Source organism: Fortiea sp. LEGE XX443 (genome assembly GCF_015206815.1).
GTDB lineage: Bacteria > Cyanobacteriota > Cyanobacteriia > Cyanobacteriales > Nostocaceae > Nostoc_B.
On sequence record NZ_JADEXZ010000041.1, the window covers coordinates 1 to 53,087 of the forward strand.

At 39.9% G+C, this 53,087-nt stretch carries 48 protein-coding genes, 1 pseudogene and 2 riboswitches; of the genes and pseudogenes, 18 read left to right on the forward strand and 31 right to left on the reverse strand.

The features are described from left to right. From IQ259_RS15875 to IQ259_RS15885, 3 genes and pseudogenes are all read left to right on the forward strand, one after another. Window positions 1-93: pseudogene (locus IQ259_RS15875) on the forward strand (IS5/IS1182 family transposase); the annotation flags it as partial. Window positions 94-380: 287 nt separating this feature from the next. Further along, window positions 381-1,505 carry a 30S ribosomal protein S1 gene (locus tag IQ259_RS15880; RefSeq protein ID WP_193886440.1) on the forward strand — a complete coding sequence of 375 codons (1,125 nt, stop codon included), beginning with the start codon at window positions 381-383 and terminating at the stop codon, window positions 1,503-1,505. A gap of 113 nt (window positions 1,506-1,618) precedes the next feature. Continuing rightward, window positions 1,619-2,353: an HAD family hydrolase gene (locus tag IQ259_RS15885; RefSeq protein WP_193886441.1), complete on the forward strand. Its 735-nt coding sequence runs from the start codon at window positions 1,619-1,621 to the stop codon at window positions 2,351-2,353. Here IQ259_RS15885 and IQ259_RS15890 read toward each other — a convergent pair. After that, window positions 2,342-2,734, reverse strand: a complete 393-nt coding sequence (locus IQ259_RS15890; RefSeq protein ID WP_193886443.1) for a pentapeptide repeat-containing protein — start codon at window positions 2,732-2,734, stop codon at window positions 2,342-2,344. The two genes, IQ259_RS15885 and IQ259_RS15890, sit on opposite strands and share 12 nt — an antisense overlap. Before the next feature lie 350 nt (window positions 2,735-3,084). On the opposite strand from IQ259_RS15890, the gene IQ259_RS15895 reads away from it, so the two are divergent. From IQ259_RS15895 to IQ259_RS15905, 3 genes are all read left to right on the forward strand, one after another. Continuing rightward, a complete protein-coding gene (locus tag IQ259_RS15895) occupies window positions 3,085-4,323 on the forward strand; it encodes a hypothetical protein (protein ID WP_193886445.1) in 1,239 nt (412 codons plus the stop codon). A 243-nt stretch (window positions 4,324-4,566) separates the two neighbouring features. Beyond that, complete coding sequence (locus IQ259_RS15900; RefSeq protein WP_193886447.1) at window positions 4,567-5,028, forward strand: hydrogenase maturation protease; 462 nt, start codon at window positions 4,567-4,569, stop codon at window positions 5,026-5,028. Window positions 5,029-5,095: 67 nt separating this feature from the next. Next, window positions 5,096-7,867 (forward strand): bifunctional acetate--CoA ligase family protein/GNAT family N-acetyltransferase, encoded by a 2,772-nt coding sequence (locus tag IQ259_RS15905; RefSeq protein WP_193886449.1) that lies wholly within the window; start codon window positions 5,096-5,098, stop codon window positions 7,865-7,867. An 82-nt stretch (window positions 7,868-7,949) separates the two neighbouring features. Here the strand turns inward: IQ259_RS15905 and IQ259_RS15910 are convergent, their stop codons facing one another. The 5 genes from IQ259_RS15910 to IQ259_RS15930 form a co-directional block, all read right to left on the reverse strand. Then, complete coding sequence (locus IQ259_RS15910; RefSeq protein WP_193886451.1) at window positions 7,950-8,138, reverse strand: hypothetical protein; 189 nt, start codon at window positions 8,136-8,138, stop codon at window positions 7,950-7,952. An 848-nt stretch (window positions 8,139-8,986) separates the two neighbouring features. Further along, window positions 8,987-9,958: a DUF362 domain-containing protein gene (locus IQ259_RS15915; RefSeq protein WP_193886452.1), complete on the reverse strand. Its 972-nt coding sequence runs from the start codon at window positions 9,956-9,958 to the stop codon at window positions 8,987-8,989. A gap of 437 nt (window positions 9,959-10,395) precedes the next feature. Next, window positions 10,396-10,614: a toxin-antitoxin system HicB family antitoxin gene (locus IQ259_RS15920; protein WP_100897403.1), complete on the reverse strand. Its 219-nt coding sequence runs from the start codon at window positions 10,612-10,614 to the stop codon at window positions 10,396-10,398. 4 nt (window positions 10,615-10,618) lie between these two features. Then, window positions 10,619-11,041 carry a putative toxin-antitoxin system toxin component, PIN family gene (locus tag IQ259_RS15925; RefSeq protein WP_193886453.1) on the reverse strand — a complete coding sequence of 141 codons (423 nt, stop codon included), beginning with the start codon at window positions 11,039-11,041 and terminating at the stop codon, window positions 10,619-10,621. 291 nt (window positions 11,042-11,332) lie between these two features. Further along, entirely contained in the window at window positions 11,333-11,893 is a 561-nt protein-coding gene (locus tag IQ259_RS15930) for a leucine zipper domain-containing protein (protein ID WP_193886454.1), read from the reverse strand. 734 nt (window positions 11,894-12,627) lie between these two features. On the opposite strand from IQ259_RS15930, the gene IQ259_RS15935 reads away from it, so the two are divergent. Further along, window positions 12,628-13,128 (forward strand): fatty acid hydroxylase, encoded by a 501-nt coding sequence (locus tag IQ259_RS15935; RefSeq protein ID WP_193886455.1) that lies wholly within the window; start codon window positions 12,628-12,630, stop codon window positions 13,126-13,128. 154 nt (window positions 13,129-13,282) lie between these two features. On the opposite strand, the gene IQ259_RS15940 is transcribed toward IQ259_RS15935, so the two are convergent. Continuing rightward, window positions 13,283-16,402, reverse strand: coding sequence for an MFS transporter (locus IQ259_RS15940; protein ID WP_193886456.1), 3,120 nt, complete (start codon window positions 16,400-16,402; stop codon window positions 13,283-13,285). Window positions 16,403-16,923: 521 nt separating this feature from the next. Here IQ259_RS15940 and IQ259_RS15945 point away from each other — a divergent pair. Both IQ259_RS15945 and IQ259_RS15950 read left to right on the forward strand, forming a co-directional pair. Beyond that, window positions 16,924-17,136: a high light inducible protein gene (locus IQ259_RS15945; RefSeq protein ID WP_193886510.1), complete on the forward strand. Its 213-nt coding sequence runs from the start codon at window positions 16,924-16,926 to the stop codon at window positions 17,134-17,136. 44 nt (window positions 17,137-17,180) lie between these two features. Beyond that, entirely contained in the window at window positions 17,181-17,384 is a 204-nt protein-coding gene (locus tag IQ259_RS15950) for a chlorophyll a/b-binding protein (RefSeq protein WP_193886457.1), read from the forward strand. Between the two features lie 14 nt (window positions 17,385-17,398). Here IQ259_RS15950 and IQ259_RS15955 read toward each other — a convergent pair whose 3' ends face one another. The 11 genes from IQ259_RS15955 to IQ259_RS27590 form a co-directional block, all read right to left on the reverse strand. Continuing rightward, on the reverse strand, window positions 17,399-18,523 hold the full coding sequence (locus tag IQ259_RS15955) for a sensor histidine kinase KdpD (protein ID WP_193886458.1): 1,125 nt from the start codon (window positions 18,521-18,523) through the stop codon (window positions 17,399-17,401). Between the two features lie 22 nt (window positions 18,524-18,545). Then, window positions 18,546-18,959: a hypothetical protein gene (locus IQ259_RS15960; protein WP_193886460.1), complete on the reverse strand. Its 414-nt coding sequence runs from the start codon at window positions 18,957-18,959 to the stop codon at window positions 18,546-18,548. Continuing rightward, on the reverse strand, window positions 18,960-19,457 hold the full coding sequence (locus tag IQ259_RS15965) for a Rab family GTPase (RefSeq protein WP_193886462.1): 498 nt from the start codon (window positions 19,455-19,457) through the stop codon (window positions 18,960-18,962). 3 nt (window positions 19,458-19,460) lie between these two features. Beyond that, window positions 19,461-21,272 (reverse strand): OmpA family protein, encoded by a 1,812-nt coding sequence (locus IQ259_RS15970; protein WP_193886464.1) that lies wholly within the window; start codon window positions 21,270-21,272, stop codon window positions 19,461-19,463. Window positions 21,273-21,350: 78 nt separating this feature from the next. Next, the gene (locus tag IQ259_RS15975) at window positions 21,351-21,959 is read right to left on the reverse strand and encodes a hypothetical protein (RefSeq protein WP_193886467.1); all 609 of its coding nucleotides are present in this window, start codon (window positions 21,957-21,959) and stop codon (window positions 21,351-21,353) included. Window positions 21,960-22,111: 152 nt separating this feature from the next. Next, window positions 22,112-23,449, reverse strand: coding sequence for an SLC13 family permease (locus IQ259_RS15980; protein WP_193886469.1), 1,338 nt, complete (start codon window positions 23,447-23,449; stop codon window positions 22,112-22,114). Window positions 23,450-23,564: 115 nt separating this feature from the next. Next, window positions 23,565-24,209, reverse strand: coding sequence for a universal stress protein (locus tag IQ259_RS15985; RefSeq protein ID WP_193886512.1), 645 nt, complete (start codon window positions 24,207-24,209; stop codon window positions 23,565-23,567). Between the two features lie 169 nt (window positions 24,210-24,378). Continuing rightward, window positions 24,379-24,515, reverse strand: a riboswitch (cyclic di-AMP (ydaO/yuaA leader). Between the two features lie 17 nt (window positions 24,516-24,532). Continuing rightward, the gene (locus IQ259_RS15990) at window positions 24,533-25,372 is read right to left on the reverse strand and encodes an ABC transporter ATP-binding protein (RefSeq protein ID WP_193886471.1); all 840 of its coding nucleotides are present in this window, start codon (window positions 25,370-25,372) and stop codon (window positions 24,533-24,535) included. A 105-nt stretch (window positions 25,373-25,477) separates the two neighbouring features. Beyond that, window positions 25,478-26,920 carry an ABC transporter substrate-binding protein gene (locus IQ259_RS15995; protein WP_193886473.1) on the reverse strand — a complete coding sequence of 481 codons (1,443 nt, stop codon included), beginning with the start codon at window positions 26,918-26,920 and terminating at the stop codon, window positions 25,478-25,480. A gap of 217 nt (window positions 26,921-27,137) precedes the next feature. Continuing rightward, window positions 27,138-27,989 carry a nitrate ABC transporter permease gene (gene ntrB / locus IQ259_RS16000; RefSeq protein WP_193886475.1) on the reverse strand — a complete coding sequence of 284 codons (852 nt, stop codon included), beginning with the start codon at window positions 27,987-27,989 and terminating at the stop codon, window positions 27,138-27,140. Next, on the reverse strand, window positions 27,943-28,065 hold the full coding sequence (locus tag IQ259_RS27590; protein ID WP_255525399.1) for a hypothetical protein: 123 nt from the start codon (window positions 28,063-28,065) through the stop codon (window positions 27,943-27,945). The genes ntrB and IQ259_RS27590 overlap by 47 nt, the downstream gene beginning before the upstream one ends. An 18-nt stretch (window positions 28,066-28,083) precedes the next feature. Beyond that, window positions 28,084-28,297: riboswitch (cyclic di-AMP (ydaO/yuaA leader) on the reverse strand. Window positions 28,298-28,581: 284 nt separating this feature from the next. On the opposite strand from IQ259_RS27590, the gene IQ259_RS16005 reads away from it, so the two are divergent. Beyond that, window positions 28,582-29,772, forward strand: a complete 1,191-nt coding sequence (locus IQ259_RS16005; RefSeq protein WP_193886476.1) for a HAMP domain-containing sensor histidine kinase — start codon at window positions 28,582-28,584, stop codon at window positions 29,770-29,772. 82 nt (window positions 29,773-29,854) lie between these two features. Continuing rightward, on the forward strand, window positions 29,855-30,307 hold the full coding sequence (locus IQ259_RS16010) for a hypothetical protein (protein ID WP_193886514.1): 453 nt from the start codon (window positions 29,855-29,857) through the stop codon (window positions 30,305-30,307). Between the two features lie 18 nt (window positions 30,308-30,325). Here IQ259_RS16010 and rnc read toward each other — a convergent pair whose 3' ends face one another. Further along, entirely contained in the window at window positions 30,326-31,009 is a 684-nt protein-coding gene (gene rnc / locus IQ259_RS16015; RefSeq protein WP_193886478.1) for a ribonuclease III, read from the reverse strand. A gap of 127 nt (window positions 31,010-31,136) precedes the next feature. Further along, a complete protein-coding gene (locus IQ259_RS16020) occupies window positions 31,137-31,667 on the reverse strand; it encodes an NYN domain-containing protein (RefSeq protein ID WP_193886480.1) in 531 nt (176 codons plus the stop codon). 1,327 nt (window positions 31,668-32,994) lie between these two features. On the opposite strand from IQ259_RS16020, the gene IQ259_RS16025 reads away from it, so the two are divergent. After that, window positions 32,995-35,520, forward strand: a complete 2,526-nt coding sequence (locus IQ259_RS16025; RefSeq protein WP_193886482.1) for a sigma 54-interacting transcriptional regulator — start codon at window positions 32,995-32,997, stop codon at window positions 35,518-35,520. A gap of 167 nt (window positions 35,521-35,687) precedes the next feature. Further along, the gene (locus IQ259_RS16030; protein ID WP_370568039.1) at window positions 35,688-36,398 is read left to right on the forward strand and encodes a sugar transferase; all 711 of its coding nucleotides are present in this window, start codon (window positions 35,688-35,690) and stop codon (window positions 36,396-36,398) included. 6 nt (window positions 36,399-36,404) lie between these two features. Here the strand turns inward: IQ259_RS16030 and IQ259_RS16035 are convergent, their stop codons facing one another. The 6 genes from IQ259_RS16035 to IQ259_RS16060 form a co-directional block, all read right to left on the reverse strand. After that, window positions 36,405-37,244, reverse strand: a complete 840-nt coding sequence (locus IQ259_RS16035; protein ID WP_193886484.1) for a carbohydrate ABC transporter permease — start codon at window positions 37,242-37,244, stop codon at window positions 36,405-36,407. A 57-nt stretch (window positions 37,245-37,301) separates the two neighbouring features. Next, window positions 37,302-37,862, reverse strand: a complete 561-nt coding sequence (locus IQ259_RS16040; protein WP_228014570.1) for a 5-formyltetrahydrofolate cyclo-ligase — start codon at window positions 37,860-37,862, stop codon at window positions 37,302-37,304. 95 nt (window positions 37,863-37,957) lie between these two features. Then, entirely contained in the window at window positions 37,958-38,902 is a 945-nt protein-coding gene (locus IQ259_RS16045) for a GDP-L-fucose synthase (RefSeq protein ID WP_193886488.1), read from the reverse strand. 23 nt (window positions 38,903-38,925) lie between these two features. Then, window positions 38,926-40,005 (reverse strand): GDP-mannose 4,6-dehydratase, encoded by a 1,080-nt coding sequence (gmd, locus tag IQ259_RS16050; RefSeq protein WP_193886490.1) that lies wholly within the window; start codon window positions 40,003-40,005, stop codon window positions 38,926-38,928. Between the two features lie 605 nt (window positions 40,006-40,610). Next, window positions 40,611-41,369, reverse strand: a complete 759-nt coding sequence (locus IQ259_RS16055) for a sugar transferase (RefSeq protein ID WP_193886518.1) — start codon at window positions 41,367-41,369, stop codon at window positions 40,611-40,613. 113 nt (window positions 41,370-41,482) lie between these two features. Continuing rightward, on the reverse strand, window positions 41,483-42,625 hold the full coding sequence (locus IQ259_RS16060) for a glycosyltransferase (protein ID WP_193886492.1): 1,143 nt from the start codon (window positions 42,623-42,625) through the stop codon (window positions 41,483-41,485). A gap of 270 nt (window positions 42,626-42,895) precedes the next feature. Between IQ259_RS16060 and IQ259_RS16065 the strand changes: the two genes are divergently transcribed. Next, a complete protein-coding gene (locus IQ259_RS16065; protein WP_193886494.1) occupies window positions 42,896-43,828 on the forward strand; it encodes an NAD-dependent epimerase/dehydratase family protein in 933 nt (310 codons plus the stop codon). Between the two features lie 4 nt (window positions 43,829-43,832). Here the strand turns inward: IQ259_RS16065 and IQ259_RS16070 are convergent, their stop codons facing one another. Beyond that, the gene (locus IQ259_RS16070; protein ID WP_228014572.1) at window positions 43,833-44,039 is read right to left on the reverse strand and encodes a hypothetical protein; all 207 of its coding nucleotides are present in this window, start codon (window positions 44,037-44,039) and stop codon (window positions 43,833-43,835) included. 232 nt (window positions 44,040-44,271) lie between these two features. Between IQ259_RS16070 and rfbB the strand changes: the two genes are divergently transcribed. Together rfbB and rfbA are read left to right on the forward strand one after the other, a co-directional pair. Then, window positions 44,272-45,345, forward strand: coding sequence for a dTDP-glucose 4,6-dehydratase (gene rfbB / locus IQ259_RS16075; protein ID WP_193886496.1), 1,074 nt, complete (start codon window positions 44,272-44,274; stop codon window positions 45,343-45,345). Continuing rightward, the gene (gene rfbA, locus IQ259_RS16080; protein ID WP_193886498.1) at window positions 45,342-46,253 is read left to right on the forward strand and encodes a glucose-1-phosphate thymidylyltransferase RfbA; all 912 of its coding nucleotides are present in this window, start codon (window positions 45,342-45,344) and stop codon (window positions 46,251-46,253) included. The genes rfbB and rfbA overlap by 4 nt, the downstream gene beginning before the upstream one ends. Window positions 46,254-46,302: 49 nt before the next feature. Here rfbA and pgsA read toward each other — a convergent pair whose 3' ends face one another. Together pgsA and IQ259_RS16090 are read right to left on the reverse strand one after the other, a co-directional pair. After that, window positions 46,303-46,821: a CDP-diacylglycerol--glycerol-3-phosphate 3-phosphatidyltransferase gene (gene pgsA, locus IQ259_RS16085; RefSeq protein ID WP_193886500.1), complete on the reverse strand. Its 519-nt coding sequence runs from the start codon at window positions 46,819-46,821 to the stop codon at window positions 46,303-46,305. Window positions 46,822-46,841: 20 nt separating this feature from the next. Then, the gene (locus IQ259_RS16090; RefSeq protein ID WP_193886502.1) at window positions 46,842-47,405 is read right to left on the reverse strand and encodes a Uma2 family endonuclease; all 564 of its coding nucleotides are present in this window, start codon (window positions 47,403-47,405) and stop codon (window positions 46,842-46,844) included. A 168-nt stretch (window positions 47,406-47,573) separates the two neighbouring features. On the opposite strand from IQ259_RS16090, the gene IQ259_RS16095 reads away from it, so the two are divergent. Both IQ259_RS16095 and IQ259_RS16100 read left to right on the forward strand, forming a co-directional pair. Continuing rightward, a complete protein-coding gene (locus tag IQ259_RS16095) occupies window positions 47,574-48,992 on the forward strand; it encodes an aspartate ammonia-lyase (protein ID WP_193886504.1) in 1,419 nt (472 codons plus the stop codon). A gap of 129 nt (window positions 48,993-49,121) precedes the next feature. After that, entirely contained in the window at window positions 49,122-49,505 is a 384-nt protein-coding gene (locus tag IQ259_RS16100; protein WP_193886506.1) for a DUF2358 domain-containing protein, read from the forward strand. 102 nt (window positions 49,506-49,607) lie between these two features. Here the strand turns inward: IQ259_RS16100 and IQ259_RS16105 are convergent, their stop codons facing one another. Then, complete coding sequence (locus tag IQ259_RS16105; RefSeq protein ID WP_339383918.1) at window positions 49,608-52,172, reverse strand: BsuBI/PstI family type II restriction endonuclease; 2,565 nt, start codon at window positions 52,170-52,172, stop codon at window positions 49,608-49,610. A gap of 124 nt (window positions 52,173-52,296) precedes the next feature. Further along, window positions 52,297-52,890, reverse strand: coding sequence for a MarC family protein (locus IQ259_RS16110; RefSeq protein WP_193886508.1), 594 nt, complete (start codon window positions 52,888-52,890; stop codon window positions 52,297-52,299). Window positions 52,891-53,087: the final 197 nt, after the last annotated feature.

Here is a 53,087-nt window from a genome sequence, read left to right on the forward strand (position 1 = left end):
CGATTAGTTCGAGATTATGAGTTATTGCCCGAAACATCGGAGACGTTTATTTACCTTGCCATGATCCGGATCATGGTGAGGCGATTGGCATAAAATTTCACCACTCAAAACTTTTCAAACACCCTCTTAACCTGTCACCTATCTCCACCCATAAATTTTATTGTGTCCGACTACTTAACTGCCTTCTATCCTGGAGAAGATTGCAATATCCTATATGTTTTGTGATATAATTTCCTATCTGGAAGATAATATGTGTTAACACTAGCTTTCTGAGCTAGGATGAATAAGGGATGTAAGTGTACACTGCTCTTCAGTGGCCTGCATATACATCACGATTATGTCACAAACTTTACGGAGACTAGAACCAGGAACAAATCAGCATGGTCAATCAGAACATAACCGCTACAGAAATTGGATTTACTCACGAAGATTTCGCTGCTCTACTTGACAAATACGACTATCACTTTAGCCCTGGAGATGTTGTACCAGGAACGGTTTTCAGTATAGAGCCGCGCGGCGCTCTGATTGACATCGGTGCTAAAACCGCAGCATATATACCCATACAAGAAATGTCTATCAACCGGGTAGATAGCCCGGAAGAAGTATTACAGTCAAACGAAACACGAGAATTTTTTATCCTCACCGATGAGAACGAAGATGGTCAGTTGACCCTTTCGATTCGGCGTATCGAATATATGCGTGCTTGGGAGCGTGTGCGACAGTTGCAAGCAGAAGATGCAACTGTTCGTTCTGGTGTATTTGCGACAAACCGTGGTGGTGCGTTGGTACGCATTGAAGGATTGCGCGGTTTTATCCCTGGTTCCCACATTAGTACCCGCAAACCAAAGGAAGAATTGGTAGGCGAAGAACTACCCTTGAAGTTTTTGGAAGTAGACGAAGAACGTAACCGCCTAGTACTATCTCATCGTCGAGCGCTAGTTGAGCGGAAGATGAACCGCCTCGAAGTTGGCGAAGTAGTAATTGGTACAGTCCGTGGGATCAAACCTTACGGTGCATTCATCGATATTGGTGGTGTCAGTGGACTGCTGCACATCTCGGAAATTTCTCACGAACACATCGATACACCTCATAGCGTGTTCAATGTCAATGATGAAGTCAAAGTTATGATCATTGATTTGGATGCAGAAAGAGGTCGGATTTCCTTGTCTACCAAGCAGTTGGAACCCGAACCTGGCGATATGATTAAAAACCGTGATTTGGTCTATGATAAGGCCGAAGAAATGGCTGCTAAGTATCGGGAGCAGATGTTAGCTAAACAACAAGGCATCACCGTAGCACCAACATCTGAAGAAGTTGTCGCAGAGGAAGACATCCCAAGTGCGACTGAAACTGAAGAAGAGATTCCAGCAGCGATGGAAGAAGAGACTCCAGTTGCTGTGGAAGAAGAAACTCCAGTTGCTGTGGAAGAAGAAACTCCAGTTGCTGTGGAAGAAGAGACTCCAGTTGCGATGGAAGAAGAGACTCCAGTTGCTTTGCAAGAGTAAGACAAATTGAGTTATCAGTAAGTAAGTGTATTAAAGCCTAAAAAAAGAGGGTAAATCCCTCTTTTTTTATTGGTCATTACCAATTTTGAATTTTTTTAGCGGGGTGAAAAATTTTGGTAACTATTAAATGTAAAAACATCACTTTTTCTAATATTCAGGCCATTTTCTTTGACAAAAATGGTACTTTAGAAAACTCAGAAGTGTATTTGCGATCGCTTGGACAAAAAGCAGCACGGATTATCGATGCCCAAATTCCCGGAATTGGTGAACCATTATTAATGGCCTTCGGTATCAACAGTGATACCATCGATCCGGCTGGTTTAATCGCGGTAGCTAGTCGCCGAGAAACAGAAATTGCAGCGGCGGCGTATATTGCTGAAACTGGTAGAGGATGGTTTGAATCTTTAAAAATAGCTCGTCAAGGTTTAGACGAAGCAGAAAAATATCTAGAAAAATCTCCAGCACCAATTTTTACAGGTAGCTTGGAGTTGTTGCAGTCCTTGTCAGCAGGCGGATTGAAACTTGGTATTATATCGGCAGCGACAACAGCAGATGTCAAAGCTTTTGTAGTACGACACAAACTGAGTGATTACATCCAAGCGCAAATTGGCGTGGATGATAGTCCTAGCAAACCAGATCCGGCACTATTTTTGCAAGCCTGTCAAGTTGTGGGAGTAGAACCAGACACTGCACTCATGGTAGGAGATGCCGTTGGCGATATGCAAATGGCGCGGAATGCCAAAGCCGCAGGTTGTATTGGGATAACTTGGATTGGAAAATCAGATCACGTTCAAGGTGCGGATGTGGTGATTCATCAACTTGATGAAATCCAAGTTTTAGGTTTCTGATTTTATTTGTATCCCAGCCTGAACTGGATCAAAATTTGGGGGAAAATGAGTATTGCGATCGCAGTCAGCTTTTTCTAGTTTTGCGCCTTGGAGATTAGCTTGGCGAAAATTAGCTGACATCAATAATGCTCCCCGCAAATCAGCATCTGTGAGATTAGCTTGAGAAAGATCGCAATAGCTGAGGTCTGTGCCTCTGAGATTAGCACCTCGAAGATTAGCCCCACTCAAGTCAGCATAACTGAGGTCTGCACCTTTGAGGTTAACCTCTGGCAAGTCAGCATCACCAAGTTCGGCTCTGATAAAATTCCGTTGTCCCTGAGCGTAATTTTCTAAAAGAGTAGCCGCTGTATTAATGGGCTGTTGATAATTTATTTCAGACATAAAACAGCCTCACATATTTTTCTTCAAATTTATCATAGAACTCCTAATAGACAAAAACAGGACTTACGCAAAATTATGGAAAAACGAACCGCAAAGGACACAAAGGACACGAAGTTAAGAGGGTTTCAGAGAGTTATTGCGTAAGTCATAAAAAATACAGGATAAATTGCATCAATTTATCAAAATATCGAAATAGTAATTTATAGAAAGTTTCTCATTCCTCACAAGTTCCTCAAATTTTTTGTATAGGTTCAAAAGTTGAGCTATCAATAGCGATCGCCTACGGCGGCGGGTACGCCATCGCATTTTAAATTTGCAAATTAACAACTAATTTTTAGGAGGGCAAACTTATGCCATCCCTGAATTTAATAGCAGTTTTCAATCCATCGAATTATTGGCGAAGTGGCTACGTAACTATGCCTTGGCAAGGAATTGCCCAAGAATTTCAAATTTCTCCAAATAAACTGGTATTAAGCGACCTGCGTGACTTTTCGCACACACCAATACCATCTCAAATTGACCGAGTTGATCCAGAGGACTCATCCCGCGATACTTTGGTTTTTTCCCTACCTAATCCAATTCCTCCTGGTTCGGAAGATGGTGTATTAGCCTCAACTTTTCTACGAGCAGATCAAGGTACACCCATACCATCCAAATTGGGCGAACCTTATCTGGAAGTGGTTTATGGTTCAGATCGGCGGGAACGGGGAGTCAGACTTGTTAATAACCGCTTGATTGTTTGGTTCAATTTAATACCTGCACCGGAAGATGATGAACACAATTGGTTTTCTGGTTCAGCTACCAGCGTACAGCTAGATCATCAAGAAGTTCTCGATCCGTTCCCAGCAGCTAAAGGTGAATGGCTTGGTCAAGACCCAGAAAAGCGTTGTCTGCAAGTGAGTGAAATCCAACTACCAGGATCGCTTTATCCTAAGTCTCCGCAGTATCAAGTTTCTTTGTTCAATCATGCTTATCGATTAGTTGCCCAATCTAGCGGCCCGGTACGAGCCAGTATTACTATTGCCTCAGAACCCTTTGACTATATGGGCGTTGACCCAGTTACAGGTAGCAACCGCCATTTAATATGCGAATTGTACCGAGTAATTAGCTTGTATACTGGTGCAGACTACTTAATTGAAGAACTATTTATTAAAGGTAAGCCCAAAGCAGAAGAAGATAGAATTCCTAATACTCCCGAAGTCGTCAATCTTCCCTTTGGACTGCACTACTTTGCCCACATGAATATGGGACAAACACAAGACATTGAGCAAGTTTTCCCTGTACCTGATTGGTTTGCTGTGGGTTCAACTGCACCACCTTATGCAGCTTATGGTTTAGCGACAAATTTACATATAGATGCGATCGCTCATCCCCACGGTGGTCATCCTAGTCACTTTTCCTGGCATTTATTACCAGGTAAGTCTGCTAAGTGTCTACATCTGTTCATGCGTGGTCAGCCACACGGTTTTGATGCACGGGTTGGTCATTTTTGGTATGAGTTGATTCATCAACCTCTGAAGGCAGAAATTTATCAGGATGCTGAGGTCGAAGGTCTAATAAGCAAAAGCAAATTAGTACCTGTTTTTTGAACTCACCCTAACTGCTTTCTTTAGGCTGTACATACAAGTCTCTTAATTGGCATTGTTAATGTATCACTCTGCATTGTTAATGTATTGCTCTGTATGATTAATGTATCGCTCTGCATTGTTAATGTATTGTTCTGCATGATTAATGTATCGCTCTGCATTGTTAATGTATTGCTCTGCATGATTAATGTGTTGCCTTGCGATAAAAAATACACCTGATGTGTTTTATTTTCTAATCCAACAAACATGAATGCAACTGTCATGGTAATTGGTTACGGTAATGACTTGCGTAGTGATGATGGCATTGGTCAAAGAATAGCTAATGAGATTGCTGCTTGGCATTTATCTGCGGTAAAAACTCTAGCAGTTCATCAACTGACCCCCGAACTAGCTGATGTTTTGGCAAATGCAGAATTGGCAATCTTTGTTGATGCTTGTGTACCTTCAGAATCTTTTGATGTACAGGTGCAATCACTCTCACCTTCTGATGAAAATACGATCGCTGGTCATACATCTGATCCACAATCACTCTTAGCTTTGACTCAAACTCTCTACGGTCATTGTCCACCTGCTGTGTCGGTGACAGTACCGGGAGTTAACTTTGAATTCGGCGATTGCATCTCGCAAATTACCGAAACTGGTAAAGCGATCGCACTGGGAAAAATTATCCAAATTCTAGACAAGTTTAAAAGTTTCTGGATGAAATGAAAGGTTTGCTGCACTCAATCATAGACTGATGACAAAAGCTTTGACTCAGCACTATTCAGGAGAATTGATGCAGAAATCTCTTAAGTCAACAAGCGATCGCGCCTTTGATATCTTGCAAACAGAGAAGCTCAATCCCCTTGATGCTATCTTTGCACCGCAGACCGTAGCTGTGATTGGTGCTAGTGAAACTGCGGGTAGTGTGGGACGCACTCTGTTATGGAACTTAATTAGCAATCCGTTTGGGGGAACTGTTTTCCCTGTCAATCCTAAGCGACACAGTGTTTTGGGAATTAAAGCCTATCCGAAGATTTCAGATATACCCGAAGTCGTGGATTTGGCGGTGATTGCTACACCAGCATCAACAGTTCCGGGGATTATTGCTGAGTGTGTAGATGCAGGTGTTAAAGGTGCGATCGTTATTTCTGCTGGTTTCAAAGAAGCTGGTGCAGATGGGATTGCTTTAGAACAGCAAATTCTTGCCGAAGCTCGTCGCGGTAAAATCCGCATTATTGGCCCCAACTGCTTGGGAGTGATGAATCCACTCACTGGCTTAAATGCTACCTTCGCCAATGCAATGGCGCGTCCTGGTAATGTGGGTTTTATTAGTCAAAGTGGCGCATTATGTACGGCGATTCTGGATTGGAGTTTTCAAGAAAACGTCGGTTTCAGTGCGTTTGTTTCCATTGGTTCCATGTTGGATATCAATTGGGGTGACTTGATTTACTATCTTGGTGATGATCCGCAGACAAAAAGTATTGTGATTTATATGGAATCGATTGGTGATGCGCGGTCTTTTATTTCCGCAGCACGAGAAGTCGCACTCACCAAACCAATTATTGTAATTAAAGCCGGTCGCACAGAAGCAGCAGCCAAAGCCGCAGCTTCCCATACAGGAACGTTGGCTGGTAGTGATGCGGTGTTAGATGCAGCTTTCCGGCGCTGTGGGGTGCTACGTGTTAATAGTATTTCTGACTTGTTTGATATGGCGGAGGTGTTGGCAAAACAACCCCGTCCCAAAGGTTCGCGCTTGACAATTTTGACCAACGCCGGAGGGCCGGGAGTACTAGCTACTGACGCATTGATTGAAGCTGGCGGCGAACTGACATCAATTTCACCAGAGGCGATCGCATCATTCAACCAAATATTACCAATGCACTGGAGCCACAGCAACCCCATTGATATTTTGGGGGACGCTGACCCCCAACGTTATACCAAAGCTTTGGAAATTGCGGCGAATGATCCTAATAGTGATGGCTTGTTGGTCATTCTCACACCCCAAGCCATGACCGATCCCACTCAAACAGCTGAACAATTGAAACCCTATGCTCAAATCTCCAGTAAACCCATTCTTGCTAGTTGGATGGGGGGAGCAGAGGTTACGGCTGGTGAAACTATTCTGAATCGCTATCGTATTCCCACTTATCGTTATCCCGATACGGCGGCGAGGGTGTTTAGTTATATGTGGCAGTCTAGCTATAACCTAAGCGGTATCTACGAAACCCCCGTTTTACCAACCGTTGATGCTAACTCAGATATACCAGACTGGAAATTAGTCAAAAATATTATTTCTCATGCTCGTGATCACGGACGAACGATTCTTACAGAGTTTGAATCTAAACAAATATTAGCAGCCTATGGCATCCCAGTTGTAGAAACTTGTGTCGCTAAAAGTGAGGATGAGGCTGTTGAATGTGCTGATAGTATTGGCTATCCAGTCGTACTCAAACTTTATTCCCACACGATTACTCATAAAACCGATGTCGGTGGTGTGCAGTTAAATATCCGCGATGCTGAAGCAGTTAGACAAGCTTATCGCTCTATCGCTGAGTCAGTTAGAGAGAAAGCTGGTGCAGAGAATTTCTTGGGTGTAACAGTACAGCCGATGGTAAAAATAGACGGCTACGAACTGATTATTGGTAGTAGTCTTGATCCACAGTTTGGATCAGTGCTGTTATTTGGTGCAGGAGGACAACTAGTAGAAATATTTCAGGATAGTGCGATCGCTCTTCCACCCCTAAATACTACCTTGGCGCGGCGAATGATGGAACACACCAAAATTTACAAAGCGCTCAAAGGTGTCCGGGGACGGCAAAGTGTGGATATGGCAGCCTTGGAACAATTGATGGTAGCATTTAGCCAGCTGGTAGTAGAACAGCGGTGGATTAAAGAAATTGATATCAATCCCTTGCTGGCTATTCCCCCAACTTCCTTAAATCCTGGAGGTTTGATTGGTTTAGATGCGCGGATTGTCCTCCATCCACCAGATATTCAAGAAGAACAACTACCCAAGTTAGCAATTCGACCTTATCCCAGCCAATATGTTGCACAGTGGACAATGAAAGACGGTACACAAGTCACAATCCGTCCCATTCGTCCAGAAGATGAGCCGTTGATGGTGCAGTTTCACCAGACACTCTCAGAAGAAAGTGTTTATTTTCGCTACTTCCACCTAATTAAGCTGAGTCAGCGCATCACCCACGAACGACTTACCCGGATTTGCTTTATTGATTATGATCGCGAAATGGCACTAGTAGCAGAATACCAAGACCCACAAACAGCAGCGCAGAAGATTTTGGCAGTGGGTCGATTAAGCAAACTCCACGGCACTGATGCCGCAGAATTCGCTATGCTGGTGAGCGATCGCCATCAGTGTCAAGGTTTAGGTACAGAATTGGTAAGGCGCTTGCTGCAAGTCGGTCGTCAGGAAAAAATAGCCCGGATCACAGCTAACATTCTGGCTGATAATTACGGTATGCAAAGAGTTTGTGAAAAACTAGGCTTTCAGCTTGAACCTACGAGCGACTCAACTGTAATGCAAGCTGAAATTGCTTTGCAATAAACACAGCCAATTCAATAAAAAGCGCCGCTAAAAACACTAGCGGCGCTTTTTATTAATGCTTATGAACTAAAGTGAGCGTAGGTTACTCTGAGCTTTTTTGCAGTTTATATGTCAGGGGTTGCTGATAATTTGGTACATTATCGGAAGAATAATGAGCGATGACAAATAGAGGTAGGGTTAAGGTTAACAGAGCGATCGCGGTTCCCACAAGGTCTGCCAAACGATGGGAATATGTATCGGTAGGGTTGACAGACTGGCTATTTGAATCCATACAAATTTGAAATTTTTCAACTCACTTGATAAGTTTTATCTCTCGGAGAGAGTCTTGATGCTATTGTAGCGATTTTTTACTGTCTACTGTGTAGCAGTCAAAAACGCGAACCAGTTTGACAGGTGTCATAACAATAATTTTATCTCCGACCATATTGATACAAAGTTCCAGAAACACATTTCGGAATTATTTAAGTAACTAATATGTTACAGTTCCTTGCTATGATTTGCCATCTTTTGGTTAAGTGCAGGTTAATGAATTGCATCAAAAACTACATTTCCTCTTTTGTACATAGATTAATTAGTAACTTATATTTAGAGTAATCAAACTTATTATAACATCTATAAATACTTGATAAAGGCTGGTTTTACAGATTTAGATGATTTTACTCAAAAGCAATGTCTACCGCAATATTACTGATTAGCTTGAGTTTTTTCACCACTTAACTAAGTCGAACAAACATCAGATTAGAATTCACTTACCATTAGGTAATGAAAAAATTGAGCATCAAAAATTTATTCAAAATTAGCATACAAACATTTACTAATTTAGACATTAGCAATTCCGCGATCGCACGAAGAACAGATTTTTTAATTCACCATAATAGTGTTATGTAATATTACTTCGGGTTTGTCAATCTATATATAGATAGAGTCAAAATACCTTGATAATGATAGAGAGCGATCGTTAAATATTCCTGATTTCCGACTAATAACTAAATCAACATTTGATGACAAATGAATTAAATAAAAAACCGCCACTAGGTTATGGCGGTTGTCTGGTTAAGCAATCGGAGGGTAATTAAAGCTTACTCTGTGAGTTTTGCAATTGTTGTAGCAGATTCTGCACTAACTTCTACCATAGGCATTCATCGGTTCCTTGATAAACCGAATATAAAGGTGTTTAAAGGTAGACTTAATGACGCGGGGCATAGCAAAATCAATTGGCATTAACTTATCTGGTAAGCGCCAATCTTGGATTTGCAATAAATCAGGATGTAAGTTAGGAAACTCAATTTCATCTAGTTCAGGACAAACCCCCAGTCTTTGGGAAGCAGCAACAGTAGGAACTTGCTGGGGTGAAACATTGAGGACTTCCACAATAGCCCTATCTAGGGCAAATACATTTGATGCTGCTGCTAAAATACCTAAATTGCGAGGTTCCCCACCGCTAGGGCCATTACCTTCATGACCAATAATGCCATCTAAAATCGTTAAATCGGGGTTAATTGTCTTAGCCGTTTCTACTAACATTTCTCCAAAACGGTTAGCATCTTTCCCTGCTTCCATATGCCACCAAGCTTTCATTTTACCGGGAACGCAACCAAACAAATTTTTCACACCCATTGTTAAAGTCAGTTGCATGTGTGATTTAACTTTAGGCAAATTGATAATGACATCAGCTTCCATCGCCTCTTTACACAGTAGCAAATGGTTGAAATTTTCACTGACTGTTTGGTAACGCTGTCCATGAAATTCAATGATGGGAAGATTGAGTTCTTGGGTTAGAGGTTGATAACCATTAGCAATGGCAACACCTTTAGCGCTACCAAAAGCGGGACTATCCCCTAAAAAAGGTTTACCACCGGCTTCTATAACCATTTTGGCAACTTCGTAAACCAGTTCAGCACGAGTAGTACATTCTTTGGTAGGACGTGCGCCGGTGAGGAGATTAGGCTTGAGTAATACCTTTTGTCCTGGTTTGACAAAAGCAGCCATTCCCCCAAAGGGTTCTAGCAAAGTAGTTAAAGATTGCCGTAAAGCTTCGCTTTCGTAAGACGTAGCCCTGATTAAGCTGACGGATGGTTTGTAAGTCTGCATGGATAAATAATTGCGTTGAAGATGGAATAGGAGACAATAAGGCTGTGAATATCGCACAACACTTTACATAATATTAAATTTCTCCCACGGAAGCTTAAATTTAATATTTTTCAGTCTCATTTCACGAAATGCGGAAATTAGTTTTATTGGCTTGTAGTTATAAAATTTATGCTTAATTAAAAAGCAAAATCAGCATCTGTCTTAAGAGATATTTTTTGCAGTTTCATCTTTTTCTAAGTATTTTTTGGGATGAGTTATGCAAAAATGATGTTGATTAATTGATACATTTCAATGTGTGCAATTTCAAGAAACAGTGTATTTACTTAGTTTAAATTTATATCCTTGCGAAGAGCGTGATCAAAATGGTTTATTACGCATCGAATGCTTTACTAAGGCGATCGCCTTCGGTGAGTACTTGCATCATCGCCCTAGAAGCTCTATTCTGTCAGAGCATCAAGTTTAGCCAGTATTCTTAAGCCTTCTTCTGGGTTACCAGTTGCAGCCATTGCTTTAAATCTTGTATGGGCATCAAATTCTGCTAAAGCTATGGTAGAAAGTTCTTCAATCAATTTGTTGACACTGATGCCTTTGGCTTGAGCAAGTTCTTTCAATCTATTATGCTTATCGTCTGGTAAACGAATAGTTAAAGTTGCCATTTTTTTAACTCCTAATAATTTCTTCGGGTTTTAATATTGATAGGTTAGGAAATAACAATTCAGCATTTTGGAAATCTTTGATATTGTGAGTAGCAATAATTTGAGCATTTCCCGCAACAGCTAATTCAATTAAGTGATTGTCAGCTTCATCTTTTAAATTAGGTCGCCATAAATAGTAGATATAAATCCATTGACTTACACTCATCAACGATGCAAGTAAAGCAGAAATTTCTTCACTAGTTAAAGGGCATTTGTCAATAATTTCTGATCGTTGAATGACTGACTCATACTCAGAAAATAAGGCATTTGCCATCAAAGGCTGATATTCACCTTTTAAGCAGCGTCGAATAAGTTCTCTACTCGACCCTGTAGAGCTAATCAGCGCACTAATAAAAACGCTGGTATCAACTACAATTTTAATCGCCATTTAATTATGATAGTATATATGCTATCATAAAACCGCCCGTCAAAAAATTCAAAAGCGATCGCTCTTGGTACTCCACTATGGGCGATGTCTACAACGGGTTACGCCTACGCACCCGAAAGAAATAATCATACTCTTGTAAAGGCGATCGCTTTAAGATATCGTAAATCAGGTTTTGCAACTCGCAAATCAAGTAAGTTAGGTTTATGACTGATAAACCAGCGAAGCGATCGCATCTGTTAATTCAGCGTTACCTGAGAGGCTGAATTAACCCTGATGATTGGCGATTAATATCTATTCATTCCAGAGGCGTTCTAGTTGATATCGCCAAGTGGCTAACACTTGTTCTCTAGCCTCTAAAGATTGGTTAATTTCACCCATTAAGCCTTCTGCATAAAATCTGTCTAAGTTTTGCATTGTGGCTTGCAGAGATTGTCCTTGTTGTTTTGCTGCTTGGATAATTTGGCGGAGGCGGTTTTCGATGAATCGATTGAAGACATCATTTAAACCAGCTTTGTGTAGAGATACAAGTCTAGCGATCGCATTGGCAAAATCTGCACTTACTAATGTACCACTGTTATGATGATATACTCCCCACACCACCTCGTCATAGATGGCGTAGCGAGTTTCTTGAGTTTCATCAAAATTCGCTTCTAAAAGTTGTGCTAAAAATGCTTCAGCCTCTTGTAGGGGTATAATTGGCAACAATACTCGCAGCCAAGTTTGGTCTTCTGACAGCAGTACTAGCAGTCTAAAACTAGATGAGTCTATTTGCCAAGATCCAGGTGCGATCGCATTAACTTCTTGTGTCCCAAATAATTCTGTCAGTGTTGCTGCAATTTCTTCAGGTGTCATAGTCTAGATTTGAGCTTCACCATCTAGGGTAACGCTTTCATGTATCAAGACTGCTGAGTAATTGATTTACTTCTGTCTCATAACTGATTTTAACCACCAAACACCAAAATATGACTAAGCACGAACCAGGTGCGATCGCCATCTTCCGCTACGCTACTTAATTATCAATAATTTATTTTCCATATAAAGTATTATCAAACACATAAATTTCAAGGCGTATTTTAGTGAAATGTTCTAAAATTATGTATTTGCTACTTGACCGTAAAACTATTTTCTCCAGGATTTAAAAGTATAAATTAATTCTACAGTTTTATATTTTATGCTGTATGAATAGCTCAAAACTCAAGCTCAATGGCTTTTAATCTAGGCTGAATAACTTTGAAAAAATCTTAACCTAAATTTGTACTAATTTTAACTCATCCTTTGCTCATGCGGTTTGTCTTAGTAAGAAGATTGTGAGGTAATACTGATAAAATACACTAAATCTATCAATTTTTAGTTGTATTTATTGTTCAATCTAAGACAGAAGTCAAATAGGAGTTGCTCATGCCATTAACTGATTTCAGAATTTTACATTAATAAAACTTTTAAATGAGGCGTACTTTGAGCCTAACTAACTGTAGACCAAAAGAAAGGCAAGAAGTTGCTTGCACAGTAGAAAAGGTGTCTACGCTTCAACCATCATATTTGAATTTTTTTGTGTGCTTTATTTTGATTGAACGTGAGGAATTAAAATGTTTGAGGCTATCGTTGTTGCTTGGTTATTACTGTTTTTTGGTGACTTTTTATCTACATTTTTTTACCACATACCTGAGCACGTTTTTGGTAGCCTCCACTTGAGAACACATCACTCTTGGAAGAAAGATTTTCGTCACTATGCCATATTAACCTTGAATCTTCAGGTGCTGTTAGATGGTATTTTAGGAGCTTTGCCTTATTTAATTATGGCAGTTATTCTTTGGTCTTTCTCTCCAATTGGCGTGATTTCTGGACTGCTATTAGGTCAGTTTCATGTGTGGTGGAGACATGTTAGTATTTTGGGTTGGCAAACCCCAAATCTCATCAATACTGTGTGCCAAATGCTATTCATTACAACTCCCGAAAGACACTGGTTGCACCATCATAAAACTAACCTGGGTTTTGGCGATATTTTTAGTTTCTTTGAGCAACCTGCACAAATTTGGTTGCGATGGCTGCGTCTTTTAAGGGTACGTCTGCGTTATTCGCGGATTTAGTTAAGTAGTCGGACACAATTCATCGGTGAGGAGAGGGGACAGGGGACAGAGGACAGTCAAAAATATGTGTAATTAATTCTGTCTGATTACTTAAATCTCATAAAAAAGCCTCCCATGTGGGAGGCTAAAACTTCAGCGGAGACAACTTGTTAGCCTACACAACCAAAACAGCGATCGCTCCACCCAATGCGGCGAAAATTGCGGAAACGAGAGCTGTAGCAAATAACCACCAAGCGGCTGAGGCGGCGGCTTTGCGGGTTTCTTCTGCTTGCCGTTGGGCTTGATGCTTCACCTCTTGGAGGCGGCGTTGGGCTTCGTGTTGCAGGCGTTCTGCACGTTGCAAAACTGTGTTGCGAGCGCGTTCGATTTGGTCGATGATCCTGTTAGCATCTTCCTCGGAGATATCCTCACGAGAACTCATAATTGCGACTAGGGTATCACGGTTGAATGCAGATAAGCGATCGCGCAAGGAATCAAATCCAGCCTGGGGATCTTCAAATAACTGGCGAACATCATGCTTAACTCCATCATAGTTGAGTTCTGGGCGATCCAAGGAATTGAGATAGTTGCGGATGCGAGCAAAAATGCCGTCAATTACATCCTGAATCTGCCGTTGGATACCCCGGACTTGCTCTACAAATTGCTCGCGTACCGAGATTATATTATCAGCAATTCTGCCTGCTTCTTCATCACTCATGTCTTCTCGAATCTTCAGCAAGGCGATGATTGTCGAACGATCAAAATGAGCCAAGCGATCACTCAAACTTTCCACTCCTACCCGTGGATCATGCAACAATAATTGCATGTCACGTTTAATTCCTTCTGGGTTGAGTTCTTCTTTACCAGTTTGCCGCAGATATTCTTCTAAATATGCTTTGAATGTTTCCATTCTTTGCTGTGTCCGGGTAGCAAGACGGCGAGGCGCACGGACAAAATTGCGAATGGATGTTTGTACAGAGTCAATAATTTCGTTGACTTGTGCTTCACTCAAGTCTCGACGTTGACTCAACAACTTGACTAAAGTATCTCGGTCTACTTGCGATAACCGCCGACGCAATGCTACGCTTCCCTCTCTGGGATTTTCAAACAGGCGATTTAAATCCCGCTGAATTCCTTCTGGGTTGAGTTCTTCCTTACCAGTATTGCGGAGGTAATTGGCGATCGCAGTTGTCACAGAGTCGTATTGTTCTTTCGCTTTATCTGCTACAGCTTGGGGTGCATGGCGAATACTGTGCCACGAATCTTCAACTGTATGAATAATCCGATTAACTTGTTCTTCGCTCAAATCTTGACGCTGACTCAACAACTGCACTAAGGTATCGCGGTCAAAACGAGCCAATCTGGCGCGAATAGCAGTCATTCCACCTTGGGGATCTTCCAATAATCTTTTAAGATCCGCCCGAATCGCATCAGGGTTTAATTCAGCTTTACCCGTGTTACGCAGATATGATTCGACATTCAACCACAGAGTTTCCGCTTGATATTTTGCCTGTTCGGCTAATCCTTGAGCTTCAACTAAAACGCGATCGCGCTGTTTTTCCAATTCATCTAAAATCGGTTCTACTTCATATACTTGAATATCGTTGCGTTCTAGCAGGATTTTTCGCATTTCCTGACGGTCAAGTAGCGCCAATCGTCGTGATAGCGTTTCATAATCTGCATCGGGATCTGACAACAAAGGATGGAACTCCCGTTCAATTCCTTCAGCAGTCAAATCTGATTTCGGTGTCACCAGGAGATAACTTTCGACTCGCCGTTGCAAGTCTTGGGCGATTTCTCTTTCTTCCTCGGCTGTGACTGTCACTAAAACTGATTGACGCACAACTTCTAGTCGATCTACAATTCGCTGAATTTCGGCTTGGGTGAGTAATCCCCGCTGTTGCAGGATATTGACAAAATCGTTGCGAGAAAGGCGTTCTAGTTCTCTTTTAATGATGCCAGGATCAGCGGCTGGATCATAGATGACATCACGAAATTCTTGAGCGATTCTTTCTGGACTTAGTTGCCAAGCAAAGGTGTTATGCAGATAGTTTTCCACATCAGCACGAATTGGGCTGTAGGGTTGGGATGGCGTGGGTAGTCCTAGTTTATCTGCTTGTTCTGTAACTTTGTCTTTGGCAGTAGAAAGCGATCGCCAGATTTTTTCTACATCTAAATCTGACAAATCAGTTCTTCCCAACACAATACCAGTTAAGGCAGATAACCCTTGTTGGAGTGTCTGCTGAATTAGTCCAGGGGCTACTTTTTGGTCAGGTTCCTTAGAGGAACGAGTTTCAGCAATTAACTGTTCTAGTTTGGCGTTCAGTTCCTCGGTTCTGGTTTGTCCTGGTGGTAAAGATTTGAGATAGTCAACTAACTCACCTAAACGGTCTTGGCCAGGTTGCTGCTGACCTACTGCCTGTTGCCAAACACTGTATAATGTATCAGATATACGCTTAACGTCTCGTTTAGAAAGGTCTGTGCGGCTGCTGACTAAATCGATAAATTTTTGGCGGTCGATGTTGCGTAAATCAGGACTACCAGCAATCGCTTTGAGTTGAGGATCGTTGAGTAACCTTTCAAATTCGCCCCGAATTCTCGATATATCTAGTTCGGGAGGACGCAGCTTTTCGATGTAATCTTCGATATTTTCGCGGATGCTAACCGGATCGATGGCACTGCCTAATTCCCGACGTACTGCGGCGGCGGCGGCTTCTGCGGTTGCAACTACCTGGTGATTAACAGCTTTAGCCCCCAAAGCGGCGGTAGCGGTTCCCATAATGGCTTGAAAACCAGAGGTAGCGGTATTAACCACTGAACCGACTAAGGAACCTACGGTGGTGGAACTTACCCATACTAGTAATAAAAAGTATGCACCCCAAATTACTAAGCCGAGAATTGCGCCTAATCTGGGGTCAAAAATTACTAGACTTAATTTTACTGCTAAGAAACTAGCTATTAATAAGGCGATCGTCACAGTGATTAATGTCCAAATTCCCACTGCTGTGCCAATTTTGCGAATTGTGCCACCCAAACTGCCAGCCTCTCCATGACTTGAATCTGAGTCGGAGGGATGCCCAAGGTAGGAAATACCGGCTGCAATGGAGAGATTGGTTAGGACTAGTTGAAAAGCAAAAGCCAAAATCACTCCGGAGATTAAGGCGACAAAAAAGCGTGGGCCGGAGGTAAGAACCGATGCCTGCGCTGGCGTGATGTTTGAGGGATCTACAATAGTTTGTGCTATCCAAAATAATGGTTTGTAGAGTCCCAACATAATTCCCGTACTTTGAATCATTGTATTTCCTTCTTCTAAAGTTTAATTTTGGAGGGATTTAAGAATGGTGTGAGCAGTAACTATGTATTTATGTCTGTAATTATCGCCATACCTAACTCTCGTAGATATCAGAATCCTGGAATTTAGGCGATTTCTGCATCCATCTGAAGTTTGAATAATATATCTAGCGTCGGATAGAAGTTTAGTTATCCGAGAGATTAATTTTTTAGATAAATTATTGATTTACTGCATCAAAAGCCTGTTCTTCGTTAGCTTTTAACAAGTAATTTATAACTAATAAATAACCATAGATTAATGCGATTTCATTTTAGCTTTATCACAATTTATCTAACAGTAGTTTACATTTATTTACAAATATGATTTTTATCACCCTCTCAAGGTGGATATGTTTACACTTACGAATTTTTGTTAATCGTCCACAAGAAGTGCCTATGGTTTGTACCTACAGGCAGAAAGCATTCTAGTTATAAATAGTTAACTTAAAGTTAAGCAGCGAACAAATGAATTAGGAAGAAAAAATGATGGAAACTCGTGAAACTCGTCCGTCTACTGATTTACCACCTACCGCCAAAGCATACAATGGCCGCGATCGCAATGAATTTCTCTTTGGTTGGACTCCTCAAGCAGAACTTTGGAATGGTCGCTTGGCCGCAATTGGTTTTCTAGCTTATTTACTTTGGGATTTAGGTGGTTACAGCGTTCTTCGTGATGTTCTGCACCTAATTGGTTACTAGAGAATTAAATACTAAAAGTTAGCTTGATTTGAGAGGAAAAAACAATGGAAACTCGTCCTTCTACAGACTTACCAGTTGTTGCACCAGAATACAATGGCGTAGACCGTAATGCCTTTCTGTTTGGCTGGACTCCCCAAGCCGAAATTTGGAATGGCCGTTTTGCAATGATTGGCTTCCTTGCTTACTTACTGTGGGATTTATTAGGGTATAGCGTTCTGCGGGACGTACTGCACCTAATTCGTTATTAATCATCAATGAGGTATTAATTCCTCAGTTGTGATGCTCTGGGAAGGCGGAACCAAAATTTGGCACCGCCTTCTTGACGTGGTAAATAACCTATATCGCCTCCCCAACGCTTCACAGTCATCCGACAAAAATAAAGGCCAAGTCCAACTCTACCTGAGTGATTTTGACTTTGGGAAAACTTTTGAAATAAATTCTCTACCATCTCTGGTGCTACACCCGTTCCCTCATCATCCACACTCAAGACAATAGATTCTTTCTCGGCTTGCAAAGTAATTGTCACAGTTGATTCTGATGGACTGTGGCGATAAGCATTTTCCACAAGATTTGTAATTACTCGATCTAACCGCGATTGATCACCAACAACTTTCCAGTCTGCTGTCAGATCAACATCGGCAGCCAGTTGTAACTGTTTACGACTCACTGCAAAAGTAGAGTTAAAAAGCTCGATTACATCTTGTACAGCAATCAAGATATCTGGTGCTGTATCAATATCTATTGTGAAATTTTCTAGTGACTGCACCTCAGCAGAAAATGTCTCTAAAACATTCCTAATTAGCATTTCTTGTTTGATGGATTGCTTTCTAGCGATTTCTAAGTGTTCTTTGCCTTTAGATGTCAAGTTCTCAAATTCTAGCAAAGCTAAACAGCAATTTATCGCACTTAGTTGTCCTGCTATATCGTGAATAATACAATTAATTAATACTTCTTTTTTTTGATTATCTTTCAATAATTGCTGATAAACTAACTGTTGTTCTCTGCCTGTCTGGATGAGATGCTGCTTATATTTAAATTTCTCTTCTGATAATTCAATTAGCAAAATTTTACTATCATTTATGCACATGGCATGAGCTTCAAGCTGTTCTTCATACCCATGCAAATTTTTTTCACTCCATATATCAGAACTCACCTTACCAATGCTATTGCTATGCCAAAATTCCTCTGCATCAAATAAAAAATTTTCTAAAAAAGCAAATTCCTCTTGTGGAATCAGCATATTCATCCCAAATTTTAATTTTTGGCTACAGAAATGCCTCAACCAATTAGGTACTTTAGAAGTAATTCTAAATAATCCAACATCAATCCTCTCTAAAACTAAAATATTTAGTTCTAAAAATAAATCCGATAATATAGTAGTACTCATAAAATAAAATAAATATACAAATTTATTCTCTAGGTTGTTGATTTACTAATTTAGTAGACTTTTCTTGTAACAGGCTGGCATGATTGATTTCTTGTTGCATCACAGAGAGGTGTTGTTCATCTACAATACTATCTAATAACAACACCCAATCTCCTTCTTCTGAGGCAAAGATATGTATATCTGCACAAATACCAGTCTCGGTTTTGATAAAGGGGAGAAACACAGAAGAATCATCTAACGGTAGTAAACCTTCTAGAAAGAAAATCTGCTCACCTATTTGCGCTCCTTTGCAGAGATTAGTAATGCCATACTCTGTAAGCTTACCACCCCAAGCCAAGAGACAACCGTCTTTGCTGACGAATAAATAGGCAAGCGATCGCTCTTCTATCATAAAGTTTAGAATATAGGTAACCACAGCATGGGGAATATCTACCATTTATCCGTTCAATATTTTACTAGCAAGAGTTTGAAAAACTTCTTCAATGCCCTGTCCACTTTTAGCACTAGTTTTAATAACAGTCCAATCTTGCTGGAGAATAGCATCTATTTCATAAGTTTCAATTTCCCATTCATCTGTCATATCCCACTTGTTCAGTACTAAAATAAAAGGAATTTTACCAATGCTTTCCTCTACTTTAATTTTCAGTTGAAAAGCTTTATCGAGAGTAGTCCGTCGAGTTCCATCTACTACTAATACGTAACCAGATGAACCCCTAAGATAAGACATACGTACTTTTTGAAATTCGTCTTCTCCATAGAGATCCCAGAGGATAAGGTTAATTTGATTGCCTCTAATTTCTATAGTTTTTTTATCAATTTTCACACCTACTGTAGTCAAGTATTTTTCCGAGAAAATACTATGCACAAACTGTGATATTAAACTTGTTTTACCTGTAGCAAATGCACCCACCATGCAAATTTTTTTTTGAAGCATAATTTATTTAGGTTTATCAATAATGGATATTTGAAAAGACACTCTACGATTTAACATTTTAGCTTCTGATGTTAATTCTGGACGGAAGGGCAAGTTAGAGCCTAGAGCCACAAGTTTAAATTTATTTGGATTAATTTTTTGAAAATTTAAATAAGCTAATATTTTATTAGCACGTGCTTGACTGAGTAATAAATTCTCTCGTTCTGTGCCAGTGGTATCAGTGTGTCCTCTGATTTGAATTTGGACATCGTGATCTAAAGATTTGGCAGTTTGTAAAAGCCTTTGCACAATTTTAGCTAAATCAGGTAGCTTGTTAGTTTCTCCAGGAATAAAGTCAGTTTTGCCTTCGGAAAATAAGAATATTGTTTGTTCAATTTGCTGTTTAGCTAACTCTAGTTCTCTAAGTTCACTTATTAACAGATTTTTGTCCTGAAATTGTGTCACTCCTGGTACAAAACGCCATAATTTCTGTGCTGCTAAAATCCATTTTTGTGGTGCGTAACCAATAGCAGAAAGAACACCGTTATTGTCAACTTTTAGTGAAACAGTTGTTGGTGGTTGGAGGATTTTTTCAGTTCTTTTGGTTAGTAATTGTGGTTCCAAAGACAAATAAGTTTGCCATTGGCCAATAACTGTTTTAGGATTGAGATTTGTTTGTTGTATCAGTGTGTTAGGGTCGATTGCTAAAGGATCGCGCATTCCCAAAATAAAATGCTTGCCATTGCGATGTTGAGTATTAATCACAACAATTCCTGGCTGAGAGTCAAGTTTTTGAATGTAGGTTTGCCAACGAATGTGTTCTCTAATGGTAAAAAATCCCCAAATTCCACCAGCGATCGCCACTATACCTAATAACGCCCAGGCATAAGTATAATTTTGCTGAGATGCAGATTTAAACTTAACTGTTAAGCAATTTTCTAAATAAGCTTGACTAGGCTGAAACGGTTCTGTTTCTCCGACAAACTCATGGAATTCTGTGCCTAGTTTGAGATGAATTTTCTCAATTGCATCTTGAAAAACTTGCCGTAATTCTTGCGGAGGTTTACCGCGAATAATCCCTGCTAATAATGCTTGTGGCCCTTCTTCAATCCAAATCGTCAGTTCGCCAAATCGCAAACTACGTAATGTATCTTCTTTTTGGACGCTAAAAGAATCTTTGACAAAATCTTGAATTGCTGTCAACATCGCCGCTACCAAATCTGGATCTTGAACAGCTACTTGCTTGGTTATGACATGATGCAGCAATAAACCAGTTTTTTTATGAATCAGAAATATTTGTTCTACGCGGTAAACTAAAGTCCGCAGCAAGACAATTTCAGCAAATGATTTCCCTGTGCGTCGTGCTTCTAGCCTCCACTTAAAACTTTCTGGCGACAAGCTATGTTCTAGGGTTTGATTCAGCGATTGCATCATCTCATCTAAAGCAGTGGCGATCGCTTTTCGGGTGGCTGGGCCAATCACAGGAAAGAATGCTTCTGAAAGCACATTTTCATCTCGGCTGACAGAGGCTTGAATCGCTTCTTCAACAGTTGAAACAATGGATTCTACCAGTTGTTTATCTTGCTTGGAACGCAAAACTACTGCTTCTGGAAGCAAGCGACTGATATCTTCTGGTTGAATTTGGGGGTTGTTTAATCGTTCATATAGCTTATTAAGTTGAGTAGGTTCAACACCAAGTAAGACACTGCGAAGTAAACTGAGTTCGTCACTCAAGTTTGCTTCTTGATTTGGAGAATTTAAGTTAGAAGATTGATCGTTATTGGTTTTAGCTTCAGATGATATTTGAAATTTTTGCTTCGGGGAATAGTCATTCATTACCCAAATCCCCTAATTCTTATATTAATATACAGTCACATTTTGTTAAAGATACTAAAAAGAGACTTAACTTAAAATTCAAGATTTATTGTCCGTGTTCAGCCGCATAGCTAATTCTGTGAACAAAGCAGCCAGTTTAGAACGATCTGTTTTATCTTTATGCAGTTCTTGGGTTTCTCGTTTTAGCAAAACCAAAATTTCTTCATATTTTTGTTGAAGATCATCTTGTAAACTTTTGGATTGGTTAAGTATCTGTTCACGTAATTCTCGTTGACGATTAGTAGTTTGCTCGTCAAACTGAGTAATTTTATTTTCTAAGGATAAAGTAACATTTTTTTGCTCTTCCGAGAGCGATCGCACGACAGTCTCCCGTTCCGTTTGCTCTTTCTTCAGCCGTTCTGCTAAAGAATCAACCTCTTGTTTAACATACATTTCTAAAGCATCTAGACGCTTTCTGCCTTCATCCCGCATATTAGTAATTTCAGTAATCAGACGTTCTTCTAAGCGTGCAAACCTTTTGTCAACTTCACGTATCTGGCTGCCAAACAGAATATCTCTAACTTTATCTAAGTTGTTGCTTTCACCGATCCCATTAGTACTAAATTGCAGCTTATTATTTTCTGAATTCCCCCCCCCTTGCCTTGGCTCTACCGCATTATGATTGATGTATTCTTCAGGCGGGTTCATACGTCTTATCCTTTTTGAGGCTGAATTTGGTTTTGCCCTTATATTTATGATCCTACATTTGGAGCTTGGACAAAACCATACACCTAAGTATATTTGAATACACTAAAAAATAGCCATCCTAAAGATAGAGATATGTCGTTTTTGTGCGCTTCCTAAAGGAGAAACCGAACTAACACATACAATGCCGAGGTTAGCAGTTGCAACAACATCACGGGGATACCGTATTTCAGAAAAGTTTTAAATGAGATGCGGCGACCGTGCTGTTCAGAAATTCCAGCTGCAACTATATTAGAAGATGCTCCCACAAGTGTGCCGTTACCACCCAAGGTTGCACCGAACATCATGGCGTAAAACAGTGGTAAAACTTCAGGAGGAAACTGTCCTTGAAAGTCTTGTGCTAAAACTTCTGCTGGCGCTAATCCAACGGTGACAAGATATTGTTTGAGTAAGGGAACCATCCCTACTACTAAGGGAATATTGGGAACGACGCTAGATAATATTCCTACGAGAAATAATAAAACTAGTGAACCCAGCACAATATTTTTACCTAAAATAGCAGCAAAAATTCCCGATAAGGAATTAATTACACCTGTTTTTTCCAATCCTCCAATTAGCACAAAAATACTCATAAAAAATATTAATGTACTCCAGTCTACATCGCGCAATATATTGTTAACTGTATCAATTCGGCTTTGATGAGATAGTAGCAAAGCCAAAGCTGCTCCTAATAATGCTACAGCCGCAGGTGAAATAGGAATTGGCAAAGATTCCCCGATCACAAAAAATATTAATACAAAGGCAATAATTACTGCACCCACAATTAAAACTCGTGGATGATTGATTTGTGGATGTGGCAATTCTTCAAGATTATCTAATTTGGTACGCCAAATCTTCCGAAATAGAAATGGTAGTGTTGCTATGACTGTGATAACTGCAATTACACCTCCTAAACTTAATTGCCATAAATAATCTGTAAAGCTGATATTAATAGCATCTCCAACAATAAAGGTTGCAGGATCACCAACTAATGTTAATAGACCAGCACTATTAGCAATAAAAACCATTAATATAAGTAATGGCACAAAATTTATGCCAATTTCTTCTGCCATTGGTGGAATTAAAGGTGCTAATAATATGACTGTGGTTGCATTGGGTAACACAGCACAAATCGGGGTAACAATAGCCACAATACTCAGTAATAAGCGTTTGCCATCACCTTTAGCTAATATGACTATTTGAGTTGCTAAATAATCAAATATTTTGGTAGGCTCAAATGCCCGCACCAGAACCATCACACCAAAGAATAAACCTAATGTTCCATAACTATTGCCAATATAAGCAACAGCTTCTTTTAAAGTCATGACATTGCTGAAAACTAGTAACAATGCTCCTAATAAAGCAGCAATAGTCAGATGTACCCATTCTGTCATGATTAAGATAATTACACTCAAAAATGTGAAAATGCTCAGGATAGCTTGCCAGTTTTCCACGTCATGCCTCTTGGGGTTGGATTATTTGCATACTACTGAAAAAGCCACCTGAAGTATAGGTGACTTTTTTACAAATCTTTCTTTATTCAAAAATAACTACTATTTCTTACAGCAGTTATTCATCAATGCCATTAGGTATACCCAAAATAGCACAAGGTAAATCAAAACCTAGTGTCTGAATAATTGGATGATGAATAGATTTACAACCTAGGAATAAAACATCAGCCGCTTCTGATTCTACGACTTTCGTTAGTTCTGTAGCAACGTTACCAAACCGCAAATGCGATTTAAAAGAACCCTGCCATTCCTCAGCTAAACTTCGTGCTTGCCAAATAATTCGATCTGCTTGTTCTAGAGGCGCTACAGTTTGTTTTTGTAAAGTTTGTGTAATTCCCTTGAGTTTTGGTTGAGTTAATGCGGGTGTAGCAGACTGAAATACATCAATTACTGGAAATTCCAATGATGAGATATGAGTAGCCCAATTAACTTTATCCAAATACTTATTACCCTGATTTTGTTCTACTACATAAACGGCTTGTACTGTAACTTGCTGATTTGTAGCTAAACGCGTTTGATGAGCAATCCAACATGCAATATCTAATGCTGTGTGGCTGTTGGGTGAAGCATTATAAGCAACAATTAAGTTGATTGACTTTGCTGTTTGAAAATTTGTAGAATAAGTTTTTTTTGGCTCCGGTATTAATACCATTTGCTCAACTAAATCATCTCTACCTATGGCGCTTTGTAGGCGCACTAACATTGGCTTAATGTTCACAGTTTAACTTCTCCTAAAGGGAACGAATGACGAATGAGAAGCAGGGTAAATGAAAGCTGAAGTTTGAAATATAAATTCATCTTTTAGCTTTCATTGTTTATCCTTTCCTTAAAGAAACCCCAATAACAACTGCTATGACAGCCAAAGTGTTGGGAGTTCCTTCCATTGCCGACGGAGTTAGCTGACGGGCTAAGACTGGAAGGTGTCTCTCTTGAAGATTAGCCCCTAATATTTGGTTCCTCCGTTCCAAAATCATGTTTTTGCTGAAATTGAATTAGGCAACCCACTAAAAGAAATAATAGACTAAATTACTCATTTTGCGTGAAGTATTTATCAAGAAAATTCAAGGCATAATTACGCAATTCAAAATATTCTTTGGAATTACGCATAGCAGCGCGATCGCGTGGATGTTCAAAAGGTACTTCTAAGATTTCCCCGATATTAGCTGCTGGCCCGTTAGTCATTAATACGATGCGATCGCTCATATAAATGGCTTCATCAACATCGTGAGTAATCATCATCACGGCTTGTCGATTATTTTCCCAAATATCTAATACTTGCCTCTGTAATTTACCTCTAGTTAAAGCATCTAAAGCTCCAAAAGGTTCATCCATCAGCAACATTTTTGGACGAATTGCTAAAGCTCTTGCAATCCCTACTCGTTGTTTCATCCCTCCAGAGATTTCATCAGGATACTTATCTGCTGCCGGGGTTAAGTTTACCATTGCCAAGTGTTCGTTAACAATGCTAATTTTTTCAGCGCGATTTGCATTTTTTAACACTTCATCTACAGCTAGACGGATATTTTCTCTGACGGTTAACCAAGGTAATAAAGAGTAATTTTGAAATACCATCATCCTTTCTGCGCCTGGCTGACGAATTTCTTTACCATCTAGCCGTACTGATCCAGAAGTTGCTGTTTCTAAACCAGCAACAATTTTTAACAAAGTTGATTTACCACAACCAGAGTGACCAATTACGGAAATAAATTCATTTTCCCTAATAGTGAGATTCACACCATCAAGAACAACAAAATTATCTTTATCTGGTGTCGGATAAGACTTGACTAAATTTTCAATTTCTAGAAAGTTAGTCCGAGACATAACTTGCTGATCAGTATCTATTGATGTTGCTGTATATTTAGTCATTAAAAACTCCTAAAAAACTTGAACTATTTCTCTGTTAAAAGGGAACAGGGAACAGGTGACAGGGAACAGGCTTGAAAGTCTTTACTCAGCATTCAGCACTTTGTTCTAAGACAGAAAGAAATGAAGGGGAGATTTTGCTCTAATTTCAAAACTATTGAGATAGCCTACGGGATTACTAGGGTCAAAGCCTTTTTTGTCAATAAATACTTCTGGCGGTTCAACTTTGTAATCATCTTTGGGACACTCAATGCCCATCTCAGATGCTATCTCTCGATAAAGGTCTGTTCTCCAACCTTGTTCAGCTAACTTTTCCGCATTTTTGGGAAATTCTTTGATTTGTCCCCAACGAGCGGCTTGAGTCATTAACCAAATGCTTCTAGATTTCCACATAAATGTGGCGTGTTCGCCTGGCTGTTTGGGCAAATTATCGGGAATATCATAGAAAATGGTGGTATCGGCTGCTTTGATAGTGCGGTCTTTGCCATCAAACCCACCGTAGTTGTAATTACCCAGAATTCCTGGGGCTGTAAATTTGGTGAGGGAAGTACCTTTATTTTTTGGACTAGCGCCTGTAAAGGAACGGTCTGTCAACAGTTCTGCGACTTCTTGGTGATTTTCTGGTTGGCTGCAATACTGACAGGCTTCAATCATCGCTTTTACCAGAGAACGATAAGTCTTGGGATATTTTTCGATGAATGATTCCATCACACCCAACAATCTATCTGGGTGTCCTAACCAGACTTCTTTACCTTGAGCGAATGTAAAGCCGATGTTTTCGTTACCTGTTATTGCTCTGGTATTCCAAGGTTCGGCTACCATGTAAGCTTGCATTGCGCCAATTCGCACGTTTGTCACCATTTGAGGCGGTGGGACGATGATGACACGAAATTCTTTTAAAGGATCAACACCCGCTGCCGCAGATATATAACGAACAAAATACTCGTAAATTGCGGAACTTAATACTACTGCCCAAACTTTATTTTCTGGTGATTGCTTGTGAAAGTAGGAGCGGAAATCTTTGCCAAATGCTTCTAACGCACCGTCGCCATATTGTTGTTGATATTCATACCACGGACGCAACCCAAAATCCCACATGGCTTTGTTCATAGTCATGGCATTACCGTGATGGTGAATTGTCATGGCTGCACACAAAGGGGCGTGGCGTGCGCCTTCCGCCCCAATTCTGGCGTTGGTGACAGCACCAGATACCACAGGGGAAGCATCTAAACGACCAAAAACCAGACCGTCGCGGGAAGTTGCCCAACTCGCTTCGCGGTTGAGTTTGACGTTTAAACCATACTTGCGGAAGAAGCCTTTTTTCCAGGCGATCGCAAATGGCGCACAATCATTAACGGGAACGTAACCAACGGTAATATCAGATTTCTCTAAGTCTTGAGATTTGACTACTGGTTTTACCGCTAAGGCTTCTTCTGTTAGTCCTGATGCCGATTTATCTCCAGAAATTCCACAGGAAGATAGGGCAATTCCAGCGGTTGTTGTTCCGATTCCTAAGAGAAAATCTCTTCTAGTCCAGTTATTATCACCCATTTTTGTAACTCCACTAGTGACTAATCTTTTCTATTTCGCGTCAAGGTGCAAAGATAACGTCAGTTGGATTAACCTCTCCCCAACCCCTCTCCGCGTCGGAGAGGGGCAAAATTTTTGTAGTTTTGCAGGTTTTCAAAGCCTCTCCCACCGTGAAGGAGAAGCTTGGAGAGGGGTTTTTAACATCCTCACCTTATGTATTAATGGCTGCTGAATTTTGTTATTTAGCAGTTGTCGGGCGATGAGTTACTAATTCTTGAAGTTTGCTGACGGCGAAATCGAGAATTAGCCCAGTTACGCCAATAACAAATACAGCGAGGAAGACGGAACTTAGATTTAAACGACTCCATTCATCCCAAACAAAAAAGCCAATTCCAATACCACCTGTCAGCATTTCTACGGCGACGATGACTAACCAAGCAATTCCTAAACTAATTCGCAAACCTGTAAATGTGTATGGCAAACTGGCAGGCCAAATAATTTTCGTAATTCTTCGCCAACGGGGCATTTCTAACACTCGTGCCACATCTAAATAATCTTTGGGAACGCTGGCCACTCCTAGGGCTGTATTAATAATTGTCGGCCATAAGGAGGTAATGAAAATCACAAAAATTGCTGAGGGATCTGCCAAGTTGAAGATTGCTAAGGCAATTGGCAACCAAGCCAAGGGTGAAACGGGTTTAAAAATCTGAATGATGGGATTGAGGGCTAACATAGCAGGCTTGGACATACCAATGAGAAATCCTAAGGGAATTGCTACGACTGCACCTAACAAAAAACCTATCAAAACTCGTCGCAGACTGGCAATTAACAACCAGCCAATTCCCAAGTTGCCCGGCCCTCGTTGATAAAACGGGTTTAAAATATAGTCTAAATTAGCAATTAATGCCTCTGGTGGCGTGGGCATTAATTCATGGTTGGTAAGGGCCACGACCCACCACAGCAGTATAATTCCTAAGAAACCCAAGATAGGTAAAAAGACAACATCTTTACTGATTATGGGTTTTGCCTTTTGCCACGCGGCTTTACTCGCGATCGCCGCGATCGCTACTAAATTTAATTGCAATATCATCTATAACCTCAGCAGGTTTAAGTACAGGCACAAAAATCTGAGCAGTACCAGCCTTGGACACTGATGAGATCAACACATTAAAAATGCTATCTCTTCAGTCTCCTCTCAATGCCTACGAAGTTAGCTGACGGGCTAGGGCTGAGAGATGCCCCTCTTTTGAAGGATGAAGTGTGAAGTATGAAGTGTGAAATAACTTTTTTCAACCTTTATACTTCAGTCTTCAGCCTTTTCTCAGATACGCCCCAAAATTTGGTTCCTCCGCTTCAGCGTTACGTACTGTGACGTGCTGAATTAGGCTGACTTACTCGAATGAACAACAATATAGCGAACTATAACATTGCTGTCCAGTCAAAACAACTTCTTCAGATAGATATTTGTAGGTTTATATACCTTCTTTTCTTTAATTTTGGAGTTGCTAGTCATATTTAACACACTTTTTCTAGTGAATAGGTAATATCTATGTTCATTAGTAGCTAATCTCTTTCTTTGAGTAGTTGAGTTATTCCACTAATTTTGCATCAAGAAACTGGATTCTCGTTAAACTAGTTCCAGTAAAAAGTTTACGTAGATAATTTTTACAAAATTTAACAAAATGGATTTTAGTCAATTATTAGCTGAAAAAACTAACATTATCATCGAGACATGGATAGCGGCAGTTCGCCAAGATAGGCAGATTGAAAGTGCTGATGAATTATCATACACAGCGATTAAAAATCATATACCTGATATTTTTCAAGCGATGATCACAGTACTATCACAATCTCAGAATAGTGATATTAAGTCGATACTTACAGCTAGTTGGCAGCACGGACTCTTACGCGCAGAACAAGGCTTTGATCCTACAGAAATTGCTAGAGAATATCGCTTGCTACGAATAGTAATATTTGATACTTTAGAATCAGATTTTTTGCAGGGAACACCTGCGGAAATTATTCGTTATATGCGTTTAATTGATGCTGTAATTGATGAAGCGATCGCTCGGTGCTTCAAAAGTTATGTTGAGGAGCGTTTGCGAGAATTAAAACATTTACATACCTCATTAACACTTCATAATGATGAACTAACTCGCTTAATTAATGCTAACCAAGATACTCTTTCGGAACTCGCCCACGAACTGAAACATCCTCTAACATCAATTATTGGCTACTCAGATTTATTTTTACGACAACAAAGACGCAAAACTGAAGTAAAAGACACTTACACCAATTTAGAACACATCGAGCGTGTGCTACGTAATGGTAGGCACTTACTCCGCTTGATTAATGATATATTAGAACTCTCACGATATGATGCTGGTAAATTAAAACTTCAAGTAGCACACACCAATGTACAAGAATTAGTTAGTAACGTGTGTGAAATGTTGGAGCCTTTAGCAGAAGAAAAAAAATTGCAGATTTTGGTGGATTGCGATCGCTGTCCTCAAAAAGTTCTAACAGATGAGTTTCAATTACAACAGATCATCACCAATCTCGTAAGTAATGCGATTCGCTATACAGAGTCAGGAAGCATCAACATATTTTGTCAAGTAATTGATGCAGATAAATGGCTACTAGTAGTTTCTGACACAGGAATTGGAATTGCGCCAGAAAACCAAGCAAAGATATTTGAACCTTATTTTCGTGTAAGTAAGAGCGATCGCTCTTACCTTCCCGATAGTACAGGATTAGGGCTGGCGATCGTTTCTCGCTTAGTAAAACTACTCCAAGGTGAAATTAATCTAGAATCTCAGTTAGGCTTTGGTTCTACCTTTACTGTGACTTTTCCCTTAGAAATCAAAATATGAGAAAGTTAATTCTTCACAAGTTCCTCAGATTTTTTGCCTAAATTGAAAACTGGGCAATTCTAACAGGAGTTTGGGAGGCTTTATAGTGATGAATTATCAAGAACGAATAATTGCTCTTTGGACAGCATTTCTACTAGGAACTTTATTTCACACACAACTAGGTTTAATGCCGTTGTTTCATGGTTTATCAGTTGGCGAATCTCAACCCGCCTCAAAAATTACTGATATTTCTGGAATTATGTGGTTAATGTTGGGCTTTTTTGTATTACCAATTTTGGTAATAATTGCAACTGCTTTTACCAATTCCAAGCGCTACCGCTTGTTTCATTTTGCGCTAACTGTGTTTTATAGCATCATGAACTTGCTTCATGTTATTGCAGATTTATTTGTTCAACCAATTTTATGGTATCAAATCACTTTGATGGTGATTTTATTCCTTATAGGTTTGTTGTTAAACATTGTATCCTTTCAATGGATGCAACTACAATCTAGAAGTCATAAACCACAACCAAAGCTAACATCTCCACATTCTTAAATATAGAGAAAAATTTCTCTATAACTTACCTTCTTGTTTCAACTTAGCCAGTGCATTTTCAGCCGCTGCTTTTTCGGCATCTTTTTTATTGCGTCCCTCCCCTTCTCCGTAATCTTTTCCATTCACAAATACTCTAGCTGTAAATACTGGTGCATGAGACAAACCGCCTACTTGCTTTGTGATGTATTCAGGAGGGTTTGTTGTCACATTGCGTTGTACCCATTCCTGAAAACGATTTTTTGAGTCTACATTAGAGCGAACCACAACAATATGATCAGGTACAGAATCAAATAATTTTTCCACAATGGTACGCACTGCTTCAATATCCGAATTGTGATCCAAATAATAAGCACCAACAACAGCTTCAAAAGTGCTGCTCAGTAAATTAGGGTTTTGAAAACCACCATCTAAAATAGCTCCTTTTCCTAAACGCATTCTAAAGTCTAAACCAACCTCTTCAGCAAACTTTGCTAACTGCTTTTCATCTACCAGCGCCGAACGCCGTCGTGTTAATTCATCTTCGCCTTTTTCTGGATGATGACGATAAAGATACTCACCACTGAGAAAATTAAGTATAGCATCACCGAGAAATTCTAGGCGTTCATTGTGTTCACCTTCTCCGGGGTTTTCGTGAACATAAGAACGATGAGTAAGTGCATGACGCAAAAGTTTCTCATTCCGGAATGTTAGAAGTTTGTGCATCTGTTATTTCCTTCCTAGTTGGGAATATTAGCTATTTCTTGAAACATGAAAAAGCTAAAAATATGTTAGCTTTGTAAGACATGGTTTTTGAATTGCAATGTGTTAAATTTGGTAGATATTCACCTAACTAAATAGCAGGGATGTACAGTTGAGTTGAATTTTTCATTAACTCAGGCAATTCATCCACAAAGTAAAAATTGTTCTTACGAACTAATTCAATTAGTTTTTGACTAGCACTACCTCTTTGAGCAAAAACTATTACCCTTTTACCCATAGCTTGAAGAACGGCAATTAAGCCAGCATAATCTCTATCTCCTGATACGAGAATAATTATTTTAGGAATAGATGAGCATTGAGGATCAAAAAGTTTAACACAGTCAGCCATTAGACGATTATCTGCACTGTTTTCGGAATAGTCTGGGACATCAACACTTTCAACATCAAGTGTCTTTAGCTTATTTTTGATACAAACTTGACTGAGAAAATGTGAATTGTAGTAGAGTTTTTTGCAATCTACTCTTCCGTGAAATTTTGCAAAATCTAGTAAAAGCTTGGCTGTATCTTTAGTTAAGTGGACGTTCTGAATATCACAAAAGATAGCAACAGAATTTTTGGGCTGGCTTTTTTGGATATTTGAGGCTAGATGGGTGTCCTTCATTTTAATAAATATGTCCAGATTTTGATTTGGTTAACTGGACAGCACTAACAAGTCACATATCTAGCAGCAACAAAGCCTTACATAAAATGTTTATGCTCATGGAGTAAACATATGCTACAAAGCTCTTTGCCTTATCGCTCTTTGGTTCATGTCTCAGCCGTAGAATTCCTGGCTTCCTACCAAGTTTTGCGTTATCCTTTCTCCTGAACATTCATCCAAACATCTCATCTTCCCGTTGAACGCCTAATCAATCATTTGACCTGACATTTATCTGATTATTCAGAAAAAGGGATGACTCAAAGCTTGGCAGGAAACTAGGAATTCTGCTGCTGAGACAACACCAAAAACTTGCGCCTTAGAGTGCAGTTATTTTGCTGTCTGTAAATATAGATTTGCACGATTGATACTGGATGTCAAGATATTTTTGTGTGAAGATTCGCCAACCTGAATAAACAATCGATCAGATTTAAGAATGATCGCTTGATGGGATTTCCTTGTCAAGCAACTTTTTTGTCAAAGTTATTGCCTTTGAAATAAAATGAAGACGAATAACCCTTGTTCAGGTTCATCACTTTCTTTGCAATAAGGGTTTCCATTAAGTCTGCTAGTTGCGATTTTGAGCAATCATTGGGCAAAAAAAATCTTCCCCTACTAACTAGCAACGAGAAGATTGAGATTTATAGTTCGTCAGGTGATCGGAATAGTACTTATTTAGTATTTATAGTATCTATCTTTGTTCCTCCATTAGATAGAGAAATGTCATGACTTGATCCTTGTGTTGGTATATCTCAACACTGGGAGTAAAATTAAGATAAATAAATAATAAATTTAGAATTAATTATTTAAAACCCATGTATGATTTTCATTGAGTATCTATTTGTATTAAATATTAATATTTAGAAAACCCCATTGCCTTTGAGAAGCAATAAGTAGAAAGGTGCAAATAAACCGAACTATGTAACGGAAAGCAAAGTAGCTTGAAAACCTCTTGCCTTCTGCCCTCTGCCTCCTGCCTTGTCATAACGACAATTTTTAACACCGACCTACTTAGGGCTGACGGTATGGTGTGAAGAGCAAACAAATTGTTTAGTTAAATAGAGAATATCAATAGAATGTGTCACTTGTGTCACATAAATATGAAAATTATATGATCGCCAACAATTCCTAACTACGGCTAAAAAATACCGCGGCCAATACAATTAAACCTAAAAGCGCCAAGGGAACCCAAAGATTAGGAACATCTGATAAACTCATCACGCAGATATTTTGCCTTCTTTTCAGGGATAATTCCATTTATACCGCAAGCAGCCTGCACTGAGAACTCTAAATGACATCTCCAGAAACAGTCATTTGGCTACAAGAACGGACAACTCTAGGAATTCTCTCATCTGATGCCTTAAATGCAATCGCTCAAGTCCTCGAAGCAAGAGTCGTACCAAAAGGCAGTAACCTTGTGAGCGAAGGTACTCACCCAGAAGCCCTTTACATCCTCAAAGATGGTCAAATAGAAAGCCATGCCAGCAATAAAAATAACCCCACCCTAGCTTGTGGTTTTCTCCCAGGAGCCGTAATTAACCTTAAGGAACTACTGTTAGACGAAGTAATTTCATCTACAACGGTGGCACTTACAGAATGTCATGTGTGGGTTGTCCCTGCGGCTAAATTTCGCACCATAGCCAGCCAATATGCAGAAATTACCCAGGCTTTATCTCGCTCCTTAGCACAAGAATTAGCGCAAGTGACATCGGCCTTGACTTACGAACAAGAGCGTTCCGTAGCCTTGCGTCCCTACTTAATTACTAAAGCCCAACGGGGTATTGTCGGTACTAGTCGCTATGCAGTACGTCTGCGCGAACAAATTCGAGAAGCCGCAACCAACCGCAAATCAGTAGAAATTTTCGGTGAACCAGGCTTAGAAAAAGATAACATCGCTGCGCTAATTCATTATGGTTCACCTAAACGCCGGGAACCAATTATTAAAATTAATTGCGGCATTCTCCAAACTAGTGGTGTAGACCTATTTGGTCGTGCTGGTGGTAAACCAGGGCTTTTAGAATGGCTGGGGGAAGGTACTTTAGTACTCAACAACATCCAAGAACTGCCCCCAGATTTATTACCTGCAATGGTACAGTTGCTGAAAACAGGAACTTACACCCCCGTGACACGTACTGGAGAAGCAACAGCCGCACCTCGTCCCAGCCAAGCCCGGATTTTAATTATTTCCGAAAAAACTCAGTCCAAAATAGAACGCTGCGTCGGTTGCGTGATTAAAGTTCCACCAGTGCGGGTGCGAAAAACCGATATTAAAGCACAAGTAGAATATTACATTAGTCTTTACGTGCGATCGCGCGGTTTGCCAAAACCTCATGTCACACCAGAAGCATTGCGCCGCTTGCAATCCTATGACTTTCCTGGCAATCTCAAGGAGTTAAAAAATTTAGTCGAACGAGCCATTGTCCAAGCAGGAGAAAGACAGGAATTAACAGAAGAAATCTTTTGGTCAGTTCAGGCGAAGAAAAAAGAATTTCGCGTCAATTTGTTGAATGCTTATCCTGGGTTGCGGCGGTTTTTGCGGAGTGATTGGTGGCCAGACCGGATTAACTACGGTTTTACTGTAGTAGCTTTTGCCATGATCGTTGGGGTATTGTTTATCGGGCCACAGACACGCGATCGCAATTTTGCTTTAAATTTATTTTGGGCTTGGTGGTGGCCTTTTTCTCTCTTGATCTTCCCCTTTTTAGGTCGTGTGTGGTGTGCCGTTTGTCCTTTCATGATTTACGGCGAAATTACTCAAAAACTATCTCTCTGGCTTTTTCCGCGGCAACTCAAGCGCTGGCCTAGAGAGAAAGCTGAGAAATGGGGTGGATGGTTTGTGTTTGGGCTATTTACTTTAATTTTCCTCTGGGAAGAACTCTGGAACTTAGAAAATACAGCCTATCTTTCCGCTTGTCTGCTGTTGTTAATTACCGCCGGAGCAATGATTTTTTCAGCGCTGTTTGAACGGCGGTTTTGGTGTCGTTATCTTTGCCCCATTGGTGGGATGAATGGTTTATTTGCCAAACTCTCCATGACAGAACTGCGGGCGCAACAAGGTATTTGTTCTGCAACTTGTACCACTTATCAATGTTACAAAGGCGGAGCAGAAAAAGGCGAGGGGATGGAAACTAATGGCTGTCCATTGTATTCCCATCCAGCCCAATTAGAAGATAACCGAGATTGTGTGCTGTGCATGACTTGTCTCAAAGCCTGTCCCCATCGTTCCGTTGAGTTTAACTTGCGTCCACCCGGTATTGAACTGTGGACGACTCATGTACCACGCAAGTATGAGGTTGCATTGTTGTTTCTACTCTTAGGTGGTGTATATCTGCATCGTTTACCGGAATTGCAATCATGGTTGGGTTTAAAACTAGATTTAACCCAGTTTTGGCAGCATTTGGGATTCTCTCTGTTAGTTTTACTTATCCCGGCGGCTTTTACTTGGACAGCATACGGCTTGATCCAATTATTCCATGTTCAGCGCAAGCCTAAACCATTTATAGAGCTTGCCTATGGTTACTTACCATTGGTGTTAGGAGGAAACTTAGCTCACTATCTGCGTTTAGGTTTGACAGAAGGCGGACGGATTTTACCTGTAACTTTGGCAACTTTTGGGTTAAATGGTGAGCAGTTGCCTATCTTAGTAGCACATCCAGCAGTGATTGCATTTTTGCAAGGTTCTACTTTGATTTTTTCAGTGCTGTTAACGATAGTATTAACGCAAAAAATAGCACGGCAACCGCTGCGATCGCTCTTTTGGCAACATTTAGCAACTATCGGTTTGGCAGCTAGTATGTGGGTACTGATTGTCTTGTAGCTAGACTAACTTTGTCCATTGGATACTCAAAATTTAAAATCACTCATTGAATTCAAAGATTGTATAAACTTTAAGCTAAATGTTTATTACTGGTTCAATTTTTGTTTATATTAATACTCAGTACAAATGTAATTTGATCAAGATACCTTTATCAACTAAAATTCCTTATGATGTCAATACCTACTGTTACTTCTCATGCAGGAGGTTATGCTGTGGATGAATTAGCTCTTGTGACTCAGCATCATGCGGCCAATTTTGTACAACAGCCCTTACACCGCTCAACCTCAAGCATCACAAAAAGATTCATTGACATTTTAGGAGCTATTGTTGGGCTAATTATCACAGCCATAATAGCAATTCCCATAGCAATTGCTACCAACATCACTAATCCTGGGCCAATATTCTATTCCCAAATTCGCTGCGGTATGAACGGTCAACCTTTCCGCATATGGAAGTTTCGTTCAATGGTTGTGAATGCTGATAAATTTAAGCATCTAGTAAAAAATCAAGCTCAGGGTCACATCTTTAAATCTGTTGATGACCCTCGCATCACTCCAGTTGGTAAATTTTTGCGTCGCACTAGCTTGGATGAGTTTCCCCAGTTTTGGAATGTTCTCAAGGGCGAAATGAGCTTAGTTGGGACTCGTCCCCCCACACCTGATGAAGTCATCTATTACGCACCACATCACTGGGAGCGATTAAGCGTCAAGCCAGGTATGACGGGAGAATGGCAAGTCAATGGTCGTTCCAGCATCAAAGATTTTGAAACCATCGTTAAAATGGATATCGATTATCAACGCAAGTGGTCTGTAGTTTATGACCTGATGCTGATATTTAAAACAATCTGGGTGGTTTTTAACAAGAGTGGTGCTTATTAGTCAAGGTTAACCTTTAACACCACTACCAGTTTCAGTGGGGACAATATAGCGTTGTAAAAATAGAAATAGTACTAGCACTGGAGCAATAGAAATTATTGAGCCAGCTGCCACTAACCGCCAGTCTAAAGAAAATGTACCTGCTAATTTTGCTACTCCCAAAGGTAAGGTGTAGAGTTTTTCGTCTTGAATGACAATTAAAGGCCAAAGAAAATCACTCCAAGAACCGATAAAGACGAAAATTGCCAGAGTAACCAATGCAGGACGAATGGCTGGTAACATTATGTGCCACCACAAGCCTAACTCTGAACTACCATCCATACGGGCGGCTTCTTCGATTTCTTTTGGAACACTCATAAAAGCTTGCCGGAGTAAAAAAATGCCAAAAGCAGAAGCTAAACTTGGAAAAATCATTCCCAAATAACTATTTACTAAGCCTAACTGGACTGTCAAAATGTATAAGGGAATCATGACAATTTGAAAAGGAATCATGATTGTTGAAACGATCGCAATAAAAATCCAGTCTCGCCCCGGAAACGACAATCTTGCTAAAGGGTAAGCAGCTAAGGCACAAAATAGCAGATTCAACCCAACAGTCAGCATTGATACCAAGGTACTGTTATATAAATACTGTGCGAAAGGCAGAGATTGCCACACGGTAGAGAAATTGCCGAGTGTAGGTTGGCTGGGTAGTAATTGTGGCGGTGACTGCAAGATATTTTCTGTAGGCGATTTTAAAGCCGTACTAATTAGCCAAAGTAGGGGAAATAGAGTGATGAGTGCGATCGCTCCTAATAAACCATAGGTTATCAGAATTTGCCAGCGCGAGTTTTGTATTTTTAGCTTCATAAAATTTGCCTTACCTTTTGTATTGATAGAACTTTGAATCATCAAACAAAATGTATTTTAAGGATAAATAAGCAATTTAGTTTCTGTAGAAATTGCTTTTAAAGGTTTATCCCACATTTCTAAAGGTAGTTCAAGCAAGTAAGCAAAATCAAATACAATGCCTATAGTTGGCTTGTTTTCCCATTTTGGGGAACTGAGTAAGCGGTCATAATATCCCCCACCATAGCCCAAACGAAATCCTTGGCGATCGCACGCTACACTAGGCACAAGAATTAAGTCTACTTCACTAGAATCGATTGTTAGTGCATCGGGATATGGTTCTCTAATACCATAGCTATTAATCTGCACTGCATCTTCAGGTTTCCAAACATGCCAAGATAGAGTGTCACCAACGCAACGCGGAAAACCCCATTTATATTTAGTGTCTGCAAATAAGGGACTTAAATCTGGTTCTTGACGAAAGCTGAAATAAGCGAGTATTGTTTTTACTTGAGTAAAGAGAACAGAAGTTTGCAACTGTGTACAGATGCGATCGCTTTTTTCTCTCCATTCTTCAACAGACATCGATTGCCGTTTTTTTAATAACGTGCGACGTAACCTTGTCTTATCTAGCTGCATATCAAATGTATTTCTAATAAATCTACACATAAAAATTGTAGAGACGCTGCAATGCAACGTCTCTACAAACCTAGCCTAGAGAATTTGTATTGTATTTAAGCCGCGTTTTGACGATACCAATTAATAGTATTCTTCAACCCTTGCTCAAAACTGACTTGAGCAGTGAAGCCAAAAGCTTGCTTGGCTCGTTCAGTATCTAAACACCTACGGGGCTGACCATTGGGTTTGTCAGTTTCCCAAACAATTTCACCATCGTACTCCATCAATTCGCAGATCAGATTAATCAAATCACGGATAGAGATTTCATAACCTGTTCCTAAGTTGACTGGTTCAAAGTCATTGTACAATTGAGTACCCATGACAATTCCCCTCGCTGCATCTTCAGAATAGAGAAACTCGCGGGTAGGACTGCCGTCACCCCAAACGGGTAGTTGTTTTTCTCCCTTAATTTGGGCTTCGTGGACTTTGCGAATTAAGGCTGGAATGACATGAGAACTTCTAGTGTCAAAGTTATCTTCCGGCCCGTATAAATTCACTGGTAGTAGGTAAATACCATTGAAGCCGTATTGCTGGCGGTAAGATTGCATCTGGACTAACAGCGCTTTCTTCGCCACACCGTAGGGGGCGTTAGTTTCTTCTGGATAGCCATTCCAAAGGTCATCTTCTTTGAATGGCACGGGTGTAAATTTGGGATAGGCACAGATTGTACCAACACAGACAAATTTTTCTACTCCAGCCTGATGGGCAGCATGAATTAGCTGAGTTCCCATAATCAAGTTGTCGTAGAATAACTCTGCGGGCTTTTCGCGGTTGAGACCAATGCCACCGACGTGAGCCGCTAGGTGGATAATAATATCTTGTTGGTCAACTGCACGTTGACAGTTTTCCCAAACACGAATATCACAATCACGCGATCGCGGTACTGTAATTTTCGCATTATCAGCCCCGTTTTTACACAGCTGATCTATTACCTGACGACCTAGGAATCCCGCCCCACCTGTGACGAGAATCCTTTTATTTTTTAGTTCTAAGGCGGTCATATTTTTATCCTCTGCGGTGTAAATCAGAAGTGGAGAGCGCCCAGTTCTTGACGAATAGTGGCAATATCAACAGGCATTGATGAACCATTCCCATTGGGTGAAGTGTGTCCCAATGCTTGTAAATCTGCTTCCACCATGAGGGCGACTAATCCTTCAAAAGTTACCGAAGGTTGCCAACCTAATTTTTGTTTTGCCTTAGTAGGATCACCAATTAATAAGTCTACTTCCGCAGGACGCAGGTAGCGATCGTCAAATTCTACGTAATCTTGCCAATTGAGATTAACATAACCAAAGGCCAACTCTAAAAATTCTCGTACTGAGTGGGTTTCACCAGTTGCAATTACGTAATCATCTGGCTGGTCTTGTTGCAACATCAACCACATTGCTCGGACGTAATCTTTGGCGTAACCCCAATCTCGTTTAGCGTCGAGATTACCCATGTAAATATTTTTCTGCTTACCAGCCACAATTCTCGCTACTGCTCTGGTAATTTTGCGGGTAACAAAGGTTTCACCACGTCGTGGTGATTCGTGGTTAAATAAAATACCGTTACAAGCAAACAAATTGTAAGATTCACGGTAATTTACTGTTTGCCAGTGAGCGTAAACTTTCGCACAGGCATAAGGACTGCGGGGATAAAACGGCGTTGTTTCGCTTTGAGGTACTGCTTGTACTAAACCATACATCTCTGAAGAACCAGCTTGGTAGAAACGTACTTCAGTTCCGGTGCGCTGTTGGTAGTCTCGAATGGCTTCTAATAGACGCAGTGTACCCATTCCAACTGCATCGACAGTGTACTCTGGTGAATCAAAACTTACCCTAACATGGGATTGCGCTCCCAGGTTATAAATTTCAGTTGGTTGGACTTCTTCTAAGATTCGCCGCAGCGTTGTACCGTCTGTCAAGTCACCGTAGTGAAGGAACAACCGCACTCCCTCTTTGTGAGGATCTTCGTAAATATGATCGATGCGGTCTGTGTTGAAGGTGGAAGTTCGACGAATAATTCCATGAACTTCATAACCTTGCTCTAGCAAAAACTCACTGAGATATGAACCATCTTGACCGGTAATACCAGTAATCAACGCTCGCTTAGTTTGCACCATGCTCAATTATCCCTTGTTATTTTTGATCTATATAGTTTCTCGTCCAACTGATACAACCTAGCAGCTAATGGCTAAATTGCCTAATGGGAAACTTACGGGTCTTAATTGATAGCAGAAGTTTGCCGTAAACAAATATACTTAATTAAGTATTATTTAACAAGTCAATCCTGAGTAGCTTAGGCAAGGATTGGGTAAAATTTTTGATACATTTTTTAATATTTACGGAAACTTCATATAACCTTGATTTTTATTAAGGCTGAATCAATTTGAAATTTTATCAAATTATTTATCAGATCATTAGCAGGTAGGAACTAAAAAACTGAAATTAGAAGATGTTTAAATTTGTATAGATATTTTTTAATAGTTTTAAGTAGCTGTTATCAACTGCACGTACTAGAGCAAATGAAAATACAGATTGGGCAGTTTATTCAACATTCATGAATCAGCAAGTTTCTAGTTAGATCATCATACAGTTCAGATATAGGAATGCAATAAAATTTTTCTTTCTCGCCCTAGCCTTTAAATTCTAAAATTTACCCCTGGTATAAACATTAAAAACTTAAATAGGGGCAGCGAATGCCCCTATCATCAATGTTGATTTCTGCTCAGTAAGCTCCGTTATTTTTAGGCATGATGACCACATCAATCGTTTTTAGTATTATCCACAAGTCAAGCCATAAATTCCTAAATTTGACATAGTGCAGGTCTATTTGAACTCTTCTTGGGTAAGGAATGTCATTACGTCCCGAAACTTGCCATAATCCGGTAATTCCTGGTCGAATTGTTAATATCTGCTCTATGTGATTGCCATATTTTGGTAGTTCTTCTGCTACCAGTGGGCGCGGCCCGACAACGCTCATATCTCCTTTTAAAACATTCCAAAACTGAGGGAATTCATCCAAGCTAGTAATCCGCAAAAATCTACCAATTTTGGTAATCCGGGGGTCATGTTTCAGCTTAAAACTGCTTTCAAATTCTTGCCGCATCTGTGGGGATGTTTCCATCATTTGCACCAGTATTTCGTCTGCATTGCTCACCATTGTGCGGAATTTAATACAATTGAAGCGTTTATAGTTTTTACCTACCCGTTCTTGGACATAAAAAATTGGGCCTTCTGAGCTTAAAGCAATCAGCAAAGCCAAAATTAGGTAAAGAGGAAAGAACAAAATTAATACTGATAGCGAAAACCCGATATCGAATAGTCGCTTAACAAACTCTCCGTTTAAAGCCGGAAAAGACCAACCTTTAGGTTTTACCTTAGGTGTCTTTGTTTTTTTACTACGTTTTAAGAAATTACGCGTAGACGAGCTAGCGTCTTGCCGTAGGCTTCGCTTGCCGGAGAGGAGTGAGCTCTGGGCAGTCATCATACTCCTTAATAATCCACACCACACATAGTCCCAATCTTAAAGCCAAAATGAGGTGCTTCTGGATGGAAGTTCCAAAAGCATACACAATTTCAGTACACAAATTTCGACCATCATTCTAAGTATGATCTGGTTTTGTCACATTTGTTGAGAAAATCTAGATAGCGCTGTGCAAAAATTGGCGGTGAAAACTGGGTAGCGTGCGATCGCAAATACTCAGGGTTAAACGCATTTTGATACATTTCAAATTTTTCCACTGCTTCTATTAACGCTGCTATTGTTTGCTCTTTAAAAAAGATACCTGTTCCTTGCTCCTTGTGCGATCGCACATCTCGGACTGTTTCTAAAGCACCTCCCGCCCCATAAGCAATAACTGGAGTACCACAAGCTTGTGCTTCTACTAAGGCAATGCCAAAGTCTTCACAAGCTGCATAGACAAATGCTCTGGCTTGCGCCATATATTTTTTTACTACATCATCAGGCTGCCAACCCAGTATTTTAATGTTAAGGTTGGCTATTTGGCGAATTTTTTCCATTTCTGAACCTGTACCAATTACTACCAATGGTAGCTGCAATTGATTAAAAGCTTGGACAATTAAAGTTACTTGCTTATAGCTAACTAAACGGGAAACAGTCAAGTAAAAATCCTCTTTTTCTTCAAAAAGAGGAAATGCTTCTACATTCACTGGTGGATAAATAACTGTGGCTTCACGTCGATAGCAGCGCCAAATTCGTCTAGCTGTGTGCTGCGAATTGGCAATAAAGTAATCAACGCGATTGGCACTTAATACATCCCACTGGCGTAACTGATGCAGTAAATACTTGGTTAACCAACCTGCTAAACCACTGCCTAGTTGACTTTGCCGGAGATAATCAAAAGTCAAATCCCAGGCATAACGCATGGGACTGTGACAGTAGCAAATATGCAACTGGTCGGGGGTAGTCAGAATTCCCTTGGCTACAGCATGAGAAGAAGACAAGATTACGTCATATTGGCGCAAATCCAGTTGTTCAATGGCCAAGGGCAACAAAGGTAAGTATTTCTGCACGCCATTACGGGCAGAAGGTAAATACTGAAGAAACGTTGTACCAATTTGACGTTTATACAAGTAACTTTCAGGATTGCTGGATTCAAAGTCAATCAGAGCATATAAATCAGCATTAACATGATTCAGAATTTCTTGTACAACTAGTTCTGAACCACCGGTGGCTTTAGGTGTTAACCACTCATGAACCAGGGCATATTTCAAGGACACAACTAAACTTGAATAAGTGAAAAATACATCGATAAATTGTGAGGAAGCGCCCCAGATTCAACCCCAGACGGAATTATGCCGCAAGTGGTTCCAGAGGGATACAGCAACCTGATAACCTCAAGTTGGGGAGTGGGAAGTAGGGAATAGGGATTAGGAAAAAGGGTAGGGACTAGTATCAAAAACAGATATCTAACCTCTATTCTGTAACCTGTAACCTGTAACCTCTATCCCCTAGCTTCTCCATGAGCAATTGATATAACAGGGGAATTTATGCGAATTTTGATTATGGGTGGTACTAGGTTCATTGGTGTTTACCTAACTCAAATACTTTTAAAACAAGGGCATGAGGTGGTACTGTTCAATCGGGGCAATCGTCCTGTACCACCAGGAGTAGGACAAATTATAGGCGATCGCACGGATGCAGCACAGCTGAAAGAAAAATTGTCACAAGAAAATTTTGACATCATTTTTGACAATAATGGACGAGAACTAACTGACACTCAGCCATTAGCAGAAATTTTCCAAGGGCGGGTACAAAATTTTGTTTACATGAGTTCTGCGGGAGTTTATCTCAAATCTGACCAATTACCTCATGTTGAAGGTGATGCTGTAGACCCTAAGAGCCGTCATTTAGGTAAACATGAAACAGAAGCCTATTTAGCTGAAAAAGGATTGCCTTTTACCTCAATTCGCCCGACTTACATTTACGGGCCGAGTAACTACAACGAATTGGAAGGCTGGTTTTTTGATAGAATTGTGCGCGATCGCCCGATTCTGATTCCTGGTAATGGGTTACATATCACGCAGTTGGGGCATGTGCAAGATTTGGCAACAGCCATGTCTTTAGTAGTCGGCAATCAAAAAGCGATTGGACAGATTTATAATATTTCAGGCGATCGCTTTGTCACATTTGATGGTTTAGCTCGTGCTTGTGCTGTAGCGGCTGGTAAATCACCAGATGCAGTTAAAATTGTACATTACGACTCGAAAAAATTTGATTTCGGTAAACGCAAAGCTTTCCCTATGCGCGTTCAGCATTTCTTCGCATCGGTACATAAAGCCCAAGCAGAATTAAATTGGCAGCCTGAATATGATTTAATTTCTGGACTGAGTGATTCTTTGAATAATGATTATTTAGCCAGTGGACGAGATAAAAAAGAAGTTGATTTTTCTGTAGATGAGGAGATTTTACAAGCTGTGTAGAGTTCTATAGCTGATTTAGGTCAATACCCAATTCTCGTAATTTGGCAGCTAATTTCTCAACCTTCGCAGCTAATCTATCAACTTGTTGGTTTTCCTGCTCAACGGGAGTAGGAACCCAATTTCCATTTGCATCATACCAGCGTAACCACGATCGCTCAATTCCTTTGTAAGAGCTTTGCCAAAGTCCTAATCCCAGTTGTAAACCAGGCATCCAAATTCGTGGTGTAGTTAAATTTATTTCACTATAGCTGTCTGCAACCAGTTGGAAAGCCTGTAATTTATCAGAATAACAGGTAGGAATTCTTTCGCTGGACGAGGCGGGTCTGTTTGATACATATTATTACGGAGGATGAAAAATAAATAGAGGTTTTGTCTAGTTATACTTAGCTTATACAAACAACTTATAGAACTGACTTTAATTATAAATCAAATCTGAAGGATGTATGCTGACAGCACTAGTAACTGGAGGCGCTGGATTTATCGGGGCGAATTTTATACTTTTATCTCGAAAAAATCAGTGGTTAAATGTAATTAACTTAGACAAACTAACTTATGCCAGCAATTTAGAAAATTTAGCAGAATTGCAAGGCGATCGCAATTATCATTTTGTGCAAGGAGACATCGGTAACGTTGAATTAGTTAGTTATTTACTAAATAAATATCAACCTGATGCCATTATCAACTTTGCTGCCGAAAGTCATGTTGACCGTTCTATTTTCAGCCCTCAAATATTTATTCAAACGAATGTAGTTGGTACCTTTAATTTACTAGAAGCGGCTCGATTTTACTTGCAAAAGCTCTCACCTCAAAAACAGCAAAAATTTCGGTTTCTACATGTGTCTACAGATGAAGTATACGGCTCATTGCAACTTCATGAATCAGCATTTCGAGAAGATACAGCCTATGCGCCTAATAGTCCTTATTCAGCATCTAAAGCCGCAGCAGATCATTTTGTGCGAGCTTACTACCACACCTATGGATTACCTACTTTAACAACAAATAGCTCAAATAACTATGGGATGCGTCAATTTCCTGAAAAACTCATTCCTTTGACTATTCTTAATGCTTTAGATTGTAAGTCTTTACCAATATATGGTGATGGGAAAAATATTCGAGATTGGCTTTACGTTATTGATCATTGTGAAGCTATATATCTAGTTCTTCAAAACGGAAAACTTGGTGAAAATTACAATATTGGCGGACTGAATGAACAAACTAATTTAACAGTTGTAAAAAAAATATGTGCCATAATTGATGAATTAGCTCCTAAGTCAAATTTTTGCCATTCTTCTTTAATAACCTTTGTTCCAGATCGCCCAGGACATGACCGGAGATATGCAATTGATTGTAGTAAAATCAGGCGTGATTTAGGTTGGCATCCTCAAGAAAATTTTGATAGTGGTTTAAGAAAAACAGTCCAATGGTATCTTGATAATTCAGATTGGGTAAATCAAGTACGTTCAGGTGCTTACGTGAATTGGTTGCAACAAAACTACGGAAATCGGAATGCAAAATGAAAGGAATTATTTTAGCTGGTGGCTTTGGTACGCGTCTTTATCCTATAACCAATGTTGTTAGTAAACAACTGATGCCAATATATGACAAGCCAATGATTTATTATCCATTGTCTGTGTTAATGCTGGCTGGAATTAGAGAAATTTTAATTATTTCAACACCCAATGATTTACCATTATTGCAAGAACTTTTAAAAGATGGTTGTCAATGGGGTTTGCAGTTTAGTTATATTGAACAGCCTTATCCAGAAGGTTTAGCTCATGCTTTTATTTTAGGTAAAGAATTTATTGCAAATCAGCCAGTCTGCTTAATTTTAGGAGACAATCTATTTTATGGTAATGGTTTAAGAGAAGTGTTAATTAAAGCCGCACAATTAAAAGAAGGCGGACTCGTTTTTGGCTATCAGCTAAAAGATCCAAGTCCTTATGGAGTGATTGAACTTGATGCTGAAGGTTGGGTAATAGGAATAGAAGAAAAACCTGCATTTCCTAAGTCTAAATATGTTATTCCAGGTATTTATTTTTATGATTCTCAAGTAGGAAAAATTGCCGCTAATCTCAAACCTTCTGTACGTAATGAACTAGAAATAACTGATGTGAATATGGCTTATTTAAAGCAAGGAAAATTAAAAATCGAGCTTCTGGGACGTGGATATGCTTGGTTAGATGCGGGAACTCACGAATCTTTACATCAGGCTGCTAATTTTATTCAAACTTTAGAAGAAAGGCAAGGATTAAAAATAGCTTGTATTGAAGAGATAGCCTACAATCAAGGCTATATAGATGCTTGCCAACTCAAAGAATTGATTGAACCAATGTCTAAAAGTAGCTATGGTCAATATTTAATGTCAATTTTAGAAGACGATTATCTCATTAACAGAAAAAGACCACAATGTTTCATTAATTCGTAGCCAATTAATTTCCTGTGGTAAAAACTCCGCATACCTCTGCGTTTAAATTTTACTCAACATTACTAACTTTTGGCGGCAAAAGATAAATTAAACCCGATATTAAAGTCAACACCACAGAAATCCAAAAAGCGATTAATGATGGAGTTTTCCATTGTGCTGATAAAGGTGCAATCAAAAGTGCGATCGCCGCTATTTGACTGACAGTTTTGAGTTTACCCCAAATATTCGCCCCCGAAATCGTGGTTTGATTTACTCGCCAACCAGCGATCGCTAACTCTCGCGCTAAAATTAAAAACACTCCCCACGCTGGAACTTTCCCTAACTCAATCAACACCATCAACGGCGCAAGCACCAAAAATTTATCTACTAAAGGATCTAAAAACTTACCCAAATCACTAATTTGGTTGAGTTTCCGCGCTAAATATCCATCTAACCAATCCGTTAACGCCGCTACCAAAAAAATAGCCAAACATACCCATTTAGCTTGTGCTGTCGGGTTGTACAAACCATAAAGCAGAAATGGTACACCGAGAAGGCGAGAAAAAGTAATCCAGTTAGGTAAAGTCATGATTTGGATTGAGGAATTATTTATAACTTTAACCAAGCAAATAATTGCCCTAATGTCAAATTTAAATCACTGACTAAATCGGGAACTGGCAATATATCTTCTTCGTTTTCTAAAAATATTAATTGCTGGTGAGGCGGATAAACTAAAACACAATATTCCTCTGGATCAATTAACCAACCTAAGCTAGTACCGTGATTTAAACAATGTAAAATATTTTTGGTGACTTTGGTTGTACTTTGTTCAGGAGAGAGGATTTTAATTGTCCAATCTGGGTATGTATTAAAAACATTGGCGATATTACCTTTTTCATCTACAGGAATCCGCTCCCAAGCAAATACTGCTACATCTGGAACAGTGGAACGTCCACCAAAGGTACAGCGCAATTCTGGAAAAGCTAGGGCGATTTTTCCAGGCTCGACTACACTATTAACTGTAGTTACCAATTTACCCTGAAGTCTACTATGTTTACCTTGAGGCATAGGTTTTTGAAATATTTCTCCATCGATATATTCACTTGCTGGTTTAGTTTCTGGTAATTGTAAAAATTCCTCTAAAGATATACGGCGAATTGGTGTTTTAATCATAATATTTACCTGCGCGTATTTAAACTCAAGGTTAGCTTAAATCAATTGATTTGACCAAAAGGATTTCTCTCAAATTCCCGGTTTGATCCTAGAAGATTGGACATATAAAAAGGCGTGAGTGTCATTTACATGGCATGATCTGTATTTTGAGATCATCCAAACAATACTATGACTGACAATATAGATTTTCGCATTGAGCGCGACTCAATGGGCGATCGCCAAATTTCTAGTAGCGCTTATTACGGCATCCAAACTTTACGGGCGACCGAAAACTTCCCTATCAGCGGAATCAAGCCCTTGCCTACTTACGTAGATGCTTGCTTAATTATTAAAAAAGCTACAGCAATTGTTAACGGTGAATTAGACTGTATTCCCCAAGATATTAGTCAGGCGATTGTTAAAGCCACTGATGAAATCCTCGCGGGACAATTGCGTGACCAGTTTGTGGTCGATGTCTATCAAGCGGGTGCTGGGACTTCTCACCACATGAATGTTAACGAAGTTTTGGCAAATCGGGCGTTAGAAATTCTCGGTGACGAAAAAGGTAATTACAAACGAGTTAATCCTAACGACCATGTTAACTATGGGCAGTCTACCAATGATGTGATTCCCACAGCAATTCGCATTGGTGGTTTATTGGCACTGTCTCATACACTGCACCCAGCTTTAGAAAAAGCGATCGCCGCTTTAGAAAACAAAGCTGTAGAATTTCAGGATATCGTCAAATCTGGCAGAACCCACATGCAGGACGCTGTACCTGTGCGTTTGGGTGATACTTTTGCTGCTTGGGCGCAAATCCTCGCAGAACATCAAAACCGCATCTATACTGCTTCTGGAGATTTGATGGTGCTGGGTTTGGGTGGTAGTGCGTCTGGTACAGGTTTGAATACCCATCCTCTATATCGTAGCCGTGTCGTGGGTGTGCTTTCAGAATTACTCAACTTGCCCTTAGAACCTGCACCTCACTTGATGGCGGCCATGCAGAGTATGGCTCCTTTTGTCAATGTTTCTGGTGCTTTACGGAACTTGGCACAGGATTTAGTCAAAATATCTCATGATTTGCGGTTGATGGATTCGGGGCCAAAAACTGGCTTGAAAGAAATTCAACTTCCTCCAGTCCAACCTGGTTCCTCGATTATGCCAGGGAAATATAACCCAGTTATGGCAGAGATGACATCGATGGTGTGTTTTCAGGTGATGGGTTACGACAGTGCGATCGCTCTTGCCGCCCAAGCGGGACAATTAGAATTGAATGTGATGATGCCGTTGATTGCTTATAACCTGATTCACAGCATCGAAATTCTGGGCAATACTATCGCCACCCTAACAGAACGCTGCATTCAAAATATTACTGCCAACCGCGATCGCTGTTTGGCATATGCCGAAGGCAGTTTAGCTTTAGTCACCGCCTTAAATACTCACATTGGCTATCTCAAAGCTGCTGAAGTCGCCAAAGAATCATTAGAAACTGGCAAATCTCTCCGACAGATTGTTTTAGAAAAAGGGCTAATGACTGAAGCCGAATTAGCCAAAGTTTTAAATCTAGAACAGATGAGTGCTATTTTACCCCTCAAGGCAGAATCTTAATCCTATTTTTGAGCTAAATGTAGGGTGGGCATTTTCAACAAAACCCTCAACCAATTAAGAATATACTAGTTAATGTCCACCTTACAAACACCTGAATTTTCTTCACATTTATAGATAAATCTATTGATTATGGATATTATCGAAATTCTCAAAGATGACTATCAAAGATTTCCCGAAAATCAAACATATAACATTTACGCTGAAGATGTTTATTTTCAAGACGCAGTTTTCAAGTTTCGGGGCATTAAACTTTACCAGTGGATGATTAATTTCATCAAGACTTTCTTTTTCAATCCCAGGATGGATTTGCATGATATTCAACGCTTGGGAGATACCATCAAAACCGAGTGGACACTTAGTTGGAATAGTCCCCTACCTTGGAAACCACGCATTTCTATTCGCGGCTGGAGTGAATTAGTTCTCAACTCCGATGGTTTGATTGTTTCTCACATTGATTATTGGCGTTGTTCACGCGTGGATGTATTTAAGCAGCATTTCTTTTCACAGGCGTAGGTTTTTTCAACGCAGAGAGGCGCAAAGGAAGGCAGAGTGTTTTTGGAGTAAATTTTACGCTAAAGGTGGCTACTTTAACCACACATTTTCATGCCGATTTACTTAATCATGCAGTTGTAACAAATGCTGACCATTAAAGTGAATTAAATGCGTCTTATCTTCAGCAACCCAGACATCTGTTTCCCAAGCAATCTCTGTGAGATACTCTATCATCGCTTGACGGCTGAGAAATGCTGTTACCATCACCAGGGGTATTTTTGACCTGTTAAATGTATTCTTAAGTTCATTCTGCCGCTTAGGATTGATTGCGCCGTGAGAAGTTACAGCTTCAATTAAAACTAGCCAGTTATTGGCTATAAAGTGGATGATAACATCTGGCATTTTGCCGTGAGAATCAACAGTAATGCCTAAGTCTGCTAATGCTGCTTGATTAAAATGGGCAAACTTTTCGTCTGTATCACCAACATAAATCAGCTTTCCGCCAGGCGTAAACCGAGGAGCAAAATCACTAATAATTTTTTCAATTAGAATATTTTGCCCACCTGGTGATAAGGTTTTAATCTCCCCTTCAATCTCTATGGGGATGCGAGACATTTCCCGTTCTTGAGCATATCGCTTTTTGAGTGTCTCAACGGAAGCCAAGTAAGTATGGATACTCTTTTCCCATTCATCGCTACCATAGGTTCGCAAGAGTTCCAGCGCACTTTCTTCTATTTGATAAACCGTTTTTGGGCTATTAATGGGACGGCTTAATTTATCTGGATTTGCAACTATCAAAGCTGCATCTAAAAATTGGTGTACTGTTTGGCGACGCACTGTTTCCCGCGTGTTGGGCTTGTAAGTTTTGCCATAGTGTTGTGCCATAAATTCCATTATGGGTGTAATTCCCATCAAAGGGGCTGCTGCTGATTGCCAAGAATCTGTGGGCTTTAAATCAAGCAAAGCCACCAGAGTCAATGCTGATCGTTCATTTAGTTGTGCGCGAGGAAAGCCCAATTGCGTTAAAATTTGTAGTGCTTCATCAATTCGAGCCTTAGTAACTATTGGGTTGTTTCCTGGCTGATTTGTCATATTTAGTAACTCTATTTCCACAATTGCATCGATTTCTCTTTGAGAGGGAAACTTTTCACCAACCCGTTTCCCCACAGATATCAGCTGTTCCAACGTAGGGTATTTTAAGCTGCGTAAGTCTGTAGCATTTACTTGAGTATGTCCATTGAACAGCCGAAAAAATATATCTACCAGACTGGAATTAAGATATATTGCCAGTCCACGCGCTAAATTCAAGTCAAGTCCACGTCCATCTTTGTGAAAATAATTCAGGTGATTTTCAAAGCCGACACTAGTGCAGTCAATTCGGTTAGCATCATAGACAACAGCAACAATCCGCCTTTTCTCTTCTTTAGATGAGAACCTTTTACAGAGAACGTAATGCTCGTTTGGTACTAACAGGTTTGCTGTGGCTTCTACATTTATTAAGGCTTGGGGCTTTTTGGTGATTTTGGGATATTCTACATACCCATCGACAAAATTCACTGGGTAAAGCAACGGAATTGTATTCTTTTCGGGATTTGCTCTTAAATACTGTTTCGCACGGAAATCAACTACCCGTCCAGTCGAAACTTTTAAACCCAAATCGGTTAAAGTGCAGGTGAAATCAGACATTTGCTGAACAACCTGCTGGCTGAGAGTATCGGGAATAATATGAATGAATTGCTCTGAATCATCTGGATGAACTAAGTCTGTATAAAGTACAGAGTTGGTCATTACAAAGTCATCGTTGACACCAGCGCTTTTGCTGATTAGTACTGTATCTAACTTTTGCTTTTGTTTTGTGGCGTGAATAATAATTGTTTCTTGTAAAACATCATCATCTTGAAATACTTCTTGTCGAGATTCAAAAAGATGTATCTGTTGCAAAGCCATAATTTCTAAGAACATCTTGCGGAAATCTCGAAAATATAGCCCATTGCAAAAACTACGTGGGGTAATAGCGATAAACTCTCCTCCTGGTTTGAGGAGTAAAGCCGTAGCCGCCATAAAACCTGTGTAGAGATTACTTGTTTCTAAACCTATAGAACTTAGTAATTTACGAACTTTGGAATTGGCTTTTATTTTTAAATAAGGTGGATTAATAATGGTGTGAGTAAATTCTGTTGTGCTGTTTGGTTGATAAAACAAATCAGGTTGCAGAAGCCTTACAGCATCCTCGATGAAGTCTTGCTCACGAACTTCGTAATTAAAGATAATTTTGGTGTTTTGACATTCTTCCGCACAAAGTTCTAAGGTTTGATTCAAATAATTAATCAGAACAGAATCAATTTCGTAGGCGACAATGCGTAATTTTAATGGATGTTCTTGCTGCTTACATAGTTTGGCGACAAATGCTGCTAAGAGTGAACCAACTCCTGCACCAGCATCAAGCAGAGAAATGTCGCTTAAATTCTGCCTATTAAACATTCCAGCCATTAAGTCTGCTACTGAAATAGGCGTGAGAAACTGTCCCATCACTATTTTTTTGTTCTCTGTCAGCTGTGAGTTGGCTACAAGCCGCAGGAGTTCTACTTCAGCAAGCAAGTTTTGAGTAGACAGTTTTACTTGACTACTGAAAACTGAGCTACTATTAGGAGCTGATGCAAAGTCTTGGCTGTTTGAAGGTATAGGCACAATTAGTGTTATTAACTGGAATTAAATTGATAAATCTTTAGAGATTGATATCTCAAAATACTATAAATCATCACTCCCTTGTCGAAGCTCCGAACTCCATCTTGCCAGCAAACTCTAAATATATTTAGTGCAGAAACAACTCTTTAATGCCTGTACTGCCAATTTCTACTGCTAAAGCTGCTAATAAAAAACCTAATAACTGAGTGACAATCACTGTACCTTCGACACCAATTAATTTATCAATCTGGTTTGCTAAACGCAAAATCAACCAGGTGACAAACATCGCCACAATAATACCTAACACTACACCCAGATGGGGACTCTGGGATTTTGACATGAATAACATCACTGTTGTCAGCGTACCTGGCCCGGCTAACAATGGCAAAGCCAGGGGTGTGATTGCTACATCCCTTCCTTCTTCGTGAATGGGTGTGTCTAGTTCTCCCCGCAGCATTTGTAAGGCGATTAACAGCAGCAATAACCCGCCAGCTACCCGTAAAGATGCCATGCTAATTTCTAGATAAGTCAAAATATATTGACCAGAAAAGGCAAACAACAACAGAACTGCGATCGCTACAATACTTCCTTTATCAATCACTTTATTTCTTTCTTCTGGTGTCATGCCCTTTGTTAAAGCTAAAACTATTGGTATATTGCCTACAGCATCTGCCAGGACAAACACCGCAATAAATGTTTGGATGAAAACGGAGGTATCCACAGTAGCGAGGGTTTATCAAGGTTTGATAACAACCTACCGTGAATCTGCTCAGTTTCCTAGAACTCGTAGGAAGATTGAAATGAAATGTTAGGGACAGCAAGTATCTTAAAGAAAAGCAATGCTTATACCAATTCACGAAAATCTTGATACAAATTAATGGTTTTTAATTCTTTCCCCCTGCTCCCTGCCCCCTGCCC

What these genes read in the sequence shown, in the direction of transcription:
- IQ259_RS16090 (WP_193886502.1), bottom strand. Translation starts at nt 47,405, where the DNA reads ATGATTAAAACACCAATTCGCCGTATATCTTTAGAGGAATTTTTACAA.
- IQ259_RS15975 (WP_193886467.1), bottom strand. Translation starts at nt 21,959, where the DNA reads ATGAACCCGCCTGAAGAATACATCAATCATAATGCGGTAGAGCCAAGG.
- IQ259_RS15960 (WP_193886460.1), bottom strand. Translation starts at nt 18,959, where the DNA reads ATGGTAGATATTCCCCATGCTGTGGTTACCTATATTCTAAACTTTATG.
- IQ259_RS16040 (WP_228014570.1), bottom strand. Translation starts at nt 37,862, where the DNA reads ATGCAGCTAGATAAGACAAGGTTACGTCGCACGTTATTAAAAAAACGG.
- IQ259_RS15955 (WP_193886458.1), bottom strand. Translation starts at nt 18,523, where the DNA reads ATGAGTACTACTATATTATCGGATTTATTTTTAGAACTAAATATTTTA.
- pgsA (WP_193886500.1), bottom strand. Translation starts at nt 46,821, where the DNA reads ATGACTTTACCTAACTGGATTACTTTTTCTCGCCTTCTCGGTGTACCA.
- IQ259_RS15880 (WP_193886440.1), top strand. Translation starts at nt 381, where the DNA reads ATGGTCAATCAGAACATAACCGCTACAGAAATTGGATTTACTCACGAA.
- IQ259_RS15945 (WP_193886510.1), top strand. Translation starts at nt 16,924, where the DNA reads ATGGAAACTCGTGAAACTCGTCCGTCTACTGATTTACCACCTACCGCC.
- IQ259_RS16100 (WP_193886506.1), top strand. Translation starts at nt 49,122, where the DNA reads ATGGATATTATCGAAATTCTCAAAGATGACTATCAAAGATTTCCCGAA.
- IQ259_RS16070 (WP_228014572.1), bottom strand. Translation starts at nt 44,039, where the DNA reads ATGCCTGGTTTACAACTGGGATTAGGACTTTGGCAAAGCTCTTACAAA.
- IQ259_RS15930 (WP_193886454.1), bottom strand. Translation starts at nt 11,893, where the DNA reads ATGACACCTGAAGAAATTGCAGCAACACTGACAGAATTATTTGGGACA.
- IQ259_RS15910 (WP_193886451.1), bottom strand. Translation starts at nt 8,138, where the DNA reads ATGGATTCAAATAGCCAGTCTGTCAACCCTACCGATACATATTCCCAT.
- rfbA (WP_193886498.1), top strand. Translation starts at nt 45,342, where the DNA reads ATGAAAGGAATTATTTTAGCTGGTGGCTTTGGTACGCGTCTTTATCCT.
- IQ259_RS15890 (WP_193886443.1), bottom strand. Translation starts at nt 2,734, where the DNA reads ATGTCTGAAATAAATTATCAACAGCCCATTAATACAGCGGCTACTCTT.
- gmd (WP_193886490.1), bottom strand. Translation starts at nt 40,005, where the DNA reads ATGGTGCAAACTAAGCGAGCGTTGATTACTGGTATTACCGGTCAAGAT.
- rfbB (WP_193886496.1), top strand. Translation starts at nt 44,272, where the DNA reads ATGCTGACAGCACTAGTAACTGGAGGCGCTGGATTTATCGGGGCGAAT.
- IQ259_RS15905 (WP_193886449.1), top strand. Translation starts at nt 5,096, where the DNA reads ATGCAGAAATCTCTTAAGTCAACAAGCGATCGCGCCTTTGATATCTTG.
- IQ259_RS15970 (WP_193886464.1), bottom strand. Translation starts at nt 21,272, where the DNA reads ATGAATGACTATTCCCCGAAGCAAAAATTTCAAATATCATCTGAAGCT.
- IQ259_RS15925 (WP_193886453.1), bottom strand. Translation starts at nt 11,041, where the DNA reads ATGGCGATTAAAATTGTAGTTGATACCAGCGTTTTTATTAGTGCGCTG.
- IQ259_RS15895 (WP_193886445.1), top strand. Translation starts at nt 3,085, where the DNA reads ATGCCATCCCTGAATTTAATAGCAGTTTTCAATCCATCGAATTATTGG.
- IQ259_RS16045 (WP_193886488.1), bottom strand. Translation starts at nt 38,902, where the DNA reads ATGACCGCCTTAGAACTAAAAAATAAAAGGATTCTCGTCACAGGTGGG.
- IQ259_RS15915 (WP_193886452.1), bottom strand. Translation starts at nt 9,958, where the DNA reads ATGCAGACTTACAAACCATCCGTCAGCTTAATCAGGGCTACGTCTTAC.
- IQ259_RS15940 (WP_193886456.1), bottom strand. Translation starts at nt 16,402, where the DNA reads ATGATTCAAAGTACGGGAATTATGTTGGGACTCTACAAACCATTATTT.
- IQ259_RS15920 (WP_100897403.1), bottom strand. Translation starts at nt 10,614, where the DNA reads ATGGCAACTTTAACTATTCGTTTACCAGACGATAAGCATAATAGATTG.
- IQ259_RS15985 (WP_193886512.1), bottom strand. Translation starts at nt 24,209, where the DNA reads ATGTTAGTGCGCCTACAAAGCGCCATAGGTAGAGATGATTTAGTTGAG.
- IQ259_RS15935 (WP_193886455.1), top strand. Translation starts at nt 12,628, where the DNA reads ATGTTTGAGGCTATCGTTGTTGCTTGGTTATTACTGTTTTTTGGTGAC.
- IQ259_RS16065 (WP_193886494.1), top strand. Translation starts at nt 42,896, where the DNA reads ATGCGAATTTTGATTATGGGTGGTACTAGGTTCATTGGTGTTTACCTA.
- IQ259_RS15990 (WP_193886471.1), bottom strand. Translation starts at nt 25,372, where the DNA reads ATGACTAAATATACAGCAACATCAATAGATACTGATCAGCAAGTTATG.
- rnc (WP_193886478.1), bottom strand. Translation starts at nt 31,009, where the DNA reads ATGCACAAACTTCTAACATTCCGGAATGAGAAACTTTTGCGTCATGCA.
- IQ259_RS16025 (WP_193886482.1), top strand. Translation starts at nt 32,995, where the DNA reads ATGACATCTCCAGAAACAGTCATTTGGCTACAAGAACGGACAACTCTA.
- IQ259_RS15950 (WP_193886457.1), top strand. Translation starts at nt 17,181, where the DNA reads ATGGAAACTCGTCCTTCTACAGACTTACCAGTTGTTGCACCAGAATAC.
- IQ259_RS16030 (WP_370568039.1), top strand. Translation starts at nt 35,688, where the DNA reads ATGATGTCAATACCTACTGTTACTTCTCATGCAGGAGGTTATGCTGTG.
- IQ259_RS16020 (WP_193886480.1), bottom strand. Translation starts at nt 31,667, where the DNA reads ATGAAGGACACCCATCTAGCCTCAAATATCCAAAAAAGCCAGCCCAAA.
- IQ259_RS16005 (WP_193886476.1), top strand. Translation starts at nt 28,582, where the DNA reads ATGGATTTTAGTCAATTATTAGCTGAAAAAACTAACATTATCATCGAG.
- IQ259_RS15995 (WP_193886473.1), bottom strand. Translation starts at nt 26,920, where the DNA reads ATGGGTGATAATAACTGGACTAGAAGAGATTTTCTCTTAGGAATCGGA.
- IQ259_RS15900 (WP_193886447.1), top strand. Translation starts at nt 4,567, where the DNA reads ATGAATGCAACTGTCATGGTAATTGGTTACGGTAATGACTTGCGTAGT.
- IQ259_RS15965 (WP_193886462.1), bottom strand. Translation starts at nt 19,457, where the DNA reads ATGCTTCAAAAAAAAATTTGCATGGTGGGTGCATTTGCTACAGGTAAA.
- IQ259_RS16035 (WP_193886484.1), bottom strand. Translation starts at nt 37,244, where the DNA reads ATGAAGCTAAAAATACAAAACTCGCGCTGGCAAATTCTGATAACCTAT.
- ntrB (WP_193886475.1), bottom strand. Translation starts at nt 27,989, where the DNA reads ATGATATTGCAATTAAATTTAGTAGCGATCGCGGCGATCGCGAGTAAA.
- IQ259_RS16055 (WP_193886518.1), bottom strand. Translation starts at nt 41,369, where the DNA reads ATGACTGCCCAGAGCTCACTCCTCTCCGGCAAGCGAAGCCTACGGCAA.
- IQ259_RS16095 (WP_193886504.1), top strand. Translation starts at nt 47,574, where the DNA reads ATGACTGACAATATAGATTTTCGCATTGAGCGCGACTCAATGGGCGAT.